The following is a 55904-nucleotide window of genomic DNA, read 5'->3' as shown; positions in this document are numbered from 1 at the left end:
GAATATATTGCGAACAGAATTCAAAGAATAAAAGTAATACTATATTTTACCCAATTTCTTTTGTTGTGAATGGGAAGTATTAAAGATGTAATAGCCCTGGTGGAATGAAAATTATGTTCCAGCAGGGCTATTATATGGTAAGAAATATATGATGAAAGGTTCCGAAATCAACATGTTAAAAAAAGAAAACTGTTGTTTAATTGCGCTTGCATCAGTTCCACTTGTCATGACATTAGGGAATTCAATGCTCATTCCAATCTTGCCGACAATTGAAAAGAAATTACATATTTCATCGTTTCAAGTATCCATGATTATTACAATTTACTCTATCGTAGCCATTTTACTTATACCGATTGCTGGTTATTTATCAGATAGATGGGGACGAAAGATGGTAATGGTTCCGAGTTTGCTGATTGCGGCTATAGGAGGAGCTATAACTGGTTGGGTATCTTGGAAAGTTGATAATCCCTACACTTGGATATTAATCGGTAGAGCGATTCAAGGTATTGGTGCTGCTGGGGCAATGCCGGTTGTTATACCGTGTGTTGGTGATTTATACAAAGACGAAAAACAAGTTAGTACAGGCCTGGGAATTATTGAGACATCCAATACATTTGGAAAAGTGCTGAGCCCTATTTTAGGATCTGCTCTTGCTGCCATTGTATGGTTCTTACCATTTTGGGCGATTCCAGTTTTATGTGTCATATCAATTGTTTTGTTGCTTGTTCTAGTAAAGGCAAAGAAACAAGAAGGAGAAGTACCACCACTTAAAGAGTTTATAAAATCTATTCTGTCTACGTTTCGAGAAAAAGGAAGATGGTTAATTGCCATTTTTGCATTAGGTGCAATTATTATGCTTATTTTATTCGGAATTCTCTTTTATTTGTCGACTATACTGGAATCAAAGTATGACATTCATGGTATATGGAAAGGGTGTGTGCTTGCTATCCCGTTACTTGTACTGTCACTTAGTTCATATATGGCCGGTAAAAAAATTGGAGATAATCAAAATGTTATGAAGAAGTGTATTTATATTGGTTTTTTAATGGCAGCTGCATCAGTCATCATTCCTTTATTTATAAAAGGGATTTATTTACTACTTCTTTGTCTCGTTATTATGGGGATAGGGATTGGTATGGCACTCCCATGTTTAGATGCCCTCATTACACAAGGAATTGAAAAGGAGCAAAGGGGAACGGTTACGTCATTTTATAGTTCAATGCGATTTATCGGTGTAGCAGCTGGACCACCTTTATATTCTTTTTTCATGAAAGGGGCGGACCATGAAGTGTTTTATTTGACAAGTATTTTCGCTGCCATTGGTGCTATCATAGCAATCATTTGGATTAAACCAGCAAAGGATGCAAAGACGGTAAAACAGAAACCAGAGCCTACTTCATAATTTGTAAGAGAATTGCATGATGTTTTGAGTAACATGCAATTCTCTTTCGTTCATTAAGAATAAATAACTTGTTTTAACATATAAAGCGCGACACCCCATATGATGAGACCAGAAAATTTATTTAATAATAAAATTGTCTTTCCGGTTGAGTCTAGTCTTTTTAGAAATTTCCCCGCTAACGCTAAGCTTATAAACCAAATCCAAGAAACGATAATAGTTGCAAGTGTGAAAGCCCATTTTTCACTTCCTATGTATTGAATAGAATTTGTTCCAATTACACCGATTGTGTCTAAAATAGCATGTGGATTTAATAACGAAACGGATGCTGCGAAAAGGATTTGCTTTTTTAAGGGCATACTTTTTTCTTGTTTTACATCGTTGGAAGGGTTACTTCTCCAAATAACAAAGCCCATGTATAGGAGAAAGAAAAATCCAATTATATATAACGAGTTAGTTAGCCAAGAAAAAGTAAGGAGTACAAGGGAGACACCTTGCACTGCAATCAATATGAGTAACGTATCACATATAGAGGCAGTTAATACTACAGGGGCTGCCCTCCAAATGTTTGGTTGGCTCGCACCTTGGTTAAAGACAAAAACATTTTGTACACCTAATGGAATGATAAGTCCAAATGCAAGAATGATACCATGAATAATTGCTTCACTCATCATATTACCTCCTATTTTAATTCATTATGATAGTGTATATTGTATAGAAGAAATGAAAATTTGTATCCATCCATATGGTTGGGGAGGTTACCAACCAAAAAGAATATAAGGTGATATAATGGAAAGATTCGTTTGGAAACCGAATATGTCTCTAGCGACTCCTCTGTATAAACAAATAGAAACGTATATAAAAGAAAGGATCGTTAATGGAGAATGGACCGTTGGAACGAAATTACCTTCACAAAGAGATTTGGCACATACATTTGGTGTGAATCGAAGCACAATTGTAATGGCTTTCGGTGAACTAGTTGCAAAGGGATACATAGAAGGGAATGGCAGGAAAGGAACAATTGTTGTAAATAATAATGAGAATGCTTCAACTTACGCACCCCCGCCTAATTGGCAGTCTTATGTAGAAACAGGACTTCATTATCCGAATCTCCCAGCTATTCAGGAGATTAATCAAGCTGAATTTTATCCACATGTAATTCGATTAGGAACAGGTGAGCTCGCGCCGAGTCTCTTACCTGAGAAAAAGATGAAAGAAATTATGAATAAGCTTTTAAAGTCAAATGTGACGCTTGGGTATGAAGAGCCGAAAGGAAATTTTTATTTAAGGGAAAAGATTTCCGAATACTTAAAGGGGCATGGTATATGTGTATCTCCTGACTCTATATTAATTGTTTCAGGAGCAATTCAAGCGCTGCAACTTATCTCTATGGGGCTTCTTCCAAAAGGGGCATCCATCTTATTAGAAAAACCATCCTATTTATATTCGCTTAATGTTTTTCAATCCGCAGGAATGCGTTTCATTGGAATACCAATGGATGAGAACGGTTTAAATACATCATATATTACAAAATATAAGAAGCAATTTAATGCATCTATTTTATATACAATCCCGTCTTTTCATAATCCAACGAACTTTAGTATGAATGCGAAGAGACGAATAGAAGTGATGGAAATATGTAATGAAATTGGATTACCTATTATAGAGGACGCAGTGTATCAAGACTTATGGTTTGATGCACCTTGTTCGAAACCTTTAAAAGCCTATGATAAAAATGGAATCGTACTACATATTGGAAGCATGTCCAAAGTAATTAGTCCAGGGTTAAGAATTGGATGGATTGTTGGACCTGAGCCAGTAATTCAAAGATTGTCAGACATAAAAATGCAAACAGATTATGGTTCAAGCACTATATCCCAGCAAATTGCAGCAGAGTGGTTTACAAATGGTCTATATGATGAGCATTTGCGCTTTGTAAGAAGTGAATTGAAAAAACGAAGAGATTTTATGTTACTAATGTTAGATAAATATCTTCGTGAAATAGCAACTTGGCATGAACCAACAGGGGGATTTTATATATGGGTACATATAAAAGTAACCATTTCATATCGCAGTTTATTTGATAAAGCTCTGCAAGAAAAGGTTTTATTAAACCCAGGTACTTTATATGATAGAAGTGCAAATCAATTTTTGCGCCTATCGTATTCATATGCAACGTTAGAAGAAATTGAAATAGGTATAAAAAAACTTGCACAACTAATGAAAAAGTAAGAGGAGAAAGTAATGAAACAATATGTAATTTGCCAAATGATCAATGGAGAAAAATATTTAGCTGCTTATGCGGAGACGAAGCAAGAAGCGATTGAAAAAGCAGAACTGTTAGGATTAAGAACGGGAAATCGTTACATAGTTATTACTGCAGAGGAAGCCGAAGGGTTAACGTATCCTTAAACAATGTACGAGATTATATAATAATAAATAAGTCTAGTAATATAAGAAATTACTAGACTTATTTATTATTAAGTTGTTAAACGTTCTCGTATTTATACGCAAAGTAATAATATTATGAGTCAAGTTGACGAAAAAATCGATTTGTCTTTCGGTCTTGCTTTCCTTTTCTATATTCATCGATATATTGCCTAAAGTTCCAAGCTTGTAAAAATTTATTAGCAGAGTTATAACCAGAATTGTAAAGCCATTCTTTTTCTTCCTTTGTCAGTTCAAAATTAGTACTTGTAATCGTTCCTGTTGGAATTGTAATCGTTCTTGCTTTTGATTCCTTATCTAAATGACGTAAATCATGAGCTTGCATCATTGTTTTAAATAGTCCTTTGAACATGGAAATAGGCTCGTTATAGTGAGCAGGATCAGCTTGAATCTCATCTTTTACAAAATGAAATCCGAAAGTCGGCCAGCGAGGAGTGGTAGGTGAATCGAAGATCCAAATTGGATAATTACTTAGAATTCCTCCATCAACCATATAACAAGGCTGCTTCCATTTTGGAATTCTCCATTTTACGGGTTCAAAGAAGAAGGGGATTGTACTACTCATTCTTACCGCTTTAGCGATAGAGAAGCGATAATTTAAAAATCCGTAGTTTGGTAAGTCGTCAGGAAAGACAACCATTTTACCATTACTAATATCAGAAGCGATGATTTTGAGTTTGTTTAGATCCGGTAAATCAGTAAATAAATGAACACCTTTTTTTCGAAGTAATTCTTCAATCCATTCTTCTATAAATACATTAGAGTATATACCTAATGTAGTCCATGCACTTAGTCCTTTTCCGATAAAGGGGATTTTGTCAATAAAGGTTTTCTTCGTAAATTTGTTATAATCGATATCAGTTATAATCGTTTTTAGCTCTGAACAAGAATATCCTGCCGCTACAAGTGCCGCGATAATTGCACCAGCTGATGTTCCAGCTACACGTTCCCATTCATAACCTTTTTCGGCTAATGCGCAAATTGCTCCAACATGTGCAATACCGCGTACACCGCCTCCTTCAAAAACACCATCGATCTTCATTAAACATACTTCCTTTCAAATAAAAGATTTGGAAATGGCAAAAAAGCACGTATTGTACGTGCTTTTTTACAATGGTTTTTAAGTTTACTAGCAGCCTACAAAGCCGCCCCAACAGCTAGCTCCGATGATGATTAGAAGGATGAATAAAACGATTAATAAAGCGAAACCTCCGTAACCACAACCACCACAGCTACCGCCGTAACCGTAACCGCCGCAACTATATCCGTAACCCATGTGGAATTCCTCCTTATATTAAAAATAAAAATGAACGAGGGGAAAATGTACTGGAAGAACTAAAGAACTATCGTGTTTGTAGGAACAATGTATAGTATGCTTTTTTAAACTTGTTCGCGTACGAAGGATAAGCCCGTTTTTGGGAGGCTTGTTGATTTTGTAAAGAATGAAGTATAATCTTTGTACTATGATATAAATAAGTATGTAAATGTAAGGAGAATTTATGAATAAAAAAATTGAAGTATTAATTGATAAATATGAACTAACACACTTGAAAGAAGAACTTATTAATACTGTATTTCCTTGTATAAAAGTTGTGCCAAAGCAGCAGGGAACTGTTGCGATAGGTAGTTCGAAAATGGGAGGAGTTCCTGATCTACCAGCTTTATTTGAATATCCAAAGCATAAAGGAAATCCACTACAATTTATCGCGCAATTTAACTTAAGTGATTTACAAAACGTTGGTATGGATCACAATCTTCCTAAGACGGGGATGCTGTATTTCTTTTGCATTGAAAATTATTTTGAAGAAAATGTGAATCTAACAGAAGCTGGGCGTGTACTTTATTATGATGTTCCTGTAGAGCAATTACGAAGAGAAAATGAAATACAAGCGAAATATAACCAGTGTGCAATTACTTTTGAACTGACATACAAATTACCAGAACTTTTTATTGAAGATGAGGCTGATTCAGATCGTTTCTTGCAATTACTTGAAGAGCTAATTCCAGATAACTACGATAACCATCAAATGTTTGGTGAGCCATTCTCTGTACAAGAAGAAGTGTTATATGAGACAGGAGAATATATGGGAGTAGACCCGCAGCAAATGACTCTTTTATTCCAAATTGATTCAGATCATAAAAATTGTAATATGGTTTGGGGAGAACTAGGGATGCTATATTTCTGTATTAGTAATGAAGATTTGAAAAATCAACGTTTTGAAAATACATGCTGTGTATTACAAACATGCTAATGAAAAAAGGTTGTTCTTTTAAAAAGAACAACCTTTTTATGTGAATTAGTTAATATGCATAATCTCATATGACCTATACGAAAAAGTATTGTATACTCTGAAACTATACGATACTTTTTCGTATAGTTATAGAATATAAGGAGTGACAAGATGGGAAAGACAAGTAAGTATGTGACAGCTGCCGCACTTTGTTCAACTATAGTAATGGGAGGCTTGCAAGCGTCATCTGTATCTTATGCAGCTACAAATCCGACTACAGTGACAGCACAATCAGATGTAAAGTTATTAGATGATTTCAGAAAAGAATTAAAAAAACAGATTGATAATCGAGAAGAAAATATTACAATCACATATAAAACAAAAGATAGAAATGCTAGAAATATTATGGATCAATTGTATGGTGAGTTTAATAAAATTGTAGATGCTGATGAGTATGTAAAATATAATGTAGCGTCTACTAGATATTCTATTAAAGGAATGCCAGGGGACTATACGTTTACACTGCAAGTAAAATACCGTGAATCAAAAGAACAAACTCAATATGTAAAAGCTCAGGCGAAATCAATTGTTGGATCAATTGTAAAACCAGGGATGGATGAGCATGAGAAAGTAAAAGCTATTCACGATTACGTTGTTAAGCATGTGTCTTATGATACGTCTTATCAAGCGTATACAGCATATGAAGCATTAGCGAATCGTTCTGCCGTTTGCCAAGGATATACATTATTAACGTATGAGTTGTTAAAAGAGGCAGGTATTCAAAACCATATTGTAACAGGCACAGGAAACGGACAAGCTCACGCGTGGAATTTAGTGAACATTGAAAACAAATGGTATCACCTAGATACTACATTTGATGATCCAGTACCAGATAAAGCAGGGCGTGTAACTTACTCATATTTTAACATGTCTGACGAACAGTTAAGTAAAGATCACGACTGGGATCGTAGTAAATATCCAGCAGCAACTACAAGTTATTTTGGTGAATTAACAAACAAAATAAAAGCTGGTAGCTCAAAAACTGTCGTATATGAGCAGATGTTAAAAGAAACAAATTTACAATACTTATCTGCAGAATACGGAGCAGAAAATTATAATGAATTTAAGCAAAAGTTGCAGCAACAGTTTGCAGCCAAACCAGAAAAAGTAGAAGTGCGATATAAGCAGTCCATGGATGGGACGATGCAAGATATAAAGAAAGTATTAAATGAAATAAATTGGCCAAAAGGTGCAAAGCGTGTGTCTTATCAAGTAGCGCCTTATAGTGCATTGGCGGGTTATTCATTAGCGACAATTACATTTACGTATTAAGCAATGGGAAAAAGCACCTGTAAAAGGTGCTTTTTTTATTTATTGATTGATTATTTTTGAATATTAAGAATTATGTGATAAAATAAAGTGATAAGGATGTGAATGTGGAATGAACTTGTTCGAAAGCGATATTTTTACATTGATATATACTTGTTTAGTAATCGGACTTATCGTTTTGTTTTTCATATCATTTGCTTTGTTTATTAGAAGAGTATTACAAAGCAGTGCTGCAAAGAAACACCACGTGATTAATATGAACCAGAAGCTAGATCGAATCATTGAATTGCTTGAAAAAGATAAGAAATAGCGATAGAAGAGGTATGAAAAGGGGAATGAGAATGGCGAATTATATAAAAGAATTACGTGAAAAAGTAGGACATGATTATGTTTTCTTAAACTTTGCCGGTGGTTGTGTATTTAATAAAGAAGGAGAAGTATTACTGCAAAAAAGAGGAGACTTTAACGCTTGGGGCTTTCCAGGTGGTGCAATGGAGATAGGAGAATCAGCTGCGGAAACTGCAATCCGGGAAATAAAAGAAGAAACCGGGTATGATGTAGAAATAAATGAGCTTATTGGAGTGTATACAAAATATTTTCAATCATATCCAAATGGAGACAAGGCCCAGTCAATTGTGATCTTCTTTTCATTCTCAATAGTTGGAGGTGACAAAAAAGTAGATGGTGATGAAACGTTGGATTTGAAGTTTTTCCCGTTAGACGACATGCCACCGTTATTTTGTAAACAACATGAAGATTGCTTGCAAGATTTATTGGAGAAAAGAGTAGGGGTATATCGTTAACATATAAAAAAGAAGCTAAATGAAGATTAGCTTCTTTTTTATGTTTTATTTATTTCCACCAATCATCAAACATTGACGCTGGTACTTGTCTTTTATGCTCACTCACTGTGTAACGTTTTTCAATTTTCTCTGCAACGTCAGCTGGAACTGCTTTACCTTCTAAATAATCATCTAATTGATCATAAGTAATACCTAACTCTGTTTCGTCAGCTTGACCTGGTTTTTCATCTAATAAATCAGCTGTTGGCATTTTTAAGTAAAGTCGCTCGTCTGCACCTAACTCTTGTAATAATGCACGTCCTTGGCGCTTCGTTAATCCCGTTAATGGTAATAAATCTGCACCACCATCTCCGAATTTTGTAAAGAACCCTGTTACAGCTTCTGCAGCGTGATCTGTTCCGATAACAAGTAACCCTTTTTGTCCACCAATTGCATATTGAGTAACCATACGGATACGTGCTTTCACGTTACCTTTATTAAAATCTGTTAATGACTCACCCAATAAGTTTTCATATTGATTTGAAAAAGCATCAACAGTTGAAGCAATATCAAATGCAACAGATTGATCTGCTTGAATGAATTGTAATGCTAATTGTGCATCATCTTCATCTTTTTGTACTTTATAAGGAAGACGCACGGCGATAAACGTTACATTACCACCTTCGTTACGAATTTCTTCAACTGCAAGTTGTGCTAAGCGTCCTGCTAATGTAGAGTCTTGGCCGCCGCTAATACCAAGTACAAATCCTTTTGCGCCTGTTTTTTTTACATAATCCTTTAAGAAATCAACTCGTTTACGAATTTCAACTTTTGGATCAATTACAGGCTGAACATGTAATGCTTTCATAATCTGTTCTTGTAATGTCATTATGTTTTCCTCCTATTCATATTAAAGCGGTAAATAAGTTTATATGTATAATGGTACATACTTCTATCCTTTATTATTTCGCAAAACTAACGAATATACAATAGGATGTGTGTATGAATATGAATGTAGTCATTATAAATAAAGTACTACGTATAAGCAATTTTTTTAAACCTTTCAAAAATGTAAGGTTTTTGTCATTTGAATCGATGGAAGGTATCTCCGCACTTTACTAATATAAAAACATAGATAGTAGAAGGGCGGAGAAGTAATATGAACATTAGAGAACTAGCATATCGGAATGTAACCCGAAATAGACGGACATACTCAGCCTATTTTTTGAGTAGTGCATTTGCAATTATGGCCTTTTTTGTGTATTCATTTTTTGCGTTTCATCCGGCATTAAGTGCAGGAGAATTAGGTCAGTACGTATTCGTAAGTATGTCTTTTGCACAGTCTATTATTTACTTATTTACATTCTTCTTTATTTTATATTCGATGGGAATGTTTTTAAAAACGAGAAAGCGTGAACTAGGAATTTTAATGATGCTAGGTATGACGAAATATCAATTAAAGCGTCTTATCTTTTTTGAAAATATTATGATTGGAATAGGGGCAATTATTTTTGGTATTCTTTCAGGTATGTTATTTTCAGGGGTATTACTATTTGTCGCTCCGATGATATTGAAACTAGATATCTCCTTATCCTATTACATACCGATGAAAGCAATTGTTGTAACGGGTATTATGTTTTTTATTTTATTTATGATCATATCATTGTTTAGTGCAGGAATGATTCGTAAAAATAAAATTATGAAGTTGTTTAGAGGATCAGCAGAGGCGAAACCGGAACCGAAAGCATCAATCATTTCTTCAATATTAGCAGTAGTATTGCTTAGTGCTGGCTATGTAGGAGCTCTTCTATCGCATGGCGCAATGGTATTTATTATGATGATTCCTGTTACAACGGTAGTTATTATTGGGACGTATTTGTTGTACAAGCAGCTGAGTGTCTTTATTATTCGATTATGTAAAAAAAGTAAACGTTTCTATTGGACACAGACTAATATTATTACGTTATCAGATTTAGCGTATCGCATGAGAGATAACGCAAGAATGTTCTTTATTGTAACCATTATTTCTACTGTAGCATTTTCCGCAATAGGGACATTAGTCGGCTTCGCATCCATGACGAAAGGGATAATGGAGAGACCAATTGCGTTTCATTACCATTCTAAGCAAGGGAATAGTAACGAATCACAACATATACAAATGATTGACAAAGGATTAAAGAAACATAATATAGCAGCTTCAAAAACTAATATTTCGACAAAGAAAACGGAGGAACAGTCGTTAAGAAGCGCCACTTTTATAAAAGAATCAGATTATAAGGAATATGCAAAGTTAACAGGAGAACCATTTAATACTGTAGCAAATAAAGAGGTTGTATTTTTGTCAGCTGATATACCAGGGCCAGCGATGAAAGAAAGAAAAGAAATTACTTTACCCAATATGAATGAAAGTTTAAAGGTGAAAAAAGTTACTTCATCTTCATTGGGGAAAATATTAAGAGGAAATGTTTATGTAATCTCTAATAATCGATATGATTCATTACAAGATGGATTTATAGAGACAAAAGATTATATGTATAAAACTGAAAGAACGAAAGATGAGATTGAAATTGGTAAAGAGCTTACTCATCAAATTAAACCGTATCAAGAACAGTCAACGTTTAGTGCGGAAGAGTACGAACAAAACCAAAGTTTACAAATTGCAGGACCGATTTTATTTGTAGGTTTCTTTATTGGTATAGTATTTTTCGTTTGCGCAGGAAGTTTCCTTTACTTCCGTTTATTCTCCGATTTGGAGGATGATGTTCGCTTGTTCGAAATGATTCGAAAAGTTGGATTGACGAGTAGGGAATTATCGAAGGTAGTTACAATTCGATTGGCGCTTTTATTCTTCGTTCCAATTGGTGTTGCAACATTACATGGGGCAGTAGCCTTAACGGCGTTAGGGCAAATGTTTGAGTACTCATTGTTTAAAGAAAATACAGTTGTATTAAGTATTTTCATAGGTATTCAAGTTGTATACTTCTTACTTATAAGATCCCGTTATGTAAAACAATTGAAAGAGAGATTACGTATGCATTAAATGTGTTTTTTTAACTCGAGTACAAAATTTTCTAAAAAGAGGCAAGTATTGCCAAAAAGTGATAAAATGGAAAAAGCGAGGTGAAAAAAATTAATAGAGAGAAAGGGGGGAGAAATATGAAAGCAACAGGAGTTATTCGAAAAGTAGACGAATTAGGACGAATTGTTATCCCTAAAGAATTACGCGATGTATTGGGAATACAAATCAAATCACCGCTTGAAATTTTTGTAGAAGCAGATAAAATCATTTTACAAAAATATCAACCTTACAATGCTTGCCAAATCACAGGTGATGTTTCAGAGCAGAACATATCATTAGCAAATGGAAATATTACTGTTGGGATAGAGGGAGCGGAATATTTAGTAAAAGAAATAGAAAAGTTTTTAAACAAGAGTGAGGTTTAGTCTTAATTTATATTATTTTTCAAATTACATATCATTCTTTTAAAAGACTGTAAGAGGACCATTAATTGGTCCTTTTATTTTGGTTATTAGTTGAATGACCCAGGCTGTTATTTCCTATAAATCATAGGGGAAATACAAAAGTAGTATAGAGTTAGTAAATGATGTTGAGAAATATTTGAAAAGAAGGAAAACAAAAAGAATAAAACGAATGTTACATTTACACGTATTCAAAAGTGGTCTGAAATGAAAATAATACATTTTCAGGAGGGATTACGATGAGTAGTACAGTGAATAAACAAAAAGGTATACAATTGATTCCATTTACCGTAAATAAGGTTGTAGAACAAGTAAATGAAATTCCACCAGGTGTACAACTGATTCACGCTCCGCAAGTATGGGGAAAGAGTGTGAAGGGGCAAGATGTAGTCGTTGCCGTATTAGATACAGGGTGTGATACTAATCATATAGATTTAAAAGATCGTATTATCGGCGGAAGAAATTTCACAAAAGATTATGAAGCTGATCCAAATGTGTATCTTGATAATAACGGACATGGTACTCATGTCGCGGGGACGATTGCAGCAACTGAAAATGGTGTCGGTGTATTAGGAGTTGCACCACTTGCTAAAATGTTAGTATTAAAAGTTTTAGCGGGAGATGGTTCTGGAAGTTACGAGCAAATTATTGAGGCAATTCATTATGCTGTAAATTGGAGAGGGCCGAATCAAGAGAAAGTGAGAATTATTTCAATGTCACTTGGTGGTCCGCAAGATGTTCCAGAATTACATGAAGCAATTCAAAATGCGGTAAAGCAGGATGTTCTCGTCGTATGTGCTGCTGGGAATAATGGAGATTGTAATGATAATACAGAGGAACTAGATTACCCAGGTGCTTACTCGGAAGTAATTGAAGTCGGCGCTGTCAATTTAGAACGGAAAATCACATGTTTTAGTAATTCAAATCAAGAAATTGATCTAGTAGCGCCAGGTGATGAAATATTATCTACGTATCCAGATGGGAAATATGCAGTGTTAAGTGGAACTTCCATGGCGACGCCGCATGTTGCTGGAGCGCTTGCCTTGCTCATTAAACAGTGTGAGAAAGAATACGGTCGAAAGTTATCAGAGCCGGAAATATATGCACAACTTATTAAAAGAACTGTACCTTTAGGGTATGAACGTACATCCGAAGGTAATGGATTATTAGATTTATTAAAAGAATAGAGAATACTAAAAAAACATTTCATATTCATATGAAATGTTTTTTTAGTATGGTTCTGTCGTATATAATACTTCCCTATTTAAAGAGTCTTATTTTTGTTGAATACTTTTTCTTTGTTTTATTTTTTGTGACAGGAATTTTGTTTGTATTAATGATGAGGCACTTACAAAACATATCTAGTGCAGCAAGAGGAACAGGAGCCGCGCTTGCAAATGCTTCTATGTATATTGGTCAAATGATTGGTGCGGCAATAGCAGGAATGTTATTTGCAGTATCTCACAATTTTATACTTATAGGTAGTTTTACTGCTTTACTATATATAGGAGCTTTATTTTTGTTTAGAAAAAGTGAAAAACTTACTGAAAGTAGTGAAACAGGAATTGCATCATAAAGCTTGTATAAATATTTCGCAAATCAGAATTAATAAGAGTGTGAATACATGAATGTGCTTTTAATTAAAGTAGTTACTAAAAGTATAGAAATAGTAGAAGAAATGTATTGTAACAAAGTTATGAGGAATCAAAAAATAAAAATCCCTATAAAGATAGGGATTTATATATCGGCATATAGTTCCTTGGAAAAGGATATACTTAGTTTAGCATATCGGACTACTTATATTTGTGAAATAGATGTGAAAGTAATGTGAAAAATGCCGAAGGAAAAAACTATTTAAATAGAGGGCAATTTAGATGGGGATATGGATTTTACATAAATGTTGTGTTATATTTCTACTTATCTGTTAATAATTACATATTTTAATTTTATTGGGGATAAAAGGGAGAGGTTTAAATGCAATGGTATTTGAAAGCTCTAAAGAATTATGGGAATTTTAGTGGTAGAGCTACGCGAAAAGAGTACTGGATTTTTAGTTTATCCAATATCGTAATTTTTTGGCTACTGTTATTTTTATCATCATTTTCAGAGGTGTTAGTTGCTATTATTGCGTTGCTATTTATGTTAGTAATGATTATACCAAGTTTTTCGGTTGGTGCACGACGATTACATGATATTGGGAAAACGGGATGGTGGCAACTATTAAATTTTGTACCGTTTGGTAGCGTTGTTTTACTTGTATTTTTTATCATTGAAAGTGAAGAAAATGACAATCAATACGGACCAAATCCGCATTCAGATTTAAAAGAAGCGATTTAATAAACTTATTTAGTTTGTAGCATTACTAGTTCAATTATTTTATCTATTATTAAAATGGTTTGCGTGGGCTAATATTATTAGGTTGATCTTTAGGTCTAGATGATTTTTGAAACTGTAAAAATGGAAAGATAAAGGCAGAGAGAATATAGCATGGAAAGAAAAAAAATCTAAATAAAAAGCACTGTTTTAGCTAATGTAGCTAAAACAGTGCTTTTCTCTTTGATTGAACAGTTGCAGCATTTTCATCATGTATACCTGCATCTTTAATAATTCGTTGTTTTGCTTTATTTAATAGATGGTTTACTGCTTCACCAAAATAGTTAGCTTCGCTTTTTGTGCGGGCTTCTCGTAAACATTTATAGTTTTCTAGCAGTTCCTCTTTTTCGGAGTTTGTTAAGAAATCTTCTATTTTCTTTTTTGTCATACGAAACACCCTTTCTCCTGACAAACGACGCAATAGAAAATATTTATTTCTCATTATAACAATAATTTTAAAAGAAAGTATACACTAACGTCGCAATAATTTGTCAATTTCTTGAATCTTCTCATCAGCTTTCCCAATTTGCGTATTTTTAGCCTGTTCGCCACCAAGAGCTTGATGTAGTAAAAAAGTTTGACCGGAAATAGCAGTTACAATGGATACTTTTATAATTTCTTTTATCGCGGTGACATCGAATAAAACGAGCCCAAGAAGTGCGGCTAGGCTACCAGTAAAAATATCAGTTAAAAATCCAAAATGAAAAAATGTTTTCAAACGGCGTGGAAGCAATAACTTACCTTGGTTATTGATTAGATGGGAAACGAAGCCGGTAATGCCACCAACGAGAACAGCGGTTAGCCATTGATACATTTCCATCGAATCCACTCCTTTTAGTGAATAAGATTCGATTATTTTATATTGATTCCTTTTAATATTTCATATAAGCATATTGAGAAAGTTTGTTTGGGTATATTTTGTATTCAATTTAATTATAACAGAAAATTTCGAAAGGTTTCAGTCTATTATATGAATCATTTTTACAATAATATGAATGCAGAAAGGGGTGCGTGATATGAAGATAGATTATCGAATAAGAAGTGTAGATGGTTATACAAAAACTATAGGGGAATTAGTAAGCATGCTGGAGCATACGAGGGCTGTAACATTAGGCGAAGTAAAAAATTTATCAGTTGAGCAATTAGATTTAATTATGCAGAGCAGCGGAAATTCAATTGGCGCCTTATTAAAGCATATAGCAGCTATTGAAAAAGTTCATCAGCTTATTTCATTTCAAAATCGTGACTTTACAAAAGAAGAATTAGAAATATGGGAAGATGCACTGTATTTAGGGGAAGCAGGTAGAGCGATCCGTGGTCATGAAATACAGTATTATGTACAACTTCTACAAAGTGTTCGAGAAGAATCTCTGAAGTATTTAAGTGAACAAAGTGATGAGTGGCTCATGTCAGAAAGAAAGTGGCCTAACGGTGTAATATATAACCAGCACTATCTTTGGTATCATGTGCTAGAAGATGAAATTAGTCACCGAGGACAAATTAGAATGCTCAAAAGAAAGTTGTTTGAAAATTACGTTAAATAATGTAGCTTTTTATAGGAGAATTCCATATAATGAGAGTAATTAAAAGAAGAACGGGGTGATGTATTATGGCGAAAATAACTTATATGAATAATAAACCAAATACAAAGGTGGATGGAAAGGGCGAGACTATATAAGTGAGCGCACGATCCTTCCGCTTAGCTTACACTAGGGAGGATATCAATTTGAATCAAAATATTTTAGAATCGTTCGGCTGGGATTCTTTTTTTGAGGAACAAGCTGTTGAGAACTTTGAAGTAGGACGAATTTTACTCGAGCATAAGCATATATATCGAATTATTTGTAATGATGGTGAGTATATGGCAGAACTGTCTGGGAAGTTTCGGCATGAAGCAGTTACGAAAGGCGATTATCCAGCAGTTGGTGATTGGGTGTATATAAAGAAAATAGAAGATGAAAAGAAAGCGATTATTCATCGTATTTTCCAGCGAAGAAGCTCTTTCTCAAGACAAGAGGCTGGAACAAGAACAGAAGAACAGATTATAGCAGCAAATGTAGATTATTTATTTTTAGTGAATGCACTTAATCATGATTTTAATGTTAGAAGGATGGAACGTTATTTATTATTAGCGTATGAAAGTGGCGCTATGCCAGTTATTGTTTTAACAAAGAGTAGTATATGTAATGATATAGAACAAAAAATTGTAGAAACGGAAGCTATAGCAATTGGTGTTCCTATTTTTGTTGTTGATAGTTTAGAGCATACAGGTATTGATTCGTTGAAACAATTCGTTTCTTCAGGGAAAACAATTGCTTTAGTTGGGTCATCAGGGGTAGGAAAGTCAACTTTGTTAAATGCGCTAATAGGAATTGAGGTAGCAAAAACGGGAGATATACGTGAGGAGGATAGTAGGGGAAGGCATACGACAACGCATCGAGAGTTATTTCAATTGCCAAGTGGCGCTCTCGTAATTGATACTCCCGGTATGAGGGAATTGCAACTTTGGGAAGGAAGCGAAGCGATTCAAACAACATTCTCTGATATTGAAGAACTTGCGACAACATGCCGTTTCCGTGATTGTAAGCATGAGAATGAACCAGGGTGCGCGGTGTATAGTGCAATTGAAAACGGACTTATTACGATAGATCGTTTGAAAAGCTATAAAAAATTACAAAGAGAACTGGCGTATTTTATAAGAAAACAAGATGCAATCCTTGCCAGAGCAGAGCGTGATAAGTGGAAAAAGCTTTCTAAACAACATAAAAAAATGTAAAAACCAAAGGGTGCCCCTTTGGTTTTTTCTATTTGTAAATTTTATAATAATATTATTTATATATATAGACAAAGGGAAATTAATTGTTTAAACTTTACAAAGTATTCATCATAATAGGTTATGAAAATAATAATTAGGGATTGGGAAATATTCATAATTAACTCAATTTAACTTTTAAATTTGAAAATTAGGAGGTTCATAATGGGTAAACTATTAAATTTGTTTCGTGATATGAAAGTAGCAAAAAAGCTATTAATTTCATTCTTTGTAATTTTAATTGCGGCTGTGTCTATTATCGGAGGCATGTCTTATCAAACAGCCAAAAAGAATTTTGAATCGCAAATTAAGAGTAGTGCCAACGACAATATAAAAATACTGGATAATTTAATCAATCAAATGATTGATGCAAAATTTAATGATGTGAATAATTTTGCACGGGTGATTCAGGGGAATATGTATCAAGGAGATAATCAGGATGAATTAAGAAAAATGTTATCTCAATATATAAATTTAAATAAAGATATTGAACAAGTATATGTTGCCGGAAATGATAAAAAATTTGTACAAGAACCAAATATACAAATGGCAGCAGACTATGATCCAACAGAGCGTTCTTGGTATAAAGATGCGGTTGCAAAACAAGGTGGTATTGTTGTTACTGAGCCATATAAGGCAAAAGGAAATGGACATATTGTCGTAACAATCGCAAAACAAACAGAAGATAAAAATGGAGTTGTTGCGCTAGATTTAAGTTTAGATAATTTATTAAAAACATCAAAGTTAATTAATATTGGTAAAAAAGGATATGCCTTCATTTTAGATGGAAAGCAAAAAATAATTGCTCATCCACAAGAAAAATCAGGGGAAAAAGCGGCTGATTCTTGGGCAAAGAAAATTTATGAAGATAATCACGGTGCTTTTTCATATTCTTATGGCGGTAGTGAAAAGAATATGGTATTTGCTACAAATGTAAAAACAGGTTGGAAAATTGGTGGGACGATGTACTCAAGTGAAGTAATTGAAGCTGCTCAACCTGTATTTTATAATATGTTAATTGTTATGCTTATCTCATTAGTAGTAGGCGGGGCACTTATTTATTTTGTAACACTTTCAATTACGAAGCCTTTAAAGAGATTAGTTGTTACCTCTAAAGAAATAAGCGAAGGGGATTTAACGCAAACAATTGAAATTCATTCTAATGATGAAATCGGCCAACTTGCTAAAGGCTTTAATGAGATGACGAATTCGTTACGGACGTTAATTGGAAGAATTAACGATTCAGCTGGGCATGTTGCAGCGGCATCAGAAGAGCTAACTGCAAGTGTAAGGCAAGCGAGTGAAGCGACTGAGCAAATCACAATCGCAATGGATGAAATATCAAGTGGGGCAACGACGCAAACAACAAGCGTAGAAAATGGCGCTATGTTACTGTTTGATGTAACGGAAGGAATTCAACATGTAGCAAATAGTTCATCATCTATTAATACGGCTTCTGCACATACTCGTGAAAAAGCAGAAGATGGTGGGAAACTAGTAGGAAGAACAGTAAACCAGATGCAGTCTATTGCAGAATCGGTTTCACAATCAGATGCAGTTATACAATTACTAAATAATAAATCAAAACAAATTGGTGATATTTTAGAAGTAATTCAAAATATTGCAGATCAAACAAACCTTCTAGCTCTAAATGCGGCGATTGAAGCCGCAAGAGCCGGTGAGCATGGAAGAGGTTTCGCAATTGTTGCAGATGAAGTGCGTAAATTGGCAGAGCAGTCTAGCGTATCTTCTAGTGAAATTAGTAAATTAATATGTGAAATACAAGATGATATGGGTAAGACAGTCAAATCTATGAATCATGTAAATGAGGAAGTTCAATCTGGACTTGTTATCGCAAATGAAACGAAGCAAAACTTTGCTGAAATCTTACAATCTACAAATGAAATAGCTAATCAAATTAAGACGATGGTTGAAACGGCTAATGGAATGTCAAAAGGGGCAAATGAAGTATCTATTTCGGTAGGACAAATTGCAATGACAGCACAAAATAATGCGACAAGCACACAAAATGTTGCGGCTTCAGCTGAAGAACAGCTAGCTTCGATGGAGGAAATTGGATCTGCAGCAGGCACGTTATCTCAAATGGCTGAAGAGTTGCAAGGACTAATTGACAGATTTAAAGTCTAATAGAGAACAGACTATCCCCTAGTAGCATTATGCCAATAGAGGGTAGTCTGTTTTATTGTGTAAAATCAAATGGAGATGTAAACTTCCTTTATGACGTTTAAAATGGTATTTTGCATAATGTTTGTCGAAAAATAGAGGTATTTGTTAGCTTTGTGTATAATTATTAACGTATAGAATACAAATAAAAGGAGAGTATTATGGGAGTGTATTGGGGGACAAAAAGACATTCTTGGCTTAGTTACGTCTCATTTTGGCTAAGTATTTCATTTTTTATTGTTTTTCTAATTGAAGTGTTTATATTAAAAACACTTTCGAATAGCTCGGTGCAAATTGTTAAATATTTTTATTTTATATTTGTACCAGTAAATATTTTTCTTAGTTTAAAGTTACTATTTAAGAAGAATGAAAAGAAAGCGTTACCTATTTTTAGTTTCATTGTCTCATTATTATTTGCAATTTTAATAATCGTATTAGTTTTAGCAGCTATAGGGAAGGTCTTTTGAGGGGAGTGGTATAAGTCACTCTCCTTTTTTATTTGTGGTAGTCTTACTATATATAAAAGTGTGAATGCTGTGAGCTAATAAAAGCAGAGAGTAGACAATATTTGCATGGATTAAAGTCTGTCGTTATTTGAACTTGTAAGAGTGTATGGAGTAATGAGGTAATATACATAATAATGGAGATAGAATTAGTTATTTTATAAGTATGTATGAAGCAAATGAATACGGTAAGAACGTTGATATATGGTACAATAGCTATGGATAGTGATAGAGATAAAGGGTATATAAAATACTCATCGTTTTTTAGTAAGAGAGGGGTTATCTTATGCTATACGAGGATTTGGAGACATTATTTCAAACAGCTCCGAAAGAAGATAGAGGCGGATGGAAATATATAATCCAAGAACAAAATAATACATTTAAAATTGTTGATGAAATACTGAAAAATCAAATGAGTGTCGAATTATATTTTAATGAATACGATGAGGTGAAAATCACTTTATATAAAGATGGAATTCCCATTACGACTATGCAAAGAATTGCGATTTCAAAAGTTGAATTAGACGAAGATGAAGAAGGTATTCAATTTGTTTTAGAGCGCATGCCTAGTCGAATGATTCGGTTGCAGTTAAAGCCATATTTAGCATTAGAAATGGGACCGTACTGGGAAGTATGTGATGATTGTGAATGAGCATAAAAAAGCATCCAATAACATGGATGCTTTTTTATGTTTTTTGAAGTTGTTTAAACGCAATGATTGGCAGTATAACAATACTTACCCATCCGATGATAGGATATAGAATGTGAAGTAAGTCACTGTAACCGATGTAGCTAAAGCAATAACTAATTAGTAAAATGAAGAAAATAATATTGTTATTTTTCCACCCAGTAATAGATTGCATCTGTTTTGTCATTCCGAACACATTACCAACTAAAGTTGTGAAAACTTCACCGAAAATAATGAGAACGAAAAAGAAGTGAAAAGTTGCATTAAATCTTCTTATGACTTCAGCCATTGGGATGTTATATTGGTAAAATTGATCGACTGATAAGATTGCTAAATGGCTGCATAATAAAATTAAAGAAAGTCCAGCACCACCCAAAATCCCACCCCAAAAAATAGCTTTTCGATCTCTTACTTCACTGGCTAATGGGACGAGAACACTTTGGGCGAGAGAAAGATTTAAGGCGACATATGTAATAGGGCTAGTAATCCATTTCATATTCCAGTTCTCTGCAGGAATAGTGTTATTAATGGAAGGTGTACCGTGAAAAAAGGTTGTAATAGCAAGTCCGATAATAAAAATCATCATAATAGGTACGACAAGTGTATTTACTTCAAAAACACCTTGTAATCCGCGGCTACTTATAATAAGACAAGCGATAACTGTAATAAGAATACCGAGTTGTCTTGGTAAGCGAAGTTGCTCTTCAAATACTGCACCAGCCCCTGATAACATAACGCTCGTTACGCCGAATAAAACGAGTAATAATAATGTGTTTACAACATTCCCAAATACATCCCCAAATAAATATTTGTTAAATTCTTGCGCTGAAAATGCCCCGATTTGTGATGAAAGTAACATCATCTTTGTGCCAAGCCAAATAAAAAAAAATCCACTTACACATATGCCAATTGTCCCGTATAATCCATTCACTGTGAAAAATTCAACAATTTCTCGTCCAGTAGCAAATCCAGCTCCAACGACAGTTCCGATATAAGTAGCGGCTACTTTCTTTGCTACTTGCCATTGTTGATTGTCCATGTTATCCCTCTTTCTACTATGATGAGCTTGATGTACTATTATGCATATGTATGAGCTTGGACAATTAGACGTATGAAGTGCTTGAAAAAATACATGAATTTAATGATATTAGGGAAGCATTAAAGGTGTTAAAACTTTGTTACATATAAGCCAATTGTTCGAAAGGAAAGGGAATGTATGGTAAAATGTAATTAGGTTATTAAAAGATAAACATTACAAAATGATAAGAGGAGTGATTGTATGAGTACGAAAACAAATGTTGTTGAAGTATTAAACAAGCAGGTAGCAAACTGGAATGTGTTATATGTTAAACTACATAATTATCACTGGTATGTGACAGGGCCACACTTCTTTACATTACATGAGAAATTTGAAGAGTTTTATAATGAGGCTGGAACGTATATTGATGAGTTAGCAGAACGTATTTTAGCTTTAGAAGGTAAACCATTAGCGACAATGAAAGAATATCTCGCAACATCTAGTGTCAGCGAAGGGACAAGCAAAGAATCTGCAGAAGAAATGGTGCAAACATTAGTGAATGATTATTCTGCACTTATTCAAGAATTAAAAGAAGGTATGGAAGTTGCAGGTGAAGCTGGCGATGAAACATCAGCTGACATGCTGTTAGCAATTCATACAACATTAGAACAGCATGTATGGATGCTAAGTGCATTCTTAAAATAACGATAAATATAATAGAAACCCATTGAAAAATTATTTCAATGGGTTTTTTTATGATTTTTCAGTTTTCTTTTATGCTATAATATAGTAAAAAGGAGGCGATGCGATGTTTCGCTTTTTCAGAACTGGAAAAGAAGAGCGGGAAATTACGAAAGATGAATTAGAACAAGCGATGGCTCAGTTTTTAGAAACGAATGCTAATATCGTTTATACAGTATTAGTAAATGAAGATTATACAGTAAATTATGATTTGTTAAAACCGTATTTACCTGCATTTCCAACAAATGATTTTCTCATAACGAAGGAAACGCTTGAGGTATTTGAACATACAGCAGAAAATTTAAGCCTAGTGAAAGAAATTGATGTCGTACAAAAAGCAGTAGACCAATACGTAACAGAAAAAGAAATGTTCCCAATTGTTGAAGGTAGCGAAGATCGCCTCATATGCGGAATGAAGCTAGGACCTTACTTAAATCGTAGCTTAAAAAGAGACTTATATATTTCAGAAAAACATTATTTAGTTTCAAGTAAACCAGATAGAAAAAAACAAAAGAGCGGGTAGATGTAATGAAAACAACAATACATATATTGTTGTCTTTTTTTGTTTGTTAAAATATTGATTTTTCAGTCTATTATTATTTATACTAAATGTATTGGACAGGGAAGAGTAACTATTAAGCATCATTTTGAGAATAAGGTATTGTTAGCGTGGGTTATACAAAGTGGTATAAAGATTCGCAAAAAATATTATAAAAGGTTTCGGGGGAATTGGTACATGAAAAATAGCATGACTTACATTCAATTATTAAATGAAACGTTACGTTGTTATGCAAATAAAGGAAGTTTTGAAGCGTACAATTATATAATGGAAAACGCTACAGGTGTAATAGGGAATGAGGCGCAAATATATAATTTTAAGTATGCACTCGCAAGTGCATCGGGACTTGAAAAAGAAGCATTACATTTAATGAGAGAGGCCATTATAGAAAAGGGATTCTGGTATGGAAATGAGTATTTAATTTCCGACGAAGATTTAAAATCACTACATAAATTTGAAGAATTTCATACAATGGTGCAATTATGTAAAGAAAGAGAAGAATTAGCACATAAAAAGGAAAGACCAGATTTGAAATATATATACAGCAAGAAAGAAGGAAATCTACTACTTACATTGCACGGTGACCAAGAAAATATTCAAATAGTAGAGCCATATTGGAAATCAGTTTTGACACAAGATTACACGTTAGCTTTACCACAGTCTTCACAAATTCAGTTTTCAGATGGATTTGTTTGGGATGATATAGAGAGAGGGAAAGAAGAATTAAAAGGGCATTACAATAAGTTTATAGAAAACCATACAGTAGAAAATGTAATCATTGGTGGTTTTTCTGCAGGGGCAAGAGTAGCTTTATATACGATTTTGCAAAAAGATATAGAGGTTGATGGTTTTGTTTTTATGGCACCATGGCTTCCCGAGATTGAAGAATGGGATGAGTTGCTAAGAGTGCTGCAGGATAAACATATAAAAGGATATATAGTATGCGGGGATCAAGATGAAGATTGTTTCGAATCCACGCAGCAATTTGTACAACTATTAAGAGAGAAGAATATAGAACATAAGTATAAAGTTGTGCCTGACTTAGATCATGATTATCCTATTAACTTTGAAGAGCTATTAAAAGAAGCTATTGAATATATAGGAAATGAAAACAATAAGTAGTAAGAAAAAGAGATGCATCATATGTGATGCATCTCTTTTTAGAATTATAAATTAAAAGCATTTGCTAATAAGCGATAAGACTTTAATTTATGTTCAAATTGATGAGTAATCGTGACAATCATAAATTCGTCAGTATTGTATGCTTTGCTTAAGTTTATTATTTTTTCTTTTACAGAAGACGGATCACCAACAATCATACGTTGACGATTTTCTTTTATACGGAATAAATCATAAGCGCTGTATGAATAATTTTGAGCAGTTTCAATAGAAGGTGTACCAGTAGTTCGTTTTCCTTGCTCTAATAATAAGATTGATAAATCTAAACTAGAAGCAATTTTTTCCGCTTCTTCATTTGTTTCTCCGCATATAACAAAAATGGCAACGATTGAATTAGGCTTATCTCCTAAAAATGAAGGCTGATATTGTTCTTGGTAAGCCCTCATAACTTCAGGGCCTCCGAAGCCATTAATAAATTGCGCAAATGCGAAAGAAGCTCCGTTGTTTGCAGCAATTTTAGCGCTCTCTCCGCTAGAACCGAGCATCCACATTTTAGGAGACGTTGGGATAACTGGAGTGGCTTTTAAGTTTGCATAGTGATGGTTTTCTGGTACTTGATCATGTAAGTACATTGCAACATCTGCAATTTGTTCTGGATATTGATCAAGTGAGACCATTTTCCCTTCTTGAAGTGCGCGAGTTGCTATTGGCATACCACCAGGAGCTCTACCAACACCGAGATCGATACGATTTGGATACAGTGCTTCTAAAACGCGGAAATTCTCAGCGACTTTATATGGGCTATAATGCGGTAACATAACACCACCTGAACCGACTCTAATACGGTCCGTTTTCGCGGCAATATGAGAAATAAGTATTTCTGGACTTGAACCAGCTAAGCTTACGGAATTATGATGTTCGGATACCCAAAAACGTGTGAATCCGAGTTTTTCAACTTCTTGTGCAAGCGTAACTGTATGTGAAAAAGCTTGGGCTGCTGTGCTACCATCTGAAATAGGTGATTGGTCTAATACACTTAACTTGATCATAGAATATACCTCTCAATCTTAATGTACATCCTATTATATATTTACTTATGAAAAATGCGTAGTGAAATGCTCAAAATGAAAAGTGGATAATCTTATTTCCGCTTTTAACGAGAAAATCCGCGTTCATAATGATTCATTTCGACCAGATTTAAAATATATTCATAGTTGTCAATTTCACATTTTAGCTGTTCACGTTCTTTTTCAGATAGTGTCATATTGCTAAGTTTTTTACATAAGTTTTGTTTCTTTAATTCTAAATGCTTTTTTGTAGCGTGATAATCATAAGTATGTTTCATTTTTTAGTCACTCCTTCGTTGCGGTTGTTATATTATACGAGGCATAAAGAAATATGAAATCTGTCTCTTATGTACTTTTAGTGAATATTCAAATTGCAATGGTGTTATGTTTATGGGGATCTATGAATAAAATGCACTAAACCACTAACGTCTATTTGATGAAGTAAGGGGTGGAATTGTGCAGAAAGATATAATGTATAACACTGAAATGGATGAAGCGTTAAAAGTTATAGATAAAGGATTGAAGAAGACGATAAGTCCAAAACAAATTATTATTGTGGGAGCTGGTATGGCTGGATTAGTTTCAGCATCTTTATTAAAGGCTGCAGGACATGATGTGAAAATTTTTGAAGCAAACAACCGGGTAGGTGGCCGTATAGAGACAGTTAGAATGGAAGATACCGGATTATATTTAGATGTTGGAGCAATGAGAATTCCGTATACACATACATTAACGATGGCATATATAAGAAAGTTTGGGCTACAGGTGAGTCCTTTTATTAATAGGAATGAGACGGATATTATCTATGTAAATGGACGGAAAACGACGTTGAAACAATATGAAAAGGATCCGAGTATTTTAAGGTATCCTGTGGAAATGAACGAAGTGGGAAAAACGTCTGAAGAACTATTGTTACTAGCAGTACAGCCGATAATAAATTTTATTAAAAGAAATCCAGAGAAAAATTGGGATGTTGTAGTGAAGGATTTTGGGAGATATTCCACAGGACAATTTTTGAAGTATCATCCTTATCAGTATAATACTTACTTTTCGCCAGTAACAATTGAGATGATCGGTGTTCTATTAGATCTAGAAGGTTTTTTAGAACGGTCGTTTGTAGAGACTTTACGCTTTCTATACATTATGCAAGAGGAGAGCGGATTTTGTGAAATTGTGGGCGGGAATGATAGATTACCAAAGTCATTTTTACCGCAATTAGAAGAAAATATTATATATAATCAAAAATTAATGAAGTTACATCAACACGATAATGGTGTGACAGCTTTCTATCGGAACGAGGAAACTTTTGAATATAGCAGTATTACAGGAGATTTAGTTATTGTTACCATTCCGTTTTCGACAATGCGTTTTGTAGAAGTAGATCCGTTTGATTCTATATCTCATGAAAAATGGAAAGCAATTCGTGAATTACATTATATGCCTGCGACGAAAATAGGAATTCAATTTAAAAGCCGATTTTGGGAAGAACAAGGACAATTAGGTGGCAGAATTATAACAGATTTGCCAATTCGTTATGCCTATTATCCAAGTTATGGAATTGGTGAGAAAGGACCGGCTATGATGTTAGGTAGCTATACATGGTCTTATGACGCATTGTTATGGGATGGTTTATCGAAAGGTGATCGTATTTATTACGCATTACACAACTTAGCAACAATATTAGGTGGTCAAGTGTATGATGAGTTTATATCTGGAATATCAAAAAGCTGGACATTGGATCCGTATGCGCTTGGAGGATTTGCACTTTTTCAAGCAGGTCAAGAATCTGAGCTGCAACCAGCGATTGTCAAACCAGAGGGGAGAATATTCTTCGCTGGAGATCATACAACGCTATATCACGGATGGATTCAAGGTGCGATTGAATCTGGAATTCGTGTAGCGGCGGAAGTGAATGAGTAAAAGGTTTTTAATTCAGAAAATTCTTTACTATATAACTTGAGATGGATATTATTATATATAAAAGAATTATGGGGAGTGTTTACAGTGAATCCGTTATTATTCGATTTTCCTTCTGAATTTTATACTGACAGGCTTTTTATTCGAATGCCGAAACCAGGAGATGGTAAAGTTGTATATGATGCAATTCAGGCTTCAATACAAGAACTGAAACCTTGGATGGTGTTTGCACAAAAAGAGCAAACAGAGCAAGAAATAGAAGAAAGTATTAGAAAATCACATATTCAATTTTTGCAACGTGAGGATTTAAGATTACTAGTATTTTCGAAAGAAACAGGTGAATTTATTGCTTCAGCCGGATTACATCGTATTAATTGGGATATACCTCAATTTGAAATCGGATATTGGATTGATACAAGGTTTAGCGGAAAAGGCTATATGGTAGAGGCTGCGAAAGGTATAACGGATTACGCTTTTTCTGAATTGAAAGCAAACCGTGTAGAAATTCGTTGTGATTCTTTAAATAAGAAGAGTAGAGCGATACCTGAGAAATTAGGCTTTAAGTTAGAAGGTACGTTAGAAAGTGCGAGTGTTGCGGTAGATGGAAATGGATTAAGGGATATGTGTGTATTTGCAATGACGAGAAATACATATAAAAAAGAAGAGCTGTAAAGAAACAGCTCTTCTTTTTGTGTATTATGGTACAGGATGTCCATTAGAGCTTTCGAAAATTGTAAACCATTGTTGACGATCTAAGTTAACGTTTGTAGCAAGAGCGGCCGTTTTTACGCGATCTAATTTACCAGAGCCAACGATTGGCATCATATTAGCTGGATGAGCAAGTAACCAAGCATACATAACCGTATCGATACTAGAAACACCTAGCTCAGTAGCAACTTTTTGCATAGTTTCGCGTACACGTACGGCACGTTCGGATTGACCAGTAAAAATTTCCCCACCAGCAAGAGGTGACCAAATCATTGGATTGATTCGTTTTTCTTGGCATAAATCAATTGTCCCTTTTTCAAAATGCTCAAGCTGCAATGCAGAAACTTCAATTTGGTTCGTAATAAGCGGGAAATCTAAGTACGAACTTAACATATTAAATTGTGAAGGTAAGAAGTTAGATACACCGAAGTGACGAACTTTTCCTTCTTGTTTTAATTGTGAAAAGGCTTTTGCCACTTCATTTGGATCCATAAAAGGATCGGGACGATGAATAAGTAATACGTCAATATAATCTGTATGTAAATTTTTAAGTGATGCTTCTACACTTTGCATAATATGCTCTGCACTAGTATTGTAGTGAGCCACATATCGCTCTGGAAATTTCGGTGATGGGGGAGCGATTCCACACTTTGTAATAATTTGCATGTTTTCTCGTAAGGAAGGCTTTAATTGTAAAGCTTCGCCAAATAACCCTTCACATGTATATGCGCCGTAAATATCAGCGTGATCAAAAGTAGTAATTCCCATATCCATACAATCTTCAATGAAAGAAAGTAATTCTTGTTTCGTCATATTCCATTCTGCTAAACGCCAAAATCCTTGAATAATACGAGAAAATTCTAGCGTTTCGGCCATTTGAACTCGTTCCATGATAAGTACCCCCTTGATGAATGATTATTATTTTGAAAAGGCTTTCTTACTACATATTATTATATAGTTAGAGGGGCGTACAAACAATAAATATGTTTTGCTATAAAAACGATTTTTTCTATCATGCCTTTCGAGAGGACTCCCACCTCTAAACGTAAATGAAGGTGGTGAGGTGAATCGAAAGAAATATTTTATTTTCAAGCAAAAAACAGAAACGTATGTTCCGTTTTTGCTATAATATCCTTAACAGGAGGTGAATAAAATGACAAAGGAAAATCCATCAAACTATAAAACTCTTCAAATCTGGATTAAAAAAGGGCATCGTATGTATTCTTATTTTCAAGAATGTTGTCATAACGCTAAGAACATGTACAACACCACAAACTTTTATATACGCCAGGTGTACACTGGATTAACGCAAGAAAAAGAGTTGCAGCCTTTGCAAAAAGAAGTTCTGGATCATATTCATAAAAATATTGGTAAGATGAATGACACACAACGTCTTGCCTATCAGAAGAAATTGGAAAAAGAGAAATTAAAGCCTAAAGAAGAACAGAAAGAGATTACATGTAATTTGTTTTCAGAACCTAATTTTGAAAAACCTTATGTAGATTACAACTTTCTAGATGCACTATTTAAGGCTATGATTCAAAATGATTATCGAGCTTTGCCTACGCAATGTAGCCAGTCAATCATGAAAGGTTTGTTCCAAAATTGGAAATCTTTTTTTGCTAGTTTAAAAGACTATAAAAAGAATCCAAACAAATATGCTGGACCGCCTAGAATTCTAAAGTATATTCGTTCTTCTGAAAAAGAGATTCTGTATACAAACCAAGATTGCATCATTAAAAACGATAGATTTTTAAAGTTTCCAAAGACGAAATTGCAATTAAATATTGGGAAACTAGGTTTCACTGAGGGTAAACTGAAACAAGTTCGTGTGATTCCAAAATACAATGAATATGTAGTGGAATTGGTAATTGATGTTCCTTCTGAACAACAAATGATTGAAGAGAATGCTCGTTATATGAGTATTGATTTAGGGATTGATAACCTTGCAACCATCGTAACAAACACAGGTATGAAACCTGTCCTTGTTAAGGGCAAACATGTCAAAAGCATAAATCAATATTACAACAAAATGAAGAGTCATTTTACAAGCGTTCTTAGAAATGGAAAACAAATAGAGCGCGGCATATATCGTTCAGCAAATAAAACTTTAATTCATGCAGATGTAAATGCTGCGGCTAACATTTTACGAAAGGTAATCCCAAATGCATGGACAAATGGGATAGAGGGGTTAGGCGTGAAACAGCTCGCTAATGTGTTAACTCCCCTGACGTTAATCGTCCGTTAGGTCGAAACGTTAGAAACCCCCACTTCAAGATTTGCTAAGTGGGGGGGTGTTCATATGCTATAATGTAGAAACATATAGCTAGAAGGAGATGTACGAAATGATTCCAGTAACAATATTAACTGGTTTTCTTGGATCTGGGAAAACGACATTATTAAATCGTATTTTATCAGAAAATCACGGTAAGAAATTAGCGGTGATTGTAAATGAAATAGGGCAAATTGGCATTGATAATCAGTTGATTATGAATGTGGAAGAAGAAATTATGGAAATGACAAATGGCTGTTTATGCTGTACTGTACGTGAAGATTTACTCGTTGCTTTAAAACAGTTACTGGACGTAAAAGCGGAAGGGAAAATGGATTTTGATGGTTTAGTAATTGAAACGACTGGCCTTGCAAATCCAGGCCCGATTATTCAAACATTCTTTTTAGATCCAGTCATTCAATCTGCTTACCAAATTAACGGTGTTGTAACGGTAGTAGATAGTTATCATATACATAAACATTTTGAAAAAGGATTAGAAGCAAAAGAGCAAATTGCGTTTGCTGATGTCGTTTTAGTAAATAAATTAGATTTAATTGAAGAGAATGAGAAAGAAAATCTCTTGCATGAAATTCAAGGAATTAACCCGACTGCAAAGTTAATTGAGGCGACTAACTGTGAGGTAGATATACCATCTTTATTACAAATCCAAACGTTTAAAACGAAAGATACGTTGCAAATTTACCCTCATAAAGAACATAACCACTTAGAAGGTGTGAAATCATTTGTATTACGTGAAGAACGTCCGCTGGATTTACAAAAGCTTAATGAGTGGATGTCAGCTGTCGTTCAAGAGCTAGGGGAATATTTATATCGTTACAAAGGAATTTTATCGATAGATGGAGTAGATAAACGTATCGTTTTCCAAGGTGTACATACGTTATTTGCTGCTTCGTACGATAGAGAGTGGCAAGAGGGAGAAGAGCGAGTAAGTGAAGTAGTTTTTATCGGAAGAGATATTAATAAAGAGTGGTTCCAAGAACATTTCGAGGAGTGTGTGAAATAAGTCTGCGTAAATTGTAGGCTTATTTTTTATGAGCACTCTATTAGATTGTAAAACAGAATTAAATAAGGGAAAGAAACTAAAAATTGATAACTGTATAATAAAAAGCCTGTTTTCACAGGCTTGTATTTTCGTCTATTAGTAACTCCATTACAACACCTACAACTGGACCTTCATCATCAATATCCCCATTTAAGCGGAAACCAAATGATTCATACAGTCCCATTGCAAGTTTGTTGTCTGGATGTAAACTTAAGTAAATTATTTTACATTCAAATTTTTCTTGTAAGAATTGAATGAGTAATCGAAGGAAACGTTTTGCGTATCCTTTTCCTTGATATTGTTGGTCAATCATAAAGCGATCGAGCCATACACTTTTATGTTTTACTGAATACCATCCATACATTGCGTATCCTACAAGTGTTTCGCCATCATATAAACCTACTGACGTTCCGTTTCCTTCATATAATGATTCTGCTAAAGAAAACGCGTTACTTTCAATAAATTGTTGCTGATCTTTTGCGACGTCTAAAGCAACTACTGAACGCCAATTTTTTGCTGTTACTTCACAAATGTGAAGATTCATAATTCCAACTCACCTTCTAAATTAATATAGCTTTCAAGCTAATATGGATAATTTTACTTGTTATTTTGGTCAAGTCAAGGATAAATACATAAAAAGGCAGCTGAATAACAGATTCAGCTGCCTAGAAAATATAATGGATTAGTTTGTTGCTTCTTTCAATGTATTTACGTTTTCTTCCATTAAAGTGAAGTAATCTTTATTATTTTTTGCATCATCTTCAGAAATAGTAGCTAAGTGATTTAAGCGTAAAACTTTTGTACCAGTTTCTTTTTGAATTACGGATGCTACTTTTGGAGTAGAGAACGTTTCGAATAAAATATATTTTAGATTATGTTCTTTTACTGTTTTTGTAATGTCAGCAAGCTGCTTTTGAGATGGTTCATCAGAAGCTGAAATTCCAGCGATAGGAATTTGTTTTAGGCCGTATCGTTGTTCCCAGTAACCATAGGCAGCATGAGAAACTAAAATTTCTTTCGTTTTTGCGTTCGCTACAGCTGCCTTAAATCCATCGTCTAAATCAGTAAATTTAGTTTGAAGTGCTGCAAAGTTTTTTTCGAATTCTTTTTTATGTTCAGGTTGTAATTCTACAAGTGCATTTTTAATTTTTTCTGCTTGTTTCATTGCTAGAGTAGGATCTAACCAAACATGTGGGTCTTTATCGTGATGATGTTCATCTTCTTTATGGCCATCTCCATGATCATGATGCTCTTCTTCAGTAGAAGCACGAAGCTCAATACCTTTAGATGCATTTACAATTTTAACATTTTCTTTTTGTAATGTTTTTTCCATTTTTTCAGCAAATGGTTCTAATTCAGCGCCGTTATAAACAAATAAATCGGCTTTTGCAACTTGTACTGTTTGTTTTTGACTTGGTTCAAATGTATGTGAATCTGCACCAGGTGGGTAAATTGCTTCAACATTTACATAGTCGCCACCAATTTTCTTTGCGAAATCAGCAAGTGGGAAAATCGTTGTATAAACTGTTAGCTTTCCATCTTTCTTGGCATTACTTTCTTTTTTATTTGAGCAGCCAGCGAAAATTAAGGTAAAAATAAGTAAGAATGAAAATATAGTCAATCTTTTAGGCATGAAGTTCTCCTCTTTTCTTTTTTACGGATATATTTTCCCCAATTATAGAAGAAAAATATCATTTTAATACAAAACGGAATAATTACGTTTTAGTTTGCGAACTTAGTATAATACATCTTTAATAAAGTTGCAATAAATAATAATCATTCCGATTTGTTTTTGTTATAAAGTTGTCAAATATAGGTGTATTATTTTTGCAAATGCATGCATATGTGACAACGCTGTTTTCATATATTGAAAAGGAGGTAAAGAGGGGGATGAGCGCTTGGGTTACTTAATGGAAGCTATTTTATTAATATTAGCGGTAGTATTGCCATTATCTTTCGTATTAATTTTTTTAAGAAGATTAATAAGTAATTTAGGGGACGCTACAACAATAACGAAATTACAAGAGAGAGATGAGAAAAAAGAGTGAGTAAAGCACTATGCGTACGCATAGTGTTTTACTTGTGGTAAAATAAGAGCAGGAAACTCCTAAAGGTTGTATTTTACTGAAGGAGAGAAAAGTAAAATAAGAGGTATATGCATATATGAATAAGCGAACAGCGTTAATACTTGGTGCAAGTGGTTTAGTTGGACAAGAGATAACGCGTCTATTACTTGAATCAGATTACTACGATTCGGTTACTATTTTTGTAAGAGAGCCAATGCAATTGCAACATGAGAAGTTACAGCAGAAACAAGTTGATTTTTCGGTATTAGAGGAATATAAAGAGTTCTTTGCTGTGGATGATGTTTTTAGTTGCTTAGGAACAACAATAAAAAAAGCAAAAACAAAAGCAAATTTTAAAAAAGTAGATTATGAATATACGTTACGAGCTGCTTGTTTAGCTGAAAAACAAGGGGTACAAAATTTCCTTGTCGTGTCTTCTATGGGAGCGAATCCTAAATCATTTTTCTTTTATTCACAAGTGAAAGGGAAAATGGAAGAAGAATTGCAAAAGTTAGTAATCGGTGGTATTCACATTTTTAGACCATCATTATTAGTAGGAAATCGACAAGAATTTCGTTTCGGCGAACAAATGGCTGAAAAGTTATCTCGTATTATTCCTTTTATATTTAAAGGGGCTTTCAAAAAGTATAAACCAATTTCAGCTAAAGATGTGGCGAAAGGGATGTATATAACCGCGCTGCGAGAAGAATCGGGTATCCATACTTATAATTCAAATGAAATTACAACGATAGAATAAATAAAACCGAGAAGAATGACTTCTCGGTTTTATTTATTCGTATGAATTTTCCCTGGTGCTCGCTTGTATTGATATGGTTCTTGCAATTCAAAGCCAAGTTCATTGGCCGCTATTCTCGGGAAGTACGGATTGCGAAGTAACTCACGTCCGATGAAAATTAAATCAGCTTCGTTATTATTTAAAATTTGCTCTGCTTGTGACCCAGTCGTAATCAATCCAACTGCACCAGTTGCAATGTTAGCATGCTCTTTAATATGTTTGGCGTATTGTACTTGATAACCGGGATACACATCAATATGTGCTGGTACAACTGCGCCAGAACTACAATCTATTAAATCTATTCCCTGTTCTTTCATCCACTTTGTATACTGAACATAATCTTGAACCGTTAGCCCGTCAGGGTGATAATCATTTGCTGAAATACGAACGAATATTGGTCCGTCCCAAACTTCATTTACAGAGTCGATAATTTCGCGTAAGAAACGATAGCGGTTTTCAGGTGAGCCGCCGTATTTATCCGTTCGTTTATTAGTAAGTGGTGATAGGAATTCATTGATAAGGTAACCGTGAGCGCCATGTAATTCGATAACATCAAATCCGGCTTGTTTTGAACGTAACGCGGCCCTCTGAAAAGCTAATATAGTCTCTTTGATTTGCTGTATATTCATTTCTACTGGTATCTTCATCTTATCATTAAAAGGAATTGCAGAAGGAGCGAAAGCATTCGTATCTAATTCAGCTTTTCTTCCGGCGTGAGCGAGTTGAATGGCAGCTTTTGCGCCGTTATCATGTATAAAAGTAGTCGTTTTATGTAAGCCTTCAATTAGGTTGTCATCCCAAATACCTAAGTCTTTGTTAGAAATTCGTCCTTCAGCTAACACCGCAGTTGCTTCAACCATAACTAAACCTACTTGGCCAGCAGCGCGAGTTCCATAATGAATGAGATGAAAATTCGTAACGCTGCCATCCTCATTCCCCGATGAATACATACACATAGGCGACATAACGATACGATTTTTTAGTGTAACGTTCTTAATTGTATAAGGTGAAAAAAGCTTGGAATTCATCAAATAGCCTCCTTGATTGAATTTTCTTATATTTTACCATTCTCTTTTTTGTTTCTCTAATAAAACGCTTATACGAAAAATTTTGTATATTCGTGTTACAATGACTAATATGAACTGAATTGGAGGATGGCATATGTACCAGGCTTATTATGAAAGCGAAGTAGGTTTGCTTGAAATTACAGCGAATCAAGAAGGAATTACGTCTGTTATATTTGTTGATGAACGACAAGAAGAAAATAAAAATGAAATGATAGAACAATGTATAAATGAGTTAGATGAATATTTTAAAGGGAAAAGAAAAGAGTTTACGGTCCCGCTGTCTGCGGAGGGAACAGCATTTCAAAAAAATGTATGGGATGCACTTTATACTATTCCATACGGCGTAAGTGCTTCATATTTAGATATTGCAGAGAAAGTTGGAAATATAAAAGCTGTACGGGCAATAGGAGGGGCAAATAGTCGGAATCCAATTTCAATAATTGTTCCATGTCACCGTGTAATAGGAAAGAGTGGAAAGCTTGTTGGATATGCTGGTGGTTTATGGAGGAAAGAGTGGTTATTAAAACACGAAGGTATTTTGAAATGACGTATGGATGGGAAGAGGGATTGTTTTGAAATGTATAAATTGTGGGCAACCTTGCGAGGAGGAACAGTTAAATTGTGCAAGTTGTCAGCGAAACTTGGATAATGAACAAGAGGAAGGTAGCTCGTTAATAGATAAAGAACTGGAAGTATATGTAGGGAGACAATATCCGTATTACAAAAGGAAATGGGATCTTGAGAATAAGCGGATTGCTAGGTGGAGCTGGAATGGTTGGGCTGCTATTTTCAATATAGGCTGGCTAGGATATCGTAAGTATTATGTACCAGCTGCTTTATTTATGTTGTTATTAGTAGCGTGTGATGCATTTTCGTATTATATGGGATTTAATGTAGCGTTGCCAATCATTAATATGGTGCCTCTTACGTTTTTATTACTCATTTTTATTCTGTTTGGAATGGGGATTTTTGCAAATGGATTATACTATCAATTTGTGGAAAGACGTATATACCGAATAAAAGCAAGAGAAATAAAAGATAAATCAGTTGAAAACTATCTAATCAATGATAGCGGCGGAACGAGCAAAATGGGAGCGACAATTGTTACTATTTTAGCAGTTGCTAGCATATTTTTTAGCCATTTCTTTTTTCCGACTGATCGAGACGTTATTCAAAAGGTTCGTACAAGCTCGCTTTATGAATATCCTTTCTTTTCAATAGGTGAATCTTTCGAAAATTATTTTCAAAATTCAGGTTGGATATATTATCGTGGAACGGAAGGGTTAGAATTAGTAGAATTCCAAGGGTATAACACCGGAACGCCAAGACAAAAGGTGAAGATTCAATTTGTTGTCGATTATAAATTAGGTGAAGTGGAACCATACTCACTTATGGTTAATGGTGAATCTAAAACTGAAGAAGAGTTTTTGAAGCTGATGGAAGAAATATTTAAAGTTCAAAATCCATTTGATATAGAGGATGGATTACAAGTAAATGCTATTCAAGAAAGCGGCTGGAAAGAAATTTCCGATCGCTTTTTTCTATGTTTGTTAAAATAAATATTTAAAATAATCAGAATCTTTTGTATAATGAAATATATTATATAGGATTTAACTTATACATATAGATTGGGGGAAGGAAGAATGAAGAGAAAGACAACAACAATTGCTGCACTTGCGTTAACGACGAGTGTATTGGTTGCAGGATGTGGGAATGGTGAGAAGGCTTCGACAACGAAGAAAGAATCGAATAAGGGAATGGCCGATAAACAAGTTTTAAATTTGCTAGAAACAGCTGAAATTCCTTCAATGGATACATCTAAATCAACAGATTCTGTATCTTTCCGTGTATTTGTAAATGCAATGGAAGGTTTATATCGTCTAGATAAAGATAATAAACCAACACCAGGTATGGCAAAAGATGTGAAGATTAGTGAAGATAAAAAGACATATACATTTGAATTACGTGATGCGAAATGGTCAAATGGTGATCCAGTTCGAGCACAAGATTTTGTATATGCATGGCAACGTACATTAGATAAAGCATTAGCGGCAGAATATGCATTCATTTTATTTGATGTGAAAAATGCACAGAAAGTAAATAAAGGTGAATTACCAGCAGATCAATTGGGTGTTAAAGCGAAGGATGATAAAACGTTGGTAGTAGAATTAGAGCAACCAGCACCTTATTTTCTTGAGCTTACGTCGTTCCCTACATTTTTCCCATTAAATGAAAAATATGTGAAAGAGCAAGGAGATAAATACGGATTAGAAGCAGATAAATTATTATATAATGGACCATTTACAATGAGTCAATGGAAACATGAACAAAATTATCAGTTGAAGAAAAATCCTAATTATTGGGATAAAGATACTGTAAAATTAGACGAAATTAATGTAAGTATTGTGAAGGAAACAAGCACGGGAGTAAATTTATATGATAGTGATCAAGCAGATCGAGTTATTTTAACTTCTGAATTTGTTGATAAATATAAAAAGAATAAGCCAGATGAATTTAAAACGAAGTTAGATCCACGCATATATTTCTTGCGTTTTAACCAAAAAAATGTAACATTTAAAAACCAAAAAGTACGTGAAGCGATTGATTTAGCATACGATAAAAAAGGAATTGCTGATGTCATTTTAAATGACGGTTCATTGCCAGCATATTTCTTAGTACCTGAAAAATTCACGACAGGTCCGGATGGAAAAGATTTCCGCTCTGTAAATAAAAACTTCCGTGATAGTAAAGATAATGCAGAGAAAGCAAAAAAATTATGGGAAGAAGCGAAGAAAGAGCTTGGTCAAGATACAATTACGGTTGAATTACTAAACGATGATAACGGTAGCCGTAAAAAAGTAGGCGACTTTATTAAGGAAGAACTAGAGAAAAACTTGCCTGGTATTAAAGTAAATTTGAAACAGCAACCATACAAGCAAAAGCTAGATTTAGAAAAGAAATTCCAATACGAATTCTCATTATCTGCATGGAGCCCTGATTATCCGGATCCAATGACTTATATTGATATGTTTGTTACTGGAAGCTCATTTAATGAAATGGATTATTCTAATCCGAAGTATGATGATTTAGTAGCGAAATCAAAAGGAGAGCTATTAAAAGATGATAAAGCACGCTGGAATGCACTTGCGGAAGCTGAAAAAATCTTAATTGGTCAAGACGCAGCAATTTCTCCTACGTACCAACAAAGTACAGCTTATTTAGAGAAGCCGTTTGTAAAAGGCATTGCTAACCATACGTTTGGCGGGGACTTCAGTTATAAATGGGCATATATTACAAAAAAATAGTATAATGAAAGGTGAGTGAATTTTCGCTCATCTTTTATTTGTATAAGGAGGAATTATAGTTGTTAAGGGGAATCAATCATATTTGTTTTTCGGTATCTAATTTAGAAAACTCTATTATGTTTTATGAAAAAGTATTAGAAGGAGAATTATTAGTTAAAGGAAGAAAATTGGCTTATTTTAACATATGTGGAGTATGGATAGCGCTTAATGAAGAGACGCATATTCCGAGAAATGAGATTCATCAATCTTATACGCACATTGCATTTTCTGTTGAACAAGAAGACTTTAAATGTCTAATACAGCGATTAGAAGAAAATGATGTTCATATTTTACAAGGAAGAGAACGTGATGTAAGAGATTGCGAATCTATATACTTTGTTGATCCTGACGGTCATAAATTTGAGTTTCACTCAGGGACACTGCAAGACCGTTTAAATTATTATAGAGATGAGAAACCTCATATGACATTTTATTAGGGAGGGATAGCATTTGCATGCACTTGTAATTGGTGGAACAGGAATGCTAAAGAAAGTTTCTATGTGGCTTTGTGAGAAAGGATTTTATGTTTCTATTATCGGGCGAGATGAAGTGAAATTAGAAAATGTTAAGCGAATGAGTTCTGCACCAGAAAATATTACATGCCTTTCGTTAGATTATCATAATGATGAAGATGTAAAGCTAGCTATTAAAAGTACAATTAAGAAAAATGGCCCAATCACATTAGTTGTTGCATGGGTACACACAAGTGCAAAGCATGCACTATCAAATATTTGTAAAGAACTAGATTTGTCGTCTAAAACATATAGTTTATTTCATATTTTAGGTAGTAAAGCATCACGTATGCCTGCACAAAAAATAGGGAGTACGCGATGTATTTATCATAGAATTATTTTAGGTTTTATTTTAGAAGATACATATGGAAGATGGCTTACTCATGAAGAGATAGCTGATGGAGTTATAAAAGGGATTGAAAGTAAACGAGCGGAGTGGATTGTAGGGAGAGTTGAACCGTGGGAATTACGACCAACATGGTGAGGGGGAGTAAGAAATGAAAACAACTATATATGTAACAAGGCATGGTGAAACAGAGTGGAATGTAGCGAAGCGAATGCAGGGACGGAAAAATTCTGCTTTAACTGAAAATGGTATAGTTCAGGCGAAACAATTAGGGAATCGAATGAAAGATTTACCAATCCATGCGATCTATAGTAGTCCGAGCGAAAGAACACTTCATACGGCAGAGTTAATAAAGGGGGAACGTGATATACCCATTATAGCGGATGAGCATTTCTATGAAATCAACATGGGTATATGGGAAGGACAAACAATCGCGGATATAGAAAAGCAATTTCCAGAAGAAGTACATCTGTTTTGGAATGAGCCACATCTTTTTCAGTCAACATCAGGCGAAAATTTTGAGGCCGTTTATGAAAGAGTAATTGAAGGGATGCAGCTTCTTTTAGAGAAGCATAAAGGACAAAACATATTGATTGTTTCTCATGCGGCAGCAGCAAAATTACTTGTAGGGCATTTCGCGGGAATTGAAATAAAAAATGTGTGGGATGATCCATTTATGCATAGTGCCAGTTTGAGCATAATAGAATTTGAAGAGGGTATTGGTAAAGTGAAACAATTTGCAGATATAAGTCACTTTCAATAAATGTAAAAAAGGCCGCAAAACGGCCTTTTTTGGGTGGTATAAAAACTAGCAGTTACGTTTTTTATACCAGAAGTGATCGAATTTCTTATTTTTGCAAGATGGGAATTTATGTCCGCCTTTGCAATCATTCCATTTGTGTCCGTTATCGTGACAGTCTTTACCATGATCACATGAATCATCGCAAGAGTGACCGTGTCTGTTAGGGAAGAATTCGCATTTTTTACAGAAACTTCGTTTTGTCCAGAAAAATTTCTTTTCAAAGCGTATGCATTTTGTAATGAATGTACAATGTTTTCTGCGAGTACGTTTTGTAACTAATACGCATTCTTTTCTACGCGTTACTTTCGTAACGAACGTCCATTTTTGAACACGTACACGTGTACATTTCGTAACAAATGTCCATTTTTTTACGTGCGTACATTTTGTAACGAACGTACAATGTTTCACTCGAGTACATCTTGTTCTTGGACATTTACCCCCAGTTGTACATTTACATCCAGTTGTACAATGATGATGAGTGAATTTATCATCATCGCATTCAAAAGTACTTGGATCTTGGTGTAAGAAATCCTCCATCCCAGCACTTTTGATTTCTTCAACAGCTTTTCTAATATCACGTTTCATAGAAATCCTCCTTATCATGTATTAAAGTGAAAAGGTATTCTTTTTCCTTAACATGATATGTATGTAGGCATCTTTCTGAACAGGACAAGAGTGTAATTTTATATAAATAGATGATTGCGGATGTATGGACAAGACAAGGCGCATACATTGAATGAAGAGAACTGAGAAGGGATGAGAAAACATGCTGCCTTCATATGATTTTTTTGTTCATCCAATGTACTTAGTGGAATTGAAAAAGGACATTTGGTCAGATAGTCCAGTGCCAGCAAAATTAACTTATGGAAAAAAGAAGTATGATATTGATATCGTATACCGAGGAGCTCATATTCGCGAATTTGAGAAAAAGTCTTATCATGTTATGTTTTATAAGCCTAAAAAATTTCAAGGTGCGAAAGAGTTTCATTTGAATTCGGAGTTTATGGATCCGTCTCTCATACGAAATAAATTATCTTTAGATTTTTTTCATGATATTGGTGTACTTTCGCCAAAATCACAACATGTATTTATAAAAATTAATGGTCAAATTCAAGGTGTGTATTTACAGTTAGAATCGGTTGATGAAAATTTTTTGAAAAATAGAGGATTACCGAGTGGTTCTATTTATTATGCGATAGATGATGATGCGAATTTTTCATTAATGAGTGAACGAGATAAAGATGTTAAGACAGAGCTCTTTGCGGGTTATGAATTTAAATATTCGAATAAAAATAGTGAAGAACAACTGAGTGAATTTGTATTTCAAGCGAATACTTTGACGAGGGAAGCCTATGAAAAAGAAATTGGGAAGTTTCTACATGTAGATAAATATTTACGATGGTTAGCAGGAGTTATTTTTACGCAAAACTTTGATGGTTTCGTTCATAACTATGCACTATATCATAACGATGAAACAAATTTATTTGAAGTTATACCGTGGGATTATGATGCGACTTGGGGGCGAGATGTACAAGGGAGACCACTTAATCATGAATATATTCGCATTCAAGGGTATAATACGTTAAGTGCAAGATTGCTAGACATACCTGTATTTAGAAAGCAGTATCGAAGTATTTTGGAAGAAATATTAGAAAATCAATTCACAGTTTCGTTTATGAGGCCGAAAGTAGAAGGGTTGTGTGAATTGATTCGCCCATATTTACTACAAGATCCATACATGAAAGAAAAATTAGAAACATTTGATCAAGAGGCTGATATGATTTATGAATATATAAATAAAAGAAGAAAGTATATACAAGACCACTTACATGAATTAGATTAAATTTGAAAGAGATTGAAACGTTATCAATCTCTTTTTTTTGTATAATAAAGATGTATCAATAAAAATGAAGTAATATATTTGATAGAGAATGGGGATGCGGATATATGACGATTAAATGGATTGATTGGGTAAAACAAATACAATCTATAGCTCAAGCGGGTTTAACGTATTCTAAGGATGTGCATGATATTGAGCGTTTCCAGCAATTACGAGATATTTCTATTTCAATGATGTCACATTACACGAAAACAGATTGGGAAGTCGTAGAGAAATTATTTGCAAGTGAGACAGGCTATCAAACACCTAAAGTTGATATAAGAGCGGTTGTTTTTCAAAATGAAAAGTTATTATTTGTGAAAGAAAAAAGCGATGGGAAATGGGCATTGCCAGGTGGATGGGCTGATGTCGGTTACACGCCAACCGAAGTTGCAGCAAAAGAAGTTTTCGAAGAGACTGGTTATGAGGTAGATCATTTTAAGTTACTAGCTATATTTGATAAAGAAAAACATCAACCATCTCCATCGGCGACGCATGTATATAAGATTTTCATTGGATGCGAGATTATTGGTGGAGAAAAGAAAACTAGTATTGAAACAGAAGAGGTGGAGTTTTTTGGTGAAAATGAATTGCCTAATTTATCAATTGCTAGAAATACAGAAGACCAAATTAAAGAGATGTTTGCCTACATGAAAGACCCGCAGAAAGAGAAATTAATAGATTAATCCTGCTTGAATTGTACATATTGTTAAAATGAAGATATTGGCAGATTGCAGCCTTTATGTAATAATGGGATGGTATGTGAAGAAAAAAGGAGATAAAAAAGAACATGTTAGCAAACATAATAGATCAGTTATTGCAATTTTTTGCAAGCTTAGGTTACTTTGGAGTAGCTCTTGCTTTAATGATTGAAGTAATCCCGAGTGAAATTGTACTTTCGTATGCTGGCTTTTTAGTAGCGAATGGTAAAATTAGTTTTGTGGGTGCAGTTATCGCCGGAACGATTGGTGGTACTTTAGCGCAAATCTTTTTATACTGGCTTGGATACTACGGAGGGCGTCCGGTTGTAGAGAAATATGGGAAATATCTACTTATTAATAAACATCATTTAGACATAGCGGAAGGTTGGTTTAAGCGTTATGGAGCAGGCGTAATATTTTCTGCGCGCTTTATCCCAGTAGTACGTCATGCGATCTCTATTCCAGCAGGACTAGCTAAGATGCCATTAAAACTATTTACACTTTATACGGTTGTAGCGATCATTCCATGGTCAATTCTATTTATATACTTAGGTGAAAAACTTGGTGGGAATTGGCGACAAATTAAAGAGTATGCATCTGATTACACACATTACATAATTATAGGAGCTGTTCTTTTTATTGCTCTATACTTTGGTTTAAAATATTTCAAAAAGAAAAAAGCAGCGCGTTAAAGTCAATGATTTTTCATTGGCTTTTTTTGTTTGTTTCGGTTCTAAAGAAAAGGAGTTGTCCATAATGTGTAATAATAAAGCGTAGCGGAGGAATGTGATGAAAGGGTCACCGTTTATACGTGGAACGATATTTTTAACGATGGCAACGATGATATCAAAAATGTTAGGGTTTATATATGTTATACCATTTACAGCGATGGTCGGTACGAGTGGTTACGTTCTATACACATATGCATATCGTCCTTATACCATCATGCTCAGTATAGCAACAATGGGATTACCGCTAGCTGTTTCAAAGATGGTATCAAAATATGATCAACTGAATGATTATCATACGGTTAAGAGAGTGTTGAAAAGTGGAATCGTGTTTATGTTTATAATGGGAGTCATTTCGTGTTTTACGTTATATATGCTAGCTCCGCATTTAGCTAAACTTGTCATCGATGGGAATGATCAAACGGGGAATAGTGTAGGAGCGGTTACTACTAATATTCGAATTGTAAGTTTTGCGTTAATACTTGTGCCAGTAATGAGTTTATTAAGGGGCTTCTTTCAAGGATTCCAATCGATGGGGCCTTCTGCATTAAGTGTAGTTGTAGAGCAATTTTTTCGGGTTTTAACCATTTTAATAGGAAGCTTTGTCGTTTTATATGTTTTAAAAGCTTCTGTTTCGCTAGCGGTTGGTATTTCAACGTTCGGTGCATTTATGGGAGCTGTAGGTGGATTAACTGTTTTAAGTGCGTATTATATAAGAAGGAGAAGGCACTTAAAGAAAAAAGAGATGGAAAGTATACCACAAACAACGAAATCTTTTTTCTCATTGTATAAGGAGCTCTTTACATATTCTATTCCTTTTGTTGTGGTGGGCTTAGCAATTCCGTTGTATCAGACGATTGATACATTTACAATTAATAAACTACTTATACAAATAGGGTATATGCAAGGAGAAGCGGAAAAAATTAATGCGATAATTGGTCTTGTTCAAATGGTTGTACTTATCCCGGTATCCGTTGCGACAGCTTTTAGTATGTCTCTCGTACCAGAGATGACGAAAGCTTATACAGCAGGAAATACGAAGCTATTGTACAAACATTTTACGAGAACAAATGTATTAGTAGTAGCAATTACGGTACCGGCGGCAATTGGAATGATGGTGTTAGCCAAACCTGTATATACTCTTTTATTCGGTGCTGGAAATGATCCAGAGATGGGGAGAATCATTTTACAGTATTATGCTCCTGCTTGCATACTATTTTCTCTTTTTACAGTAACGGCTGCTATGCTACAAGGAATCAATCAACAGCAGAAGACGGTGCTAGGACTAGTGATTGGAATTATTGTGAAGATAGTTTTAAATATTGTATTGCTTCCGTATTTCGATTATGTAAGTTTTATCATTTCAACATACGCGGGCTATACGATTTCAGTCGGGTTTAACTTGTGGATGCTTTCTAAATATGTTATAAAGGCAACATAAGCTTTTAAGGCAGAGAGCACTCTGTCTTTTTCTATGTTTATCCCGCTTTAACGGGCAGTGAGACCCTCACCGCACAATTCAGCGAAAGAAAAGAAGTTTGGTTGGGGGCGGATAACCCGTAAAAGCCCGATTTGTAAGGGCTAATAATTAGTGAGGATGAAGCCCCCCACTGATTAAAGTTTCACTTTATAATATTTTTCTTATAAAAACGTTTTCAAAATAATTTTTCTATTGAAATTTAAACGTATGTTTCATATGCTGAGAATGGCGGTTTAAAAACTGTGATTTAAGAGAGGTAGATTCCTACATGTAAAAAGAATCGGGGTGATAGTATGTTAAATATATATTTAACAGACCGAAACGGAAAACTACAAGAGATTGAGGAAATGCAAAAGGGGTGCTGGATTAATGTACTTCATCCAACAGAAGAAGAAATTCAATATCTAGTACAAACTTTAAATGTAGACTTAGATTTCATTAAAGACCCTTTGGATGATGAAGAACGCTCTCGTATTGAAAAGGAAGACAATAATACTTTAATTATCGTGGATATTCCGACAGTTAGACATGATGAAGAAGGAAATTCGATTTATGACACGATTCCAATAGGTATGATTGTGATGCCGGATTGTTTTGTTACAATCTGCTTAGAAGAGAATCCAATTTTTGAACGTTTTATTAATCAACGTATTAAAGAATTTTATACGTTTAAGAAGACGCGCTTTGCACTTCAGCTCTTATATACGATTTCTACTTATTATTTAAGATACTTAAAGCAAATAAATCGAAAAACAATTGATTTAGAGCATCAATTAAATCAGTCAATGAAAAATAAAGAGATTTTCACATTGTTAGGCCTTGAGAAAAGTTTAGTATACTTTACAACGTCATTAAAGGCTAATAAAATTGTAATTCAAAAGTTAATGCGTAATAGTACATTTTTAAAAATGTATGAAGACGATCAAGATTTATTAGAAGATGTATTAATTGAAAATAAACAGGCTATTGAAATGGCGGAAATATATAGTCACATTTTAAGTGGAATGATGAATACTTTTAGCTCCGTTATATCAAATAATTTAAATAGTGTTATGAAACTGTTAACGTCAATTACGATCATTTTATCTTTACCGACGATGGTTTCTAGTTTCTTTGGAATGAACGTAAAGGTTCCGTTTGAAGGGGAAGCCCACGGTTTTGTAATTGTACTCATCATATGTGTAACACTATCTTTCACGTTAGCTTTTGTTTTTTGGAAGAAACGTTACTTTTAACGATAAGAAAGCTGCTCTAGCATAGTTATATAACTACGCTAGAGCAGCTTTTTTGCTATGAAATCTCAAATTTTGAATAGAATATAACTTGTACAATGTAATGTATATAAAGGGTATGTATGCCATATAAACCTTGTTCAATTAATGAAATGGGGTTAAAATTACATATTGTTAATGAAAAGTTGGAGGAAATACATCATGGAATTGTTTCAATTACCGAAAGCATTCCTGCAAATGAATACAATTTTTATCTCCATATTGATCGAAGCACTTCCTTTCGTGCTCATTGGTGTATTTATTTCAGGATTCATTCAAATGTTCGTGACAGAAGATATGGTGGCAAAATGGATGCCGAAGAACCGATTTCTGTCTGTTTTATTAGCTACTTTTTTAGGTATGTTGTTTCCAGGTTGTGAATGTGGAATTGTTCCGATTGTAAGACGATTAATTGGAAAAGGCGTTCCACCATACGCAGGGATTGCATTTATGTTAACTGGACCTATTATTAATCCAGTTGTATTATTTGCTACTTATGTTGCCTTTGGGAGTAGTATGCACATGGTATGGTATCGTTCTATTGTAGCGATTATCGTAGCCATTATCGTTGGAATTATATTATCCTTTATGTTTAAAGAACATCAATTAAGAGATGATCACTTCCCAGAAGTGAATAATAAGCGTCCACTGCGTAAAAAAATGTGGGATGTATGTACACACGCTGTTGAGGAATTCTTCTCAATGGGAAAATATTTAGTACTAGGTGCGTTAATTGCAGCAGCGGTACAAACGTTTGTACAAACTTCAACACTTCTTGCTATTGGACAAGGTCCGTTTTCTTCATCAGCTGTTATGATGGGACTTGCTTATATATTATCACTTTGTTCAGAGGCAGATGCATTTATCGCTTCTTCGTTCCAAAGTACGTTTTCAACAGCTTCACTTGTCGCGTTCCTCGTTTACGGACCGATGGTGGATATTAAAAATATGTTTATGATGCTTGCGACATTTAAAACTAAATTTGTAATTGTTGTTATAGTTACAGTTACTCTTGTTGTTTATGCAAGCTCACTACTCATTTATGCGATGGGGTGGTAGGTTATGTTTCGAGCATATATATTATTAGGTTTTACAATATTAATTGCGCAGCTTCATATTTCCGGTAACATTACGAAGTATATCAATATGAAGTATGCCTATTTATCAACAACAGCAGCAATTATTTTAGGTTTCTTAACGATTATACAAATTATCGTCGTTTTCCAAAAAGAGCACCAAAAGGAAAAAGAGAAAAATGATTGCAGTTGTGACCATAGCCATTGCGGGCATGATCATTCAAAAGATGAGAATACATGGTGGAAAAAAGCATTTTCGTACTCCTTGTTTTGTTTTCCAATTATCTCAGGGTTATTTTTCCCAATTGCGACGTTAGATTCGGATATTGTTAAAGCGAAAGGATTTCACTTTCCTGTTGCACAAGCAGAAAGTAAGGATCCATTTATGACAAGACAATTTCTAAGACCTGATACGAGCATTTATTACGGGAAAGAAGGATACCGTGGTGTAATGGAAAAAGGGAAGAAAGAGTTTGTTACGAAAGACAATATTAATTTGAAAGATGAAGACTTCCTAAAGGGTATGGAAACAATTTATAATTATCCTGGCGAGTTTACTGGGAAAAAATTATCTTTTAAAGGGTTTGTTTTTAGGGATGATTCTTCTAAAAAAGAACAATACTTCTTATTCCGTTTCGGTATTATACATTGCGTAGCAGATTCTGGTGTGTATGGTATGTTAGTGAAAAAGCCAGAAGGCGTAGAGTGGAATAATGATGAATGGATTCAAGTAGAAGGAGAGATAACTACTGAGTTTTATCAGCCGTTTCATGCGAATATTCCTGTATTAGAAGTAACAAAATGGAATAAAGTTGAACAGCCGAAAGAACAATATGTATTTAGAGGAGCCGATTGATAAAATCGGTTCTTTTTTGTGGACTAAAAGTTCTGAATGTTGTTAATATTAAACGTGTAGTTCATTTAGTATAGTGATTATTGAAATATTAGGGATAAATCATTAAAGGGGTGATAACAATGACAGAAGTAAAGGGGAAAACAGCCAATGAGTCAAGGGTGTTCAAAACGAGCCGAGTATTCCCAACAGATTTAAATGATCATAACACGCTATTTGGTGGGAAGATATTAGCGGAGATGGATATGGTTGCTTCTATTTCAGCATCCAGACATTCGAGAAAGGAATGTGTCACAGCATCTATGGACTGGGTCGATTTCTTACATCCTGTTCGTTCTTCAGATTGTGTTAGTTATGAATCTTTCGTAATTTGGACGGGAAGAACTTCGATGGAAGTATTTGTGAAGGTAGTAGCTGAAGATTTAATTTCAGGTGAGAAGCGTATAGCGGCAACGTCATTCGTTACTTTTGTGGCACTTAGTAAGGAAAATAATCCAGTTCCAGTACCGCGTGTTATCCCTGAAACAGAAGAAGAGAAAGAATTACATCGTATTGCTGTGTTACGTGCAGAACAGCGTCATATACGTAAGGCAGAGAGTAAGAAAGTAGCCACATTGTTAACCTTTTGAGATGAATATTTAGCCATTTAAGTTACTATAGCAGTCGGAAATGGTTTTAAAATGAAAAGCGGACACCTAAAAATAGGTGTCCGCTTTTATAGTTTTTTCATCCACATATCATATGACAGTAGCTACTTAGCAGAAGCAAGCAGCACCGACGATGATTAAGAGGATAAATAATACGACTAATAGCGCAAATCCATTACCATGTGCGAAGCCCATTGTTATTTCCTCCTTTTATTTTAAGATACAACATACAATATGCAAATGAGCTATTGTTTGATATGGACATATATCATGCAATGACATATTTTCTTGAATGATAATGTAATAAAAAAGGGAAGATATAGAAATAACAGTAAGTGGAGAAAGGAATTTATCCATGAAGCACTTTTTCGCTATAATCCTTTGTTTAATAGGTGTATTCATTTGGATGAACATCGATGTGGAAATGGGGAAGGAAATGGCTAGTGAATATGAATTAGGACAAGTTCGATTAGGTGAATTTCAATTATATACGAACGGTGAAGAGTTATATAGAAAATTATTTGAGGATATAAACGATGCAGAAAAGTATATATATATCCATTTTTATATTGTAGGAAAAGATGAAATAAGCCAAGAGTTTTTACAGTTATTAGAGAAAAAAGCATCTAGCGGAGTAGAAGTGAAATTGTCAGTCGATCGGATAGGTGGATATAAGCTGAAGAAAAAGGTAATTAGCCGATTAAAGGAAAACGGTGTGAAGTTTACATTTAGTAAAAAACCGAAACTGAAAAATGTGTTCTATTCTTTGCATCAACGGAATCATAGACGTATTGTTACGATAGATGGAAAGGTATCATACGTCGGTGGTTTTAATATCGGAAAGGAGTACCTTGGACAAAATCCAAAGTTTGGGCCATGGCGTGATTATCACGTGCGCATCCATGGTGAGGGTGCAGCGGATATGGAAAGAAAGTTCGCCGAAGATTGGAAAGAAGATACAGGAGAAAAAATGCCTATACATGAAAGTATACCTACATTAGGGAATGTGAAATATCAATATTTATTTTCAAATGGAAAAGGCTTATGGGAAAAGTATGGGGCACTTTTAAAAAAGGCTAAAAAGTCTTTAATTATCGCTACACCATATTTTGTACCAAGTAAAGAAATGGTGAAAGAGTTAAAAGCTGCATTAAATCGTGGTGTTAATGTGAAAATTCTCGTGCCATTTAAAAGTGATGCCATATTGTTAAAACAAGCTGCCTATCCATATTTGAAAGATATGTTACATGCTGGAGCGGAGATTTATCAATATCGAAATGGATTTTTTCATGGGAAAGTAACAATTATTGATGGAGAAAGTGTTGATATTGGGACAGCGAATTTTGATAATAGAAGTTTTTATTTAAATTGTGAGTCTAACTGTATCATATATGATAAAACAGTTGTTGATGAAGTATGGAGTCGATTACAGGTAGACTTTCATAAATCAAAACGATTTTCTGAAGAAGATTTTGAGAAAATTAGTAGATGGGATTGGTTTTTAGCGAGAATAGCGAATGTTTTAGCATCATATTTATAGTATATGGACAAAAGAGAAGGGAGGCGCTTTAATGGACTGTATGAAAGAATTAATGAAATATAGTTATATGCTAATATACAAGGTTGGAGAGTATGCTGGAAAGGTCAGAGACGAAGAATTAAAAAATCTATTACAGCACCATTTACCATATATGTTACAAGCATATAATGAACAAGTAAATTTTCAAGAAGGAGAGAATGTGCAGCATATAACCTGTGAAACAATGGAGTTTGATTTGCATGAAATGGGAAAGGAAACAGTTAGTAAATATACAGGGGATATTCATATTGCAACCAGTTATATTGCGCATTTGAAACGATTAGCTTTAAAGTTTGCTCAAGTTGCAGTGGAAGTTGCTAACCCAGAGTTTCGCTCATTTTTGGAAAATTGTTTCCTGAAAATGAACCGTTACGCTTATAGTGTGTGGCAATATGTTATGAAGAAGGAATATAAGATTACACATCTATATGAAAATGAAAAATTTGCATGAGAAACTAAGGCGAAATGGTATGCGCCTTAGTTTTTTTACGTCCATTGAGAGAAAAAACTAGTTTTATTGTGTATCGATTGGAAATGAAATATATAAATTAAAATTAGGTTTTGTTATCGGAAAATTTACAAAAATTTACCGTATATTTACTGTTTTTCAATCTCTCCTTTAAAAATAGAGAGTAATATGAGGTTGTACATATTCTATCACAAGGAGGAAACGCAAATGAACAAATGGGTTAAATCATTAACTGCTATGGCACTTGCAAGTTCTTTATTAATGGTAGGTTGTAGTAAAGGTGAGGACAAGAAGAAAGAAGACGACACAACAACACAACAAGAGGACAAAAAGGATAAAGAAACAAGCGGAACCGAGAAGTCTACTGATTCTAAAGAAAAGAAATAAAGTAATAATAAAGCTTCCTCTTATATATGAGGAAGTTTTTTTGTTGTAAATTGACTGAGATTATTGAAAAATAGAAAGAGAATGAAAGAGGGGGAAAACAAATGAAAGTATGTATATTGGGAGCAACAGGACGAGTAGGTTCAAACATAATTAATTTAGCATTAAAGGATTCAGCTGAAGTGACTGCATTAGCGCGTGATTTAAATAGAATAGAAATACAACATGAAAGGTTAAGAGTGATAGAAGGGAATGTATTGAACGAAAATGATATAAAGAAAGCGATAGAAGGAAGTGATATAGTAATTAGTGCACTTGGAACGGATCAAAATGGAACATTAGCGAAGAGTATGCCACAAATTATAAAGAAAATGGAAGAAGATGGGGTTCGTAGGATCATAACAATAGGAACAGCTGGTATTTTACAAGCAAGAACAGATCTAAATTTATATCGTTTTCAATCAACGGAATCAAAAAGGAAAACGACAACGGCAGCGGAAGATCATTTGGCTGCATATAAGGTACTAAGTAATAGTAATAATTTATGTTGGACAGTTGTTTGTCCGACACATTTAATAGATGGTGAGGCGACAGAGGTATATCGAACTGAAAAAGATATATTGCCAGAGGGTGGATCAAAAATTACAGTGGGTGATACAGCACACTTTGCATGGGATCTATGTAAGAAAAATATATATGAAAATAGTCGAGTAGGTATTGCATATTAAAAAACCATCCCGAAGTCGGGATGGTTAAAAGATGATATAACACAAGAAGATGATAATCATAATGATTTGGAGAATTGCTTTCGCTACTGTACTGCTTAAAAAACCAACTACAGTAGCGACTCCAACTAGAAAAGCATCTTTTGGCGATTTTTTATGTACTAGTTCTGTTATAAATACTGATAAGAACGGTATGATAATAAGTCCGAATGGTGGGAAGAAGAACGAGCCGACAATGATAGAAATCATTCCGACACGTTCGCCCCATTTAGAACTACCGTATTTTTTTAAGAAATATCCATTTGCAATAAAATCAGCAACGAAAATGAAAAGAGTGAAAATGACTTGAATAATCCAAAAAGAAGTTGTTAATTCGCCTCCATTTATACCGAAATGGTAAATCAAATATCCAGCCCAGACAGCTAGTATGCCAGGGATAATTGGATAAATAAAGGCGAGAAATGAAACAACGAAACAGGCAATGATACAAATTGTTAATAAAACAGTCACTTTATAGCTCCTTTTTAATATCTAGTTTATGTACAGCAACTTTTTTGACTTGATGTCCATCAAGTTCTAATACTTTAAATTGAAAACCAGCATATTCAATGGAATAGCCAGCTTCAATATTTAAGTCAACTGCTTGAGAGAGAAGCCATCCTCCGATTGTATCTAAATCACTATCATCAATATGTAGGCCAAACATATCATTTACTTCAGAAATAAGCACCTTTCCATCTAAAACAGTAAGCTTAGGTGTACGCTTTTCAATCATAGGTGATTCATCAGCATCGAATTCATCTTGAATTTCTCCAATGATTTCTTCAAGAATATCTTCCATCGTTAAAAGTCCGGCAGTACCACCATATTCATCCATAACGATTGCCATCTGAACGCGATTTTTTTGAAGGTGGACTAACGTTTTACGAATTGGAACTGTTTCAAATACAGTTAGAACAGGATGTATATAAGATTCAAGTGGTTTATAAATACCTTTCGTTTGATCATGGAATACTTCTTTCGTATTGATCATCCCAATGATATCATCTTTATCTTTTTCAATGATTGGATAGCGTGTATATTTTTCAGTAGCGACGATATCCATATTTTCTTCTAACGTATTTTCAGTAGACAAGCAAATCATTTCGGTACGAGGAACCATAATTTCTTTCGCAACTCGATCATCAAATTCAAAAATGTTATTTACATATTTATATTCGGTTTGGTTTATTTCACCGCTTTTAAAACTTTCACCTAAAATGAGTCGCAATTCCTCTTCAGAATGAGCAAGTTCACTTTCCTTCGCAGGTTCTAATCCGAGTAGTTTTGTGAAAAATATAGCTGTACTATTGAGTAGCCAAATGAATGGATACATAATTTTATCAAATAAAATAAGCGGTCTTGCAAATTTGAGTGTGATTGCTTCTGCTTTTTGAATTGCGAAAGACTTTGGAACTAATTCACCTAATACAACGTGGAAAAATGTAATAACACTAAAAGCAATAACAAAAGATAAAGTGTTAGCCATTGTTCCAGTAATATTAATTTTTTCAAAGAGCGGTCGTAGTATATGTTCCACAGTCGGTTCACCAAGCCAACCAAGCCCTAAAGAAGTGATTGTAATTCCGAGCTGACAAGCTGATAAATAAACATCTAAATTAGATAGGACGCTTCTTGCAGCTAAAGCTTGTTTATTACCTTCATTTGCAAGTTGGTCAATTCGACTTTTTCGTACTTTTACAACAGCGAATTCTGATGCAACGAAAAAGCCAGAAATAAGAATAAGTACAAAGATGAGAAAAATATTTAATATGTCCAAGCGTGTTCTCCATTCCAAGGTCTGGAATAAAGATGTCACCTCCTGCAATTATGTTATACTTTTATAATAAATCCAAATGAAAAGAATAGTCAAAGGAAAAGGGGAAATATTGGTATGTTTCTGTAATAGTTTTTGAATTTGCTGTTATTTTGTCCGCTATACAAAAGGAATAACCCCCTACTTTTAGATTATAGAGGGTTATTTTAAATTAAGGTTTTGGAACACTTCTCGTTAAAGTGTATGACTGTTGCTTGGAGTAGTTTGTGGTCCATAGTGTTTGAAGGAAAGAAAGTATGCTATATGGGATATAGAGTAGTAATAAGCCGATTGTAACAATTATAGGTGAATTTCCGCCAAATTGAACGATAAATTGTAACAGTCCATTTGCATGAAAAACGCATTCCATAAAAACGAATGAAAGAATAATGGAACCTAAAATTGATTTATGATTTGAAGTAAGCGCTAAAAACAATGTGTCTACAAGAAAAGAATCATGTTTTATTTCATATTCATTTGTGTTTTTTAAGAAAGGAATCCATTTTTTTACTGCTTGCATAACGATAATCATGGAAGTACTACATACGATGATAAATGATGAGTAGTAAGGAAGGTTTATAAATTGTGCGATGTATAGAAGTAGTAATAAGACTGAACATTGTAATACTACAGTGCAAAAAGAGTAAGGTATCCATTTCAATACAGTAGTAAACTTTTTAAACGAGTTAGGTACTTTGAAAAATAAATGGCCGATACCCAAACTTATGAAAAATCCGATCGCAAGGGTAAAAGTAAAACGAACAATCGATATAAAATATATTTCCCATATGTAAGGGAATAATGGTGTTGAATGATTAGAAGTATGTATCATTTGGTTTGCTGAGAAAAAGATAGATTCATGCATCCAATCAACCTTTGGAATTGATATAGAAGAAAGCTGTGCGAAGTTTTGAAAAATGCTAATAAATCCATTTTGATAAGAGTAATTGTGTGTAATAAAAAGAGCTGGAATAGGACTTATGGCAAAAATAACAATAACACCAATTATAAATTTACATATATGTGAGCGTAATAAGGACATATAACCACCTGCTCTTAGAATATTCAGAAAATTCTTATTCTTATTTTAGCTTTTTTTGAAAGAAGTTACAATATATTTTTCATTTAGTAATTCAGAGAGAAGATTTGATAGCAAAAATATACAAGTGAAGGATTCATGAATAAATTATGACAAGAAAATGAATAATTTTCAGAAAAATAAAATAAATCATTTATTTTTTTCTGAAAATATAATATAGTTATGGCACAGAAAGTATTTTAACATAAGGAGGCTTTTTATGAGGATTAAAGGGAATTACGTGCCGAAAAGGGAAGTTTTACTGTGCTCAAGTTCGATTACGATTGGGGAAGCGTTAGAGCATTTAAATAAAACGGGGTATCGTTGTGTACCAGTTTTAGATGAAAAAAAAGAGAAATTTTTAGGGAATATATATAAAGTAGATATTTTAGAATATAAAGGATCACTTGATGAGAGTGTAATACAATTATTAAACGATAAAGAAGGATTTGTGAGAGAAGATTCATCTTTCTTTAAAGTATTTTTTACAATAAAAAAATTGCCTTATTTATCAGTAGTTGATGAAAAAGGGGTTTTCCTTGGAATTTTAACGCATAAAAAAGTTTTTGAGTTATTAGAGGATGCATGGGGCGTTCACTCTAGTAAATACTCTGTCATGATTGGAACGCAAGACTATAATGGAGCAATCCAAAAATTATCGACAGTTTTAAAGAAATACACTGGTATTCAAAGTTTGATGACTTTTGATAATGATGCCTTATTAGTTCGTAGAATTATGTTTACATTAGGAGAAGAGTTTAACGACGGTGAATTAGAGACATTATTGAAAGATTTAGAAGATCACGGATTTAGAGTTGTGTATGTGGAAGAGATGAAAAATCCACGTGAAGTTGAAACGATAGAGTAACATACAAAAGCCATCTAATTATATTGAAGTGACCCCCGAAAGTTAGACAGGTCGTTTCATTAGGCAGCCTCTAGGGTATGAGCCCGGTATTGTACTGGGCTCATACCCTTTAATTTTGCCTTAATTCTTTTATGGTTATAGTATTCTATATACTTTGCTAATTCTTGTTTGAAATGTGTTATACTTTCAAATTCTTTTCGATACAGAAATTCCGATTTCATGATACCGAAGAAATTTTCAATAACGGCATTGTCATAACAGTTTCCTTTGCGAGACATACTTTGAGTTATGCCACAATTCTTAAGAGAATGACGGTATTGTTTCATTTGATAGTGCCAACCTTGATCAGAGTGAATGAGGAGTTTATCCGGATCGGTTACACAATAAAGTGCTTGGTCCAACATCGTTGAAACAAGGGAATAGGTCGGTTTGGGGCCAATTGTATAAGTGATAATTTCACCATTAAATAAATCCAACATTGGTGATAGGTATAACTTCTCCCCAAATAATTTAAACTCCGTAATATCTGTAACCCACTTTTCATTTGGTTTTTCAGCTTGGAAGTTGCGATTTAAAATATTTGGCGCAATTTTCCCAACTGTCCCTTTGTAAGAGCGATATTTTTTCATACGAACCAGACATTTTAACCCTAATTCTTTCATAAGGCGATACACTTTTTTATGAT

63 protein-coding genes and 3 pseudogenes are annotated in these 55904 nt (G+C 34.1%); 47 read left to right on the top strand and 19 right to left on the bottom strand.

The features are described 5' to 3' along the window. The first annotated feature begins 172 nt into the window (after positions 1-172). Positions 173-1402, top strand: coding sequence for an MFS transporter (locus ACUN13_RS28265; protein ID WP_002197672.1), 1230 nt, complete (start codon positions 173-175; stop codon positions 1400-1402). Positions 1403-1455: 53 nt separating this feature from the next. Here the strand turns inward: ACUN13_RS28265 and ACUN13_RS28260 are convergent, their stop codons facing one another. Then, positions 1456-2070, bottom strand: a complete 615-nt coding sequence (locus tag ACUN13_RS28260; RefSeq protein WP_001287303.1) for a LysE/ArgO family amino acid transporter — start codon at positions 2068-2070, stop codon at positions 1456-1458. Between the two features lie 118 nt (positions 2071-2188). On the opposite strand from ACUN13_RS28260, the gene ACUN13_RS28255 reads away from it, so the two are divergent. Continuing rightward, on the top strand, positions 2189-3631 hold the full coding sequence (locus ACUN13_RS28255; protein ID WP_000439422.1) for an aminotransferase-like domain-containing protein: 1443 nt from the start codon (positions 2189-2191) through the stop codon (positions 3629-3631). Between the two features lie 12 nt (positions 3632-3643). Further along, positions 3644-3811 carry a DUF3933 family protein gene (locus ACUN13_RS28250; protein ID WP_000816389.1) on the top strand — a complete coding sequence of 56 codons (168 nt, stop codon included), beginning with the start codon at positions 3644-3646 and terminating at the stop codon, positions 3809-3811. Between the two features lie 112 nt (positions 3812-3923). Here ACUN13_RS28250 and ACUN13_RS28245 read toward each other — a convergent pair whose 3' ends face one another. Both ACUN13_RS28245 and ACUN13_RS28240 read right to left on the bottom strand, forming a co-directional pair. Further along, on the bottom strand, positions 3924-4889 hold the full coding sequence (locus tag ACUN13_RS28245) for a patatin-like phospholipase family protein (protein ID WP_017656809.1): 966 nt from the start codon (positions 4887-4889) through the stop codon (positions 3924-3926). A gap of 87 nt (positions 4890-4976) precedes the next feature. Next, the gene (locus tag ACUN13_RS28240) at positions 4977-5123 is read right to left on the bottom strand and encodes a YjcZ family sporulation protein (protein ID WP_000540425.1); all 147 of its coding nucleotides are present in this window, start codon (positions 5121-5123) and stop codon (positions 4977-4979) included. Between the two features lie 223 nt (positions 5124-5346). Here ACUN13_RS28240 and ACUN13_RS28235 point away from each other — a divergent pair, with 223 nt between their 5' ends. The 4 genes from ACUN13_RS28235 (at position 5347) to ACUN13_RS28220 (ending at position 8210) form a co-directional block, all read left to right on the top strand. Then, the gene (locus ACUN13_RS28235) at positions 5347-6099 is read left to right on the top strand and encodes a YwqG family protein (protein WP_001034844.1); all 753 of its coding nucleotides are present in this window, start codon (positions 5347-5349) and stop codon (positions 6097-6099) included. Between the two features lie 150 nt (positions 6100-6249). Then, on the top strand, positions 6250-7410 hold the full coding sequence (locus ACUN13_RS28230) for a transglutaminase domain-containing protein (protein WP_000520862.1): 1161 nt from the start codon (positions 6250-6252) through the stop codon (positions 7408-7410). A gap of 109 nt (positions 7411-7519) precedes the next feature. Continuing rightward, entirely contained in the window at positions 7520-7717 is a 198-nt protein-coding gene (locus tag ACUN13_RS28225; protein ID WP_017673210.1) for a DUF4083 domain-containing protein, read from the top strand. Between the two features lie 31 nt (positions 7718-7748). Then, the gene (locus ACUN13_RS28220) at positions 7749-8210 is read left to right on the top strand and encodes an NUDIX domain-containing protein (RefSeq protein WP_025690296.1); all 462 of its coding nucleotides are present in this window, start codon (positions 7749-7751) and stop codon (positions 8208-8210) included. Between the two features lie 49 nt (positions 8211-8259). On the opposite strand, the gene nadE is transcribed toward ACUN13_RS28220, so the two are convergent. Then, positions 8260-9078, bottom strand: a complete 819-nt coding sequence (nadE, locus tag ACUN13_RS28215) for an ammonia-dependent NAD(+) synthetase (RefSeq protein WP_000174904.1) — start codon at positions 9076-9078, stop codon at positions 8260-8262. Positions 9079-9348: 270 nt separating this feature from the next. Between nadE and ACUN13_RS28210 the strand changes: the two genes are divergently transcribed. From ACUN13_RS28210 to ACUN13_RS28185, 6 genes and pseudogenes are all read left to right on the top strand, one after another. Further along, positions 9349-11229, top strand: coding sequence for an FtsX-like permease family protein (locus ACUN13_RS28210; protein WP_025690299.1), 1881 nt, complete (start codon positions 9349-9351; stop codon positions 11227-11229). Between the two features lie 116 nt (positions 11230-11345). Further along, complete coding sequence (locus tag ACUN13_RS28205; protein ID WP_000648324.1) at positions 11346-11633, top strand: AbrB/MazE/SpoVT family DNA-binding domain-containing protein; 288 nt, start codon at positions 11346-11348, stop codon at positions 11631-11633. Positions 11634-11908: 275 nt separating this feature from the next. Then, positions 11909-12856 (top strand): serine protease, encoded by a 948-nt coding sequence (locus ACUN13_RS28200; RefSeq protein WP_000099761.1) that lies wholly within the window; start codon positions 11909-11911, stop codon positions 12854-12856. Positions 12857-12897: 41 nt separating this feature from the next. Further along, a pseudogene (locus tag ACUN13_RS28195) lies at positions 12898-13245 on the top strand (MFS transporter); the annotation flags it as partial. A 48-nt stretch (positions 13246-13293) separates the two neighbouring features. Then, the gene (locus tag ACUN13_RS28190; RefSeq protein WP_001101741.1) at positions 13294-13500 is read left to right on the top strand and encodes a hypothetical protein; all 207 of its coding nucleotides are present in this window, start codon (positions 13294-13296) and stop codon (positions 13498-13500) included. Positions 13501-13643: 143 nt separating this feature from the next. Next, positions 13644-14006, top strand: a complete 363-nt coding sequence (locus ACUN13_RS28185; RefSeq protein ID WP_001198796.1) for a DUF805 domain-containing protein — start codon at positions 13644-13646, stop codon at positions 14004-14006. Between the two features lie 199 nt (positions 14007-14205). On the opposite strand, the gene ACUN13_RS28180 is transcribed toward ACUN13_RS28185, so the two are convergent. Beyond that, complete coding sequence (locus ACUN13_RS28180) at positions 14206-14430, bottom strand: hypothetical protein (protein WP_000162602.1); 225 nt, start codon at positions 14428-14430, stop codon at positions 14206-14208. A gap of 84 nt (positions 14431-14514) precedes the next feature. After that, positions 14515-14862 carry a DUF4257 domain-containing protein gene (locus ACUN13_RS28175; protein WP_000426317.1) on the bottom strand — a complete coding sequence of 116 codons (348 nt, stop codon included), beginning with the start codon at positions 14860-14862 and terminating at the stop codon, positions 14515-14517. Between the two features lie 196 nt (positions 14863-15058). On the opposite strand from ACUN13_RS28175, the gene ACUN13_RS28170 reads away from it, so the two are divergent. The 6 genes and pseudogenes from ACUN13_RS28170 to ACUN13_RS28145 all read left to right on the top strand — a co-directional run bounded on the left by ACUN13_RS28170 (position 15059) and on the right by ACUN13_RS28145 (position 20193). Beyond that, positions 15059-15586 carry a DinB family protein gene (locus ACUN13_RS28170; RefSeq protein ID WP_000687342.1) on the top strand — a complete coding sequence of 176 codons (528 nt, stop codon included), beginning with the start codon at positions 15059-15061 and terminating at the stop codon, positions 15584-15586. Positions 15587-15768: 182 nt separating this feature from the next. Continuing rightward, positions 15769-16818, top strand: a complete 1050-nt coding sequence (rsgA, locus tag ACUN13_RS28165) for a ribosome small subunit-dependent GTPase A (RefSeq protein ID WP_001073050.1) — start codon at positions 15769-15771, stop codon at positions 16816-16818. Between the two features lie 201 nt (positions 16819-17019). Further along, positions 17020-18060 (top strand): annotated as a pseudogene (locus ACUN13_RS28160) (HAMP domain-containing protein); the annotation flags it as partial. Continuing rightward, a complete protein-coding gene (locus ACUN13_RS28155) occupies positions 18055-19002 on the top strand; it encodes a methyl-accepting chemotaxis protein (RefSeq protein ID WP_406566133.1) in 948 nt (315 codons plus the stop codon). The pseudogene ACUN13_RS28160 and the gene ACUN13_RS28155, both read left to right, overlap by 6 nt. Positions 19003-19199: 197 nt before the next feature. Further along, positions 19200-19505 (top strand): hypothetical protein, encoded by a 306-nt coding sequence (locus ACUN13_RS28150; protein WP_000539569.1) that lies wholly within the window; start codon positions 19200-19202, stop codon positions 19503-19505. A 322-nt stretch (positions 19506-19827) separates the two neighbouring features. Next, positions 19828-20193 carry a DUF3979 family protein gene (locus ACUN13_RS28145; RefSeq protein WP_000965068.1) on the top strand — a complete coding sequence of 122 codons (366 nt, stop codon included), beginning with the start codon at positions 19828-19830 and terminating at the stop codon, positions 20191-20193. A gap of 34 nt (positions 20194-20227) precedes the next feature. On the opposite strand, the gene ACUN13_RS28140 is transcribed toward ACUN13_RS28145, so the two are convergent. Continuing rightward, a complete protein-coding gene (locus tag ACUN13_RS28140) occupies positions 20228-21268 on the bottom strand; it encodes a YkvI family membrane protein (RefSeq protein WP_000370205.1) in 1041 nt (346 codons plus the stop codon). A gap of 240 nt (positions 21269-21508) precedes the next feature. On the opposite strand from ACUN13_RS28140, the gene ACUN13_RS28135 reads away from it, so the two are divergent. From ACUN13_RS28135 to ACUN13_RS28125, 3 genes are all read left to right on the top strand, one after another. After that, a complete protein-coding gene (locus tag ACUN13_RS28135; RefSeq protein WP_000105199.1) occupies positions 21509-21952 on the top strand; it encodes a Dps family protein in 444 nt (147 codons plus the stop codon). 103 nt (positions 21953-22055) lie between these two features. After that, on the top strand, positions 22056-22511 hold the full coding sequence (locus ACUN13_RS28130; protein WP_000488210.1) for a DUF3939 domain-containing protein: 456 nt from the start codon (positions 22056-22058) through the stop codon (positions 22509-22511). 213 nt (positions 22512-22724) lie between these two features. Then, positions 22725-23669, top strand: coding sequence for an alpha/beta hydrolase (locus ACUN13_RS28125; RefSeq protein WP_025687608.1), 945 nt, complete (start codon positions 22725-22727; stop codon positions 23667-23669). 44 nt (positions 23670-23713) lie between these two features. Here ACUN13_RS28125 and ACUN13_RS28120 read toward each other — a convergent pair whose 3' ends face one another. Beyond that, entirely contained in the window at positions 23714-24715 is a 1002-nt protein-coding gene (locus ACUN13_RS28120; protein ID WP_025687609.1) for an MsnO8 family LLM class oxidoreductase, read from the bottom strand. 104 nt (positions 24716-24819) lie between these two features. Beyond that, positions 24820-25011: a DUF3896 domain-containing protein gene (locus tag ACUN13_RS28115; protein WP_000683366.1), complete on the bottom strand. Its 192-nt coding sequence runs from the start codon at positions 25009-25011 to the stop codon at positions 24820-24822. A 178-nt stretch (positions 25012-25189) separates the two neighbouring features. Between ACUN13_RS28115 and ACUN13_RS28110 the strand changes: the two genes are divergently transcribed. Continuing rightward, on the top strand, positions 25190-26653 hold the full coding sequence (locus tag ACUN13_RS28110) for a flavin monoamine oxidase family protein (protein WP_025687611.1): 1464 nt from the start codon (positions 25190-25192) through the stop codon (positions 26651-26653). An 84-nt stretch (positions 26654-26737) separates the two neighbouring features. Then, on the top strand, positions 26738-27322 hold the full coding sequence (locus ACUN13_RS28105) for a GNAT family N-acetyltransferase (RefSeq protein ID WP_001068745.1): 585 nt from the start codon (positions 26738-26740) through the stop codon (positions 27320-27322). Between the two features lie 24 nt (positions 27323-27346). Here the strand turns inward: ACUN13_RS28105 and ACUN13_RS28100 are convergent, their stop codons facing one another. Next, a complete protein-coding gene (locus ACUN13_RS28100; protein WP_025687612.1) occupies positions 27347-28249 on the bottom strand; it encodes an aldo/keto reductase in 903 nt (300 codons plus the stop codon). Positions 28250-28511: 262 nt separating this feature from the next. Here ACUN13_RS28100 and ACUN13_RS28095 point away from each other — a divergent pair, with 262 nt between their 5' ends. Both ACUN13_RS28095 and ACUN13_RS28090 read left to right on the top strand, forming a co-directional pair. Further along, positions 28512-29606, top strand: coding sequence for a transposase (locus ACUN13_RS28095; RefSeq protein WP_342761759.1), 1095 nt, complete (start codon positions 28512-28514; stop codon positions 29604-29606). A 97-nt stretch (positions 29607-29703) separates the two neighbouring features. Further along, positions 29704-30654, top strand: coding sequence for a CobW family GTP-binding protein (locus ACUN13_RS28090; RefSeq protein ID WP_000613422.1), 951 nt, complete (start codon positions 29704-29706; stop codon positions 30652-30654). Between the two features lie 112 nt (positions 30655-30766). Here ACUN13_RS28090 and ACUN13_RS28085 read toward each other — a convergent pair whose 3' ends face one another. After that, on the bottom strand, positions 30767-31237 hold the full coding sequence (locus ACUN13_RS28085) for a GNAT family N-acetyltransferase (RefSeq protein WP_001048677.1): 471 nt from the start codon (positions 31235-31237) through the stop codon (positions 30767-30769). Positions 31238-31375: 138 nt separating this feature from the next. Further along, positions 31376-32326 (bottom strand): metal ABC transporter substrate-binding protein, encoded by a 951-nt coding sequence (locus tag ACUN13_RS28080; RefSeq protein WP_001126148.1) that lies wholly within the window; start codon positions 32324-32326, stop codon positions 31376-31378. A gap of 265 nt (positions 32327-32591) precedes the next feature. On the opposite strand from ACUN13_RS28080, the gene ACUN13_RS28075 reads away from it, so the two are divergent. Together ACUN13_RS28075 and ACUN13_RS28070 are read left to right on the top strand one after the other, a co-directional pair. Further along, on the top strand, positions 32592-32741 hold the full coding sequence (locus ACUN13_RS28075) for a hypothetical protein (protein ID WP_000540932.1): 150 nt from the start codon (positions 32592-32594) through the stop codon (positions 32739-32741). A gap of 115 nt (positions 32742-32856) precedes the next feature. Then, on the top strand, positions 32857-33516 hold the full coding sequence (locus ACUN13_RS28070; protein ID WP_001042735.1) for an oxidoreductase: 660 nt from the start codon (positions 32857-32859) through the stop codon (positions 33514-33516). A 29-nt stretch (positions 33517-33545) separates the two neighbouring features. On the opposite strand, the gene namA is transcribed toward ACUN13_RS28070, so the two are convergent. Beyond that, entirely contained in the window at positions 33546-34583 is a 1038-nt protein-coding gene (gene namA, locus ACUN13_RS28065; protein WP_025687615.1) for an NADPH dehydrogenase NamA, read from the bottom strand. 133 nt (positions 34584-34716) lie between these two features. On the opposite strand from namA, the gene ACUN13_RS28060 reads away from it, so the two are divergent. The 6 genes from ACUN13_RS28060 to ACUN13_RS28035 all read left to right on the top strand — a co-directional run bounded on the left by ACUN13_RS28060 (position 34717) and on the right by ACUN13_RS28035 (position 39587). Beyond that, on the top strand, positions 34717-35169 hold the full coding sequence (locus ACUN13_RS28060) for a methylated-DNA--[protein]-cysteine S-methyltransferase (RefSeq protein ID WP_000283912.1): 453 nt from the start codon (positions 34717-34719) through the stop codon (positions 35167-35169). A 7-nt stretch (positions 35170-35176) separates the two neighbouring features. After that, the gene (locus ACUN13_RS28055) at positions 35177-36181 is read left to right on the top strand and encodes a DUF2628 domain-containing protein (RefSeq protein ID WP_002195426.1); all 1005 of its coding nucleotides are present in this window, start codon (positions 35177-35179) and stop codon (positions 36179-36181) included. Between the two features lie 84 nt (positions 36182-36265). Continuing rightward, positions 36266-37927: a peptide ABC transporter substrate-binding protein gene (locus ACUN13_RS28050; protein ID WP_025687478.1), complete on the top strand. Its 1662-nt coding sequence runs from the start codon at positions 36266-36268 to the stop codon at positions 37925-37927. A 59-nt stretch (positions 37928-37986) separates the two neighbouring features. Next, complete coding sequence (gene fosB / locus ACUN13_RS28045; protein ID WP_000943769.1) at positions 37987-38403, top strand: FosBx1 family fosfomycin resistance bacillithiol transferase; 417 nt, start codon at positions 37987-37989, stop codon at positions 38401-38403. A 13-nt stretch (positions 38404-38416) separates the two neighbouring features. After that, the gene (locus ACUN13_RS28040) at positions 38417-38962 is read left to right on the top strand and encodes a short-chain dehydrogenase (protein ID WP_000543118.1); all 546 of its coding nucleotides are present in this window, start codon (positions 38417-38419) and stop codon (positions 38960-38962) included. Positions 38963-38975: 13 nt separating this feature from the next. Continuing rightward, complete coding sequence (locus tag ACUN13_RS28035; protein ID WP_025687477.1) at positions 38976-39587, top strand: phosphoserine phosphatase 1; 612 nt, start codon at positions 38976-38978, stop codon at positions 39585-39587. Between the two features lie 45 nt (positions 39588-39632). Here ACUN13_RS28035 and exsB read toward each other — a convergent pair whose 3' ends face one another. Then, a complete protein-coding gene (gene exsB, locus ACUN13_RS28030) occupies positions 39633-40211 on the bottom strand; it encodes an exosporium protein ExsB (RefSeq protein WP_025687476.1) in 579 nt (192 codons plus the stop codon). A 181-nt stretch (positions 40212-40392) separates the two neighbouring features. On the opposite strand from exsB, the gene cotH reads away from it, so the two are divergent. The 8 genes from cotH (at position 40393) to ACUN13_RS27990 (ending at position 48243) form a co-directional block, all read left to right on the top strand. Continuing rightward, positions 40393-41469 (top strand): spore coat protein CotH, encoded by a 1077-nt coding sequence (gene cotH / locus ACUN13_RS28025; RefSeq protein ID WP_000938001.1) that lies wholly within the window; start codon positions 40393-40395, stop codon positions 41467-41469. 104 nt (positions 41470-41573) lie between these two features. Then, on the top strand, positions 41574-42191 hold the full coding sequence (locus ACUN13_RS28020) for an NUDIX hydrolase (protein WP_342761760.1): 618 nt from the start codon (positions 41574-41576) through the stop codon (positions 42189-42191). 104 nt (positions 42192-42295) lie between these two features. Next, positions 42296-42898 (top strand): DedA family protein, encoded by a 603-nt coding sequence (locus ACUN13_RS28015; protein WP_000880691.1) that lies wholly within the window; start codon positions 42296-42298, stop codon positions 42896-42898. Between the two features lie 97 nt (positions 42899-42995). Next, positions 42996-44375, top strand: coding sequence for a putative polysaccharide biosynthesis protein (locus ACUN13_RS28010; RefSeq protein WP_000678845.1), 1380 nt, complete (start codon positions 42996-42998; stop codon positions 44373-44375). A gap of 332 nt (positions 44376-44707) precedes the next feature. Further along, complete coding sequence (locus ACUN13_RS28005) at positions 44708-45649, top strand: magnesium transporter CorA family protein (protein WP_000932389.1); 942 nt, start codon at positions 44708-44710, stop codon at positions 45647-45649. 198 nt (positions 45650-45847) lie between these two features. Continuing rightward, positions 45848-46744, top strand: a complete 897-nt coding sequence (locus ACUN13_RS28000; RefSeq protein WP_000418716.1) for a permease — start codon at positions 45848-45850, stop codon at positions 46742-46744. A 3-nt stretch (positions 46745-46747) separates the two neighbouring features. Continuing rightward, on the top strand, positions 46748-47617 hold the full coding sequence (locus ACUN13_RS27995; protein ID WP_025687474.1) for a TIGR03943 family putative permease subunit: 870 nt from the start codon (positions 46748-46750) through the stop codon (positions 47615-47617). 119 nt (positions 47618-47736) lie between these two features. Continuing rightward, a complete protein-coding gene (locus ACUN13_RS27990) occupies positions 47737-48243 on the top strand; it encodes an acyl-CoA thioesterase (RefSeq protein ID WP_000141164.1) in 507 nt (168 codons plus the stop codon). A gap of 126 nt (positions 48244-48369) precedes the next feature. On the opposite strand, the gene ACUN13_RS27985 is transcribed toward ACUN13_RS27990, so the two are convergent. Next, positions 48370-48456, bottom strand: a complete 87-nt coding sequence (locus ACUN13_RS27985; protein ID WP_000505094.1) for a YjcZ family sporulation protein — start codon at positions 48454-48456, stop codon at positions 48370-48372. A gap of 160 nt (positions 48457-48616) precedes the next feature. Between ACUN13_RS27985 and cls the strand changes: the two genes are divergently transcribed. The 4 genes from cls (at position 48617) to ACUN13_RS27965 (ending at position 51421) form a co-directional block, all read left to right on the top strand. Beyond that, positions 48617-49801, top strand: coding sequence for a cardiolipin synthase (gene cls, locus ACUN13_RS27980; RefSeq protein ID WP_445424069.1), 1185 nt, complete (start codon positions 48617-48619; stop codon positions 49799-49801). Positions 49802-49832: 31 nt separating this feature from the next. Next, positions 49833-50291 carry a spore coat protein gene (locus tag ACUN13_RS27975; protein WP_000340527.1) on the top strand — a complete coding sequence of 153 codons (459 nt, stop codon included), beginning with the start codon at positions 49833-49835 and terminating at the stop codon, positions 50289-50291. A gap of 225 nt (positions 50292-50516) precedes the next feature. Beyond that, positions 50517-50696 (top strand): hypothetical protein, encoded by a 180-nt coding sequence (locus tag ACUN13_RS27970; RefSeq protein ID WP_001045960.1) that lies wholly within the window; start codon positions 50517-50519, stop codon positions 50694-50696. A gap of 101 nt (positions 50697-50797) precedes the next feature. Then, on the top strand, positions 50798-51421 hold the full coding sequence (locus ACUN13_RS27965) for an NAD(P)-dependent oxidoreductase (protein ID WP_000861645.1): 624 nt from the start codon (positions 50798-50800) through the stop codon (positions 51419-51421). A gap of 24 nt (positions 51422-51445) precedes the next feature. Here the strand turns inward: ACUN13_RS27965 and ACUN13_RS27960 are convergent, their stop codons facing one another. The 3 genes from ACUN13_RS27960 to ACUN13_RS27950 all read right to left on the bottom strand — a co-directional run bounded on the left by ACUN13_RS27960 (position 51446) and on the right by ACUN13_RS27950 (position 54315). After that, positions 51446-51928 (bottom strand): DUF456 domain-containing protein, encoded by a 483-nt coding sequence (locus ACUN13_RS27960; protein WP_000217339.1) that lies wholly within the window; start codon positions 51926-51928, stop codon positions 51446-51448. A gap of 1 nt (position 51929) precedes the next feature. Then, a complete protein-coding gene (locus tag ACUN13_RS27955) occupies positions 51930-53237 on the bottom strand; it encodes a hemolysin family protein (protein ID WP_000353738.1) in 1308 nt (435 codons plus the stop codon). Positions 53238-53445: 208 nt separating this feature from the next. Next, entirely contained in the window at positions 53446-54315 is an 870-nt protein-coding gene (locus ACUN13_RS27950) for a hypothetical protein (protein ID WP_000055268.1), read from the bottom strand. A gap of 256 nt (positions 54316-54571) precedes the next feature. Between ACUN13_RS27950 and cbpA the strand changes: the two genes are divergently transcribed. After that, complete coding sequence (gene cbpA / locus ACUN13_RS27945; RefSeq protein WP_001220526.1) at positions 54572-55219, top strand: cyclic di-AMP binding protein CbpA; 648 nt, start codon at positions 54572-54574, stop codon at positions 55217-55219. A 59-nt stretch (positions 55220-55278) separates the two neighbouring features. Here the strand turns inward: cbpA and ACUN13_RS27940 are convergent. Next, positions 55279-55904: pseudogene (locus ACUN13_RS27940) on the bottom strand (IS3-like element ISBth10 family transposase); the annotation flags it as partial.

It is taken from the genome of Bacillus cereus group sp. Bce041, from assembly GCF_052646455.1.
This window is presented reverse-complemented; position numbering and strand designations above follow the sequence as displayed.

Excerpts from the sequence above, each read along its gene's own strand:
- ACUN13_RS28265 (WP_002197672.1), top strand. The coding sequence starts at position 173 with ATGTTAAAAAAAGAAAACTGTTGTTTAATTGCGCTTGCATCAGTTCCA.
- ACUN13_RS28260 (WP_001287303.1), bottom strand. The coding sequence starts at position 2,070 with ATGAGTGAAGCAATTATTCATGGTATCATTCTTGCATTTGGACTTATC.
- ACUN13_RS28255 (WP_000439422.1), top strand. The coding sequence starts at position 2,189 with ATGGAAAGATTCGTTTGGAAACCGAATATGTCTCTAGCGACTCCTCTG.
- ACUN13_RS28250 (WP_000816389.1), top strand. The coding sequence starts at position 3,644 with ATGAAACAATATGTAATTTGCCAAATGATCAATGGAGAAAAATATTTA.
- ACUN13_RS28245 (WP_017656809.1), bottom strand. The coding sequence starts at position 4,889 with ATGAAGATCGATGGTGTTTTTGAAGGAGGCGGTGTACGCGGTATTGCA.
- ACUN13_RS28240 (WP_000540425.1), bottom strand. The coding sequence starts at position 5,123 with ATGGGTTACGGATATAGTTGCGGCGGTTACGGTTACGGCGGTAGCTGT.
- ACUN13_RS28235 (WP_001034844.1), top strand. The coding sequence starts at position 5,347 with ATGAATAAAAAAATTGAAGTATTAATTGATAAATATGAACTAACACAC.
- ACUN13_RS28230 (WP_000520862.1), top strand. The coding sequence starts at position 6,250 with ATGGGAAAGACAAGTAAGTATGTGACAGCTGCCGCACTTTGTTCAACT.
- ACUN13_RS28225 (WP_017673210.1), top strand. The coding sequence starts at position 7,520 with ATGAACTTGTTCGAAAGCGATATTTTTACATTGATATATACTTGTTTA.
- ACUN13_RS28220 (WP_025690296.1), top strand. The coding sequence starts at position 7,749 with ATGGCGAATTATATAAAAGAATTACGTGAAAAAGTAGGACATGATTAT.
- nadE (WP_000174904.1), bottom strand. The coding sequence starts at position 9,078 with ATGACATTACAAGAACAGATTATGAAAGCATTACATGTTCAGCCTGTA.
- ACUN13_RS28210 (WP_025690299.1), top strand. The coding sequence starts at position 9,349 with ATGAACATTAGAGAACTAGCATATCGGAATGTAACCCGAAATAGACGG.
- ACUN13_RS28205 (WP_000648324.1), top strand. The coding sequence starts at position 11,346 with ATGAAAGCAACAGGAGTTATTCGAAAAGTAGACGAATTAGGACGAATT.
- ACUN13_RS28200 (WP_000099761.1), top strand. The coding sequence starts at position 11,909 with ATGAGTAGTACAGTGAATAAACAAAAAGGTATACAATTGATTCCATTT.
- ACUN13_RS28190 (WP_001101741.1), top strand. The coding sequence starts at position 13,294 with ATGAATGTGCTTTTAATTAAAGTAGTTACTAAAAGTATAGAAATAGTA.
- ACUN13_RS28185 (WP_001198796.1), top strand. The coding sequence starts at position 13,644 with ATGCAATGGTATTTGAAAGCTCTAAAGAATTATGGGAATTTTAGTGGT.
- ACUN13_RS28180 (WP_000162602.1), bottom strand. The coding sequence starts at position 14,430 with ATGACAAAAAAGAAAATAGAAGATTTCTTAACAAACTCCGAAAAAGAG.
- ACUN13_RS28175 (WP_000426317.1), bottom strand. The coding sequence starts at position 14,862 with ATGGAAATGTATCAATGGCTAACCGCTGTTCTCGTTGGTGGCATTACC.
- ACUN13_RS28170 (WP_000687342.1), top strand. The coding sequence starts at position 15,059 with ATGAAGATAGATTATCGAATAAGAAGTGTAGATGGTTATACAAAAACT.
- ACUN13_RS28155 (WP_406566133.1), top strand. The coding sequence starts at position 18,055 with ATGACGAATTCGTTACGGACGTTAATTGGAAGAATTAACGATTCAGCT.
- ACUN13_RS28150 (WP_000539569.1), top strand. The coding sequence starts at position 19,200 with ATGGGAGTGTATTGGGGGACAAAAAGACATTCTTGGCTTAGTTACGTC.
- ACUN13_RS28145 (WP_000965068.1), top strand. The coding sequence starts at position 19,828 with ATGCTATACGAGGATTTGGAGACATTATTTCAAACAGCTCCGAAAGAA.
- ACUN13_RS28140 (WP_000370205.1), bottom strand. The coding sequence starts at position 21,268 with ATGGACAATCAACAATGGCAAGTAGCAAAGAAAGTAGCCGCTACTTAT.
- ACUN13_RS28135 (WP_000105199.1), top strand. The coding sequence starts at position 21,509 with ATGAGTACGAAAACAAATGTTGTTGAAGTATTAAACAAGCAGGTAGCA.
- ACUN13_RS28130 (WP_000488210.1), top strand. The coding sequence starts at position 22,056 with ATGTTTCGCTTTTTCAGAACTGGAAAAGAAGAGCGGGAAATTACGAAA.
- ACUN13_RS28125 (WP_025687608.1), top strand. The coding sequence starts at position 22,725 with ATGAAAAATAGCATGACTTACATTCAATTATTAAATGAAACGTTACGT.
- ACUN13_RS28120 (WP_025687609.1), bottom strand. The coding sequence starts at position 24,715 with ATGATCAAGTTAAGTGTATTAGACCAATCACCTATTTCAGATGGTAGC.
- ACUN13_RS28115 (WP_000683366.1), bottom strand. The coding sequence starts at position 25,011 with ATGAAACATACTTATGATTATCACGCTACAAAAAAGCATTTAGAATTA.
- ACUN13_RS28100 (WP_025687612.1), bottom strand. The coding sequence starts at position 28,249 with ATGGAACGAGTTCAAATGGCCGAAACGCTAGAATTTTCTCGTATTATT.
- ACUN13_RS28095 (WP_342761759.1), top strand. The coding sequence starts at position 28,512 with ATGACAAAGGAAAATCCATCAAACTATAAAACTCTTCAAATCTGGATT.
- ACUN13_RS28090 (WP_000613422.1), top strand. The coding sequence starts at position 29,704 with ATGATTCCAGTAACAATATTAACTGGTTTTCTTGGATCTGGGAAAACG.
- ACUN13_RS28085 (WP_001048677.1), bottom strand. The coding sequence starts at position 31,237 with ATGAATCTTCACATTTGTGAAGTAACAGCAAAAAATTGGCGTTCAGTA.
- ACUN13_RS28080 (WP_001126148.1), bottom strand. The coding sequence starts at position 32,326 with ATGCCTAAAAGATTGACTATATTTTCATTCTTACTTATTTTTACCTTA.
- ACUN13_RS28070 (WP_001042735.1), top strand. The coding sequence starts at position 32,857 with ATGAATAAGCGAACAGCGTTAATACTTGGTGCAAGTGGTTTAGTTGGA.
- namA (WP_025687615.1), bottom strand. The coding sequence starts at position 34,583 with ATGAATTCCAAGCTTTTTTCACCTTATACAATTAAGAACGTTACACTA.
- ACUN13_RS28060 (WP_000283912.1), top strand. The coding sequence starts at position 34,717 with ATGTACCAGGCTTATTATGAAAGCGAAGTAGGTTTGCTTGAAATTACA.
- ACUN13_RS28055 (WP_002195426.1), top strand. The coding sequence starts at position 35,177 with ATGGGAAGAGGGATTGTTTTGAAATGTATAAATTGTGGGCAACCTTGC.
- ACUN13_RS28050 (WP_025687478.1), top strand. The coding sequence starts at position 36,266 with ATGAAGAGAAAGACAACAACAATTGCTGCACTTGCGTTAACGACGAGT.
- ACUN13_RS28035 (WP_025687477.1), top strand. The coding sequence starts at position 38,976 with ATGAAAACAACTATATATGTAACAAGGCATGGTGAAACAGAGTGGAAT.
- exsB (WP_025687476.1), bottom strand. The coding sequence starts at position 40,211 with ATGAAACGTGATATTAGAAAAGCTGTTGAAGAAATCAAAAGTGCTGGG.
- cotH (WP_000938001.1), top strand. The coding sequence starts at position 40,393 with ATGCTGCCTTCATATGATTTTTTTGTTCATCCAATGTACTTAGTGGAA.
- ACUN13_RS28020 (WP_342761760.1), top strand. The coding sequence starts at position 41,574 with ATGACGATTAAATGGATTGATTGGGTAAAACAAATACAATCTATAGCT.
- ACUN13_RS28015 (WP_000880691.1), top strand. The coding sequence starts at position 42,296 with ATGTTAGCAAACATAATAGATCAGTTATTGCAATTTTTTGCAAGCTTA.
- ACUN13_RS28010 (WP_000678845.1), top strand. The coding sequence starts at position 42,996 with ATGAAAGGGTCACCGTTTATACGTGGAACGATATTTTTAACGATGGCA.
- ACUN13_RS28005 (WP_000932389.1), top strand. The coding sequence starts at position 44,708 with ATGTTAAATATATATTTAACAGACCGAAACGGAAAACTACAAGAGATT.
- ACUN13_RS28000 (WP_000418716.1), top strand. The coding sequence starts at position 45,848 with ATGGAATTGTTTCAATTACCGAAAGCATTCCTGCAAATGAATACAATT.
- ACUN13_RS27995 (WP_025687474.1), top strand. The coding sequence starts at position 46,748 with ATGTTTCGAGCATATATATTATTAGGTTTTACAATATTAATTGCGCAG.
- ACUN13_RS27990 (WP_000141164.1), top strand. The coding sequence starts at position 47,737 with ATGACAGAAGTAAAGGGGAAAACAGCCAATGAGTCAAGGGTGTTCAAA.
- ACUN13_RS27985 (WP_000505094.1), bottom strand. The coding sequence starts at position 48,456 with ATGGGCTTCGCACATGGTAATGGATTTGCGCTATTAGTCGTATTATTT.
- cls (WP_445424069.1), top strand. The coding sequence starts at position 48,617 with ATGAAGCACTTTTTCGCTATAATCCTTTGTTTAATAGGTGTATTCATT.
- ACUN13_RS27975 (WP_000340527.1), top strand. The coding sequence starts at position 49,833 with ATGGACTGTATGAAAGAATTAATGAAATATAGTTATATGCTAATATAC.
- ACUN13_RS27970 (WP_001045960.1), top strand. The coding sequence starts at position 50,517 with ATGAACAAATGGGTTAAATCATTAACTGCTATGGCACTTGCAAGTTCT.
- ACUN13_RS27965 (WP_000861645.1), top strand. The coding sequence starts at position 50,798 with ATGAAAGTATGTATATTGGGAGCAACAGGACGAGTAGGTTCAAACATA.
- ACUN13_RS27950 (WP_000055268.1), bottom strand. The coding sequence starts at position 54,315 with ATGTCCTTATTACGCTCACATATATGTAAATTTATAATTGGTGTTATT.
- cbpA (WP_001220526.1), top strand. The coding sequence starts at position 54,572 with ATGAGGATTAAAGGGAATTACGTGCCGAAAAGGGAAGTTTTACTGTGC.